Genomic DNA, 56,696 nt, shown 5'->3' on the forward strand with positions numbered 1-56,696 from the left:
TTATAATTAGTTTCTTTATCGGAAGGATACTCATTATAAAATCCGATAGATCAGTAGGGGAAGTTCAGGCAATTTCTCTTTTTATTTATTTAGTTTTGTTCGGAACGGATTTTAGATATTGGTGGTGGGGACACGCTATGTCTATTCTTAACATCTTTGAGTTTTTAGCAACTACGCTTATAAGTTTTCTTATCTTTGTAATCAGCGAATGTATTCTTTATTTCTGGTTGAAACAGCTATATAAGACGAATGTACAAAAAGGTGCTTAAATTTAAAATAACAGGCGCCAAACTAATAATTATTTCGAACAGAAAGTTTAATGCTGTTACAGGTTATAATACTTACCGCGTTTTAAAAATGTCATTGAAAGAAGGGCAGTATGTTGAAAAAAATCGTGACGGTCACCATTGCTGGAATTCTACTAATGGGAGCAGTAATTTTCTATTTTGTTACATTCTTTGCCTATATCCCATTCGCTAAATTTTCTGGATTTCCTGTCCCTAAAAATGCAAAGTTAGTAAAAGAAAAAGAACGTGTAGATATCTATGATTGGTCTAAAGCTTCTGAAGAAAACGGCATCCCGTCAGGATATAAATTAGTAATTAAATCAAAAGGGTGGAAGGAGAGGAGCCAAGAAGGGGCCTCCACTTACTATGAAAAAGGAAATAAGATAATTGATTTAATATCTCAAACTAATGAATTAACTCTAATTAAGGATAAAGATTGAATATACGTAAAAAGGAGTAGATAAATAAATGAGTACAAAAAAAATACACCTTACGCCATTTGAAACAACTCACATTCAATACTTACATAAATGGTTAAACGATGAACGAGCAATACGAATGATAGGCAGGACACCTTTAACTTATGAAGAGGTAGTACAAGAAGTAGAAAAGAAAAGAATGAACAACGATTTAATTTTAGGAATTAAAAGCGATGAAAAAGAATTAGTTGGATGGGTTTTTCTGAAGGATATAGATTACGCACATGGAAGAGCTAGTATAGGAATTCTTTTATCTTCAGAATCTAGAGGTCACGGGTACGGCCGAATAGCCATGGAGCAAATGATTGATCTAGGGTTTAAACAGCTCCGCTTAAACAAAATCTATTTAACTACAAGAGGAATAAACGAACAGGCAATTGCATTGTATGAAAAAATCGGTTTTGTTACCGAAGGGAAATTAAGAAATCATGCCTATGTGGATGGGAAGTACGTAGATACATATTTTATGGGTATATTAGCTTCGGAATGGAACAAGTAAGCTTACTTCTTCACCATAAAAAGCTAAGCTTACCGACTATCATGAAATTAAAAAAGCTAGTGCTTGTATTGTACAAAAATCACGATTTCATATATCATTTATTTGCCGCCGGTAAGTGCAAATGATAAAACTGTAATAATATACGAAGTACTTTAGTATTTACTAAATAAACTATGAATCTCAGGTAAGAGAGAATTAGAGTGATTATAACATTTTTAAACTTTGTATGTATATGAAACTACAAATCTGGCCACACTAATAACGTATTCTCTCTATTCTAATAAAGTTAAAAATCCTTTGCCTACATCAGGGAAGGATTATTTTTTTATAAATCCTGCTTTAATTGGTTGTTAATCTAAATAAAGGGGAATTACATATATTAAGAGCACACAAAGGGGATAAATATTAGTGACAAATTATAGGTACTATACGGGAACCCTGTTTGTCAGGGAATTAGAACGTTTAAAAGAAGAATATATTCAACTTGATCTCGACGATGTGAAAAGAATGGTTGAAGAAGATATTTTACTGTTAGAAAAAGCGGTGAATATGTTGTCTACGAATACAGTTTATTAAATTAAGCAACTTAATAAAGCATTATCTAACGACTACTGTTAATTCAATTTTAAAAAAGCTACCTCTTTTGACTGGGAAGAGGTGGTCTTTTTCAATTTCCAGACTGGATAGGGCATACTAAGTAAAAAAACGTTTGAAAGCATTTTATAATATTTCCTAGTTTCTAAGAAATATTGCCCAAACAAAAAAGGACATCTCTTCTATGTCCTGTTCCCTCGTATCAGCCCCGCCTACGCTAAATACTATGACAGCCACTCATGCCATCCAACCTATACTTAGTATAAACGAAAGCGTTTACAAAGTAAAGATATTGATGAAATATTCTGTCTATTTTTTATATTAAACTTATCTATTTCGAATAATATCAAACATGATAGGTGACATTTTTAATGTCTAGAGATTAACTCACTCATTAATCTGTTTAAAGCAATGTGTAATATATCATGTTCTGTATACTCTTGTTCAAAGGCTAGACTTCTTTTTTCTTTTTTCTTCAACAACTTTTTAATTTCATCACATAAATAAATTTGAGAATCCAAAAGTTTTATTTCTTTTCTATCCTTTATTTGTTTAGACATGAAATCAACTCCTTTATGATTCTTTAAGGAACTATTCTATCTTAAAAAGTAAAAATCCTTCTTCTATTACATCGGAATAACGTAATAGGGTTTATCAGAAGGAACCACCTTAGATTAGAGAAAAATGGATCCTGTTTTTTGCTTTTCAGAATTGAATATGTTTTTATAATTTGAGCAACCTACTCAAGCTGCCATAAGATATCATTAGATAAAGTCGTGAAACAGAAAAACCTACCTTTTTAACAGAAAAGAGGTAGGTCTTTTCTGTTTTCACTCTGTATATCGCGTTCAATCTTAGTTACTATAATCATTTTTAAAGGAACCAATCAAGTAGAAGAACCCTTGGATCAGTTCTGTTCACTGTCCAGGGTTCTTTTTCCGGAATAAGCAGCTTTGCATCATACATTCTTGATATGCAAACGTTTCTCTGAGAAGCGAGTAGTGAGAGACATTACGCTTACAAGCAGCACGAGTGAAATGATATATTTAGAATAATATTATTATTGGTGAAAATGATTTAGGAGAGAAAACTATGGAACTCAAACAGTTAAAAATTTTTCAAGTTGCTGCTCGAGAACTAAACTTTACTCGAACAGCTGAAATCCTTCACTATGCTCAATCAAGTGTAACAGCTCAGATTAAATCTCTTGAGGAAGAACTTGCTGTCCAACTTTTTGACCGGTTAGGGAAGCGAGTTATCTTAACTGACGCTGGAAAGCGCTTTAAGCTATATACGGACAAGGTGCTTGATTTAACCGAAGAGGCAAAGGAGACTGTAGGTGGGAGTGAAGAGCCTAGTGGGACGTTAACAATATGTGCTTCAGAAACCCAATGCACCTATCGCTTACCAGCTTTGCTGAAACTATTTCAAGCTCGTTTTCCTAAAGTGAAACTGATTTTTCGACCTGGAATTTCTGAAAATGATTTTGAGGATTTACTTGCTCAAGGTCTCATAGATGCTGTTTTAATATCTATGACTCGCATTAACTCGGATAAGCTGATTGCCGAGCAGCTTGTCGCGGAACCTATTGTTATAGTAAGTCCGCCGAATCATCCTTTAGCCGATAAATCTGAAGTAAGACCCGCGGACCTGAATAGTCAGTCGCTGCTTTTTACTGAGAAATGCGATTATCGAAATATATTTGAAGCGTCACTTGTTGATGCAGCCGTTCAACCGTTATATGACCTTGAACTTGGTGATATAGAAGCCATCAAAAAATGTGTAATGGCTGGAATTGGAATAGCAGCACTACCTAAGCTAGCAGTGGAGAAGGAAATAGAGGAAGGGAGTATGAGTGTATTAAGATGGAAAGGTCCAGAGTTTCCAATCGTAACTCAGCTGGTCTGGCATAAAGACAAACGGGTATCTCCAGCTTTGAGTGCTTTTTTAGACGTAGCTAGAGAAGTAATACTGGATAATTAAGGGGATTAGTATTTGAATCTATTTTTATTGAACGTCAAGATTGGTTTGCATAAATAAATTGATTACATATTATAGAGATTACTAATCGGTTTTTTAGATAGTAACAATCTAAATATTCATCTGTAATGATTGGGGCGGGGCTTGTATTATATATGATAAGAAGTTTGTTGGATATACATATAGTTTATTTATGTTCTCTACTACATTACTATTCTGTATGTGTATTGTCTAAACTACCATAAATATAAGTTACCCGCAGCCTAACAGTTGAATCTACTAATTGTAGAGGTAGAGAAGGTTAAAATTTAATTAAGATATGTATTTGATTTTAGATAATGGGAGGGGTATAAATGAAATCCTATAACTATTTTTGTTCTACTCAAATTGAGGTAGGGATGGGAAAAGCTAAAGAATTGCCAGAAATGCTAAAATCCCTAAATATTGGTTCATCCATTTTAATTGTGAGTGATCCAGGTGTGGTCCGTACAGGACTAGTTTCACCAATTATAACGGCCCTAGAGGCTTCTGGATATCGAGTATTGTTATTCGACTCCATTGAACAAAATCCTCGAGATAAGAATTGCTTGGAAGGTGCTAAATTATTTCGTGACTTTGGTGCAGATGCAGTTGTTGCCATTGGTGGTGGAAGTGCAATGGATACTGGAAAAGCTATTGCACTGTGCGGTCCAAACGGCGGGGAACCATCTGACTATGCAGACGGCCGACTCCTGTATTCAAACATTGCACCAGTTATTTGTATTCCAACTACTTCAGGCACGGGATCAGAAGTTACTCGTTCTGCTGTTATTACAGAAGCATCTACACACCGAAAAATGACACTCAAACATAGTTTGTTAAGACCTGTCTTGGCGATTCTTGATCCTGAACTAACATTCAGTCTTCCGCCTTCTGTTACTGCCGCTACTGGCATTGATGCACTCGTTCATGCGATTGAAGGTTATACATGTAAAGTAACAAATCCTATTTCACAAGCGCTCGGAGCTCAAGCAATGAGAACCATTGTTTCGGCATTGCCTATCGTTTTCTACGATGGCAAAAATGAAGCGGCTCGTCAAGATATGCTGGAAGGAAGTCTCTTAGCAGGCCTTTGTTTTGGATCTGCAGATGTTGCCTCGGTACACTGCTTAGCAGAAGCGCTTGGAGGGCTTTATGATACCCCGCATGGAGTTGCCAATGCAGTATTTTTACCATATGTATTAAGGTTCAATTCTATGGAGAATAAGCAATTACATGCGACATTAGCAAGGTATATGAGCTTTGCCAAGGACTCAGATTCAGATGAAATAGCTGTTGAAAAATTAATTCAAGGAATTATAGAATTAACAGAATCATTAAACATTCCTAAATTGAAAGATTTAGAGGGTGTAAAGAAAGAAGATTTTCCCAGCATTGTAAGGTTGGCCATGCAAAATAACTCAACATCAAGTAACGTCCGTTTAATTACCGAGGGCGATTACATGCAAATTCTTGAACAAGCTTACTTTAACCGTGTAGATCAAAATTGGGATTCTGAAGTAGAGAACTTAAATTAAAAGATAAAGATTAAATACTGGCCCCCAATCATCAGGCTGTGTCTAACGATTGGGGGCCAGTTTATAAATAGTATCTATTTATTTTTAATCAGAAGATACGTAATACCAGTTTTTGTGTACTTTTTTATTGAAAATAAAAAGCCCTACTTTGACTGAGGACTTTTTTTAGGTTTATACTTTTTACTTATTTTCTAAAACATACTTTTTCCTCGTTTCCCTCATGCTCAAAACTACACCCAAAAGTACAATGATTCCACCAATAAATTGGTTTATGCCTACCACTTCATGAAGGAGTAGAACAGAAAATAACACACCAAAAATAGGAACAAGATTCATCAGCGTCATCGCAGAACTAGAAGATAATTTGCGTAATCCAAAATTATATAATAAAAAAGCGATAACCGAGCAGAAAACGCCTAGGTACAATAAGGTTAGAAATGATCGTATATCTGGTGTTTGCCAGCTTGACTTCTCTATAAAGGCTAATGGAATAAACGTAATAGCTCCCGCCAAAGTTTGATAAAAAGAGATAGTAATCATGGAATATTTTTTGACAACTTTACGAGTTGTGAAGTTATAGAGAGCAAAAATAAAACCTGCTACAATTAATATAATATTACCAATTAATTGCTTATCATCTGTCTGAGTTTCAGGACTATAGGATATTTGATATACACCTATCATCGCTACTCCAATTCCTAGGGCCTTTACCCATGATGTCTTTTTTCTAAAAAAAAGAAATTCCATCAAAACCGTTATAGCAGGATACGACGCTACAATAATAGCGGCATTAGATGCTGTTGTTAGTTCAACTCCTATGTTCTCCAGAGAAAAATAAAGGGTAGTACCGAGTACACCACTCATAGACATTAACCCCATATCTTTGAATGAAGGCTTTGTTTTATCTTTCCTGATTAAGAGAATAAGTCCTAAAATAACAGCAGCTATAACAAAACGAGCCGCTCCTAATGTAAGGGGTGGAAAAGAGGTATAGGCTATTTTTGTTCCAACAAACGATGTACTCCATAAAAGGACGGCTATTACGGAAGCACTTATGTATAAACCATTTCCACTTCTAACCTTTCTTATTTTTAAGCTTTCTTGTTGTTTCGCTATCATTGTATCCATTATTACACCTCCAAGTAGGATTAAAAACTATATGGTAGCTACTTTTGTAGCAACTAGAATTAAATTATAATTTTTAACCCAAACTGTCAAGGGTACTAATGGTATACTTAGTTTAAAATTATTGACTTTATCCGGGTATTATCAAGGAGGACCAATCATGACACTAGATATAATAAAAATTTTGAAAGATGTAAATTTTACTGAATATGAGGCAAAAGCGTATTTAGCTTTACTAGAAAAATCTCCTCTTTCAGGGTATGCTATTTCGTTAAATTCCGGAGTGCCAAGATCTAAAATTTATGAAGTATTAGGAGGACTAGTGGATCGAGGAGAAGTCATGATCAGTCATGAAAATCCCGCTCTATATACACCATTACCTCCTAATGAATTAATCAACTTGAAAAAACGTAAAGCTGAATCCTCGTTTGAAGTAGCTGAAGAAGCTCTCGAAAATTATTCTTATGTATCTTTAAACAGAGAAAACATCTGGAACATTACAGGTTATGAGCCTATACTAAATCGTACAAAGGAAGCTATAAAAGAAGCTACAGGGCGTATTCTATTGGAAATATGGGCAGAAGATGCCCAGGAACTAAAAGAAGAATTACAAGCAGCAGCCAAAAGAGGCGTAGAAATTTTAATTGTATCCTATGGAGATTTAGTATTTGACTTTGCGCAGGTTCATCAGCATGATGCAAGCGAAGAAATAACCAATGAATATGGCGGACGATGGATTGTTCTAAGTGCTGATGATCGAGAAGTAGTTGCAGGTATATTATCACTTGGTAAGGATAGCCGTGCTGCCTGGACGATGCATCCGGGATTAGTTATGCCAATTACAGAAGTTATCATTCACGACTTGTATATCTATGAAATGATGAAAAAACATCGAGAGATCCTAGAGTCAAGCTTTGGACCGAACCTTATTGAACTTCGTAATCGATTTAAATTTAATTCATCAGGCTATAGCGTAGCAGCAAAATTAGGATTGATTAAATAGCCAGTATTAATGCATATATAACAATAATAAAGTTACTTATTATAGTCACTGTTATTGCTAGCTGTAACATGTTTTACGCAAACTAACTTCGTATAGGGGATGTCTTCATGGTTAATAAGGGCATTTATTTCCTGAGATCTTGAATATGACCATAATAACTTATGCTAGACGGTGAAATGAACTCTGTCTTGATATTATCAAATCAGAAACATAATTCTTAATAAAGTGGAAAATGATAGTAGTAATCTTATAAGGAGAATAGATGATGAGAGATCATGATGATCAAACGAACGAGAGATTAAATCAAATATTTGAAATCATCAATGCAAAAGGGGACATACGGGAATTAAATCAAATAGTAAAGAAATCCAAAAAGGAGCTCAATCAGGACAAAGACGATACTAAACCATAAAATTAAATAAGCTTAAGAAATCATTCTTAAAAGAACCGATTAAGTAAAAGAATTCTTGAGCAGTAAGCTTTTTCCAAGGATTCTTTTTTAGATTATGAGGTTTTTATAGATCGTTGATATGACTAAATTCTTTGGATAGTTAAAAGAAAAGAGCATGTATAAAAAAGCCCGCATTCTATATTAAAAATCCACCTGTCCTGCAAACAATGGGTGGCATTTTAATAATTACTTTAACATCTTATAACTGATTTAAATAGATTGTCCGTAAACGTATAAGAAAGGGCAGCATTCTATTGAGGAAAGTGTCCTTAATGCAACATAACGTGTGTGAAAATTAATTGTAGCATGATGTTTCTTTGAAAAAGTTGAAACGATAAATACAAAAAGACTTGCTCAAGGTAAAAAGCAAGTTAAAAGAAAGATAATCACGTGGTAATTCCATTATAATCCACAAATAGTGAGCGTATATTAAAATATAGTTACAATCAAATTAATTCATAAAAAAGATCAATTGATCTTTTTTAATTGGTGGCAATTACATAACGTAAACACTAGCCACCTGAAAGGAGTTAGCTAAAAAATTCTATTACTTCTTTCATAAGAATTATACCTTAAAATAAAAAGCACCCGTGGAGGCGAGCGTTTTTATAAACTTAACGTGTAAAGGAGAAGCAATTCGTCAGCAAAGGGAGGAGGCTTAGTAGTTACAGGACATGCTCGTTTTGTTGTAGTTATACGTATTTAAAGTAATTCAACAAACATCCATTATCAAAGTACTATTTCGTTAATTGATTATACATTTCTTCTAGCTCTGAAAAAGAGATATCTTTAGATGCATAACCTACAGCAGCATCCACAATTCTATCAAAACCTTCAGGTGAGATACTTTCTGCTTTGAGGTATCGCTCATACTGCTCTAGTTGCTCTTGCTGGTTTTCTAAATCCCTCTCTTTCCCTTCGTAATCAGGAGCTTTCATAGTTTCGATATTTTTTTTAACAACATCAACATACCGTCTTAATTCTTCCACGCTTATCATTCTCCTTACATTTTTGAAGTAATACATAGGTCAAAAATATGAAACGCTGGGAAGGTAAAGGGACACTTTCCCTTTATAAATATTGTGTTAACCTTTCAAAATTATACATCCGAAAACTAAAACACCCATAAAAGGGTGCTTTTAGAAAACCTTCTTTATTGAAAGGAGAGACCATTCACCCGCAAAGGGAAGGACGGACTGCTTATAGTATGTGTTATTTTCTTAAATTTATATGTCAAATAGAAGAGGCGATTGAGCAAAAACCTATTAAACAAAATAACAGTATGAAGAAGCGTGCTCTTTCACATAGAAATTGATATGAGATGATACGATATTTTATATAAAATACTTTCTTGTATGACACTTTTTAATTTAGTTGAAATCCATCACTTCTAGAGAGTAGCCAGGGCAGGATTAGCTATTGGTTCGTTTTTGTAACATTAAATATTAAACAATGATAGGTTACTTTTATTCCGTTCTCATTACGATAATCATTTTCATATAGGTTGATTAATTCACGAAAAAACGAAGGGCGTTGACAGTAGTTTTCCTCGTTACTGTTACTTGCTCCAATCTTTTTTATTGATGTAAAAAATGCCTGAACCGTCGGAAAGTATTGAACCTCTAGTTTCTCCATTTTTGATAGTTTAAATGGATGCTCTCTCAATGGAACTAATGCTTGTTCACAAATTTGAGACAACCCTTCAAGAGAAAAAAACGATTGGCCAGGTGAACTGTTACTGAAAAGACCAAGCTTTTGTTTCGCATGACTGTAGCATAAATGAAGCTCTTCAAATGTACGATTACCAAAGGTTGAAAATAGCAGGCTGCCTGTAGGCTTAAGTTGTTTATACAATTTTTTTATTGTCGTATGAAGACTATTAAACCACTGAAATGTTGCATTCGAAATAATAAGGTCATAACGTCTTTTTATACTTATCTCCTCGATATCTCCGCATATGAATGAAACTCGATCTTCCATTACTTTTTTCTTTGCTACCTCAATCATTCCTGATGACAAATCAACTGCTGTAATAGTAGCCTTAGGAAATTTTTCGCACAATAATTGTGTTAAATAACCCGTACCGCAGCCAATTTCAAGAATAGCTATTTCCTGGTTAAAGAAGTTGCTCGAAAGTTGATCTATTAATTGGTTTGCCATACTTTTTTGAACATCGGCATAAGCATCATAAGTTTTAGCATGATTATTGAACCTTTTCTTTAAGAGTTGCTTATTAATCATAAATGAGCTCCTTTTCGAGAAATTCCTCTATAAGTTGCGTACATTGCTGAGGCTTCGTAAAAAAAGGAATATGACCAGCTTTTTCTAGGATACACAGCTGCACTTTTCCACCAATCCTTTCAGCTATGAAAGAAGAAGACTCAGGTAAACATATTTGATCATCTCTTCCATGGATCAACAAACAAGGAGTTTGAATTTGATTGAGTTGCATTCTAACATCTTTTTGAAGTAAATAATCCAGCCCTGTAAGGAGGGAGTGCGTACTATCTCCTTGATAATCACGCTGAGCAACTTCAACAAACTGATGATGAAATTCTTCTTCTTTTTCAGATTTAGCGAACATAGCGTTATAAAATGCAGTAAGTGTTTTTTCCTTATTGCGCTGTAGCTGTTTTTTCATACGTTCAACGATACGTTGCTCCCATCCAAATGTATTATGCACGTCGTTTGTAAAGCGACTAGTTCCGCCAATTAATATGAGTCCTTCTATCTTGTTAGGGTATAAACTTGCAAGTTCAAGCGTTACAAGGGAACCTAATGACCAACCCATTAAATAAACAGTACCTTGAGTAGAAGTAAGCAATTGAATTGCACGTTCTCTAAAGTCACTTAGTTCTTTTACACCTCTCCAGTCTGTACACAAAACGTTACATATAGTAGACAATGATTTTATGATTGGATGAAACGCTGCTTTTTCCATTCCCCATCCGGGAAATATTATAATAGTGGATGGTTTCATTGAATCACACTCATTTCTTTTCCAATTAGAGAAATTCTCTTTATGGCCCAATCTAAATCTTCTCGAGTATGATCGGCTGTTACAGTAAAACGAATTCTTGCTTTATTTTCAGGAACAGTAGGGGGCCTAACTGCAATAGCAGCAATTCCTTCTTTCTGTAAACGCTCTGCAAACTGCATTGTTCTTTTGTTTTCTCCCGTCAAAATTGGAATGATTTGAGATTGACTTTTGCATGTGTTAAATCCTTCGTATGTAAGTGCTTTTCTAAAAAATAGTGCATGTTGTTGAAGAAGTGCGCGACGCTCTGTGTCTTGTTGCACCTTTTCAATCGCAGCCGTTATTGCACCGAGTATAGCAGGGGGAAGAGCAGTTGAATAAATGAATCCTCGCATTCTATTTTTTAAATAATCTATCAGCCACTGTTTTCCGGTAACATAAGCTCCAAATGACCCTAGCGCTTTACTAAACGTTCCCATTTGAATATCAATTTTATCTTGCAGATCAAGAAAATGCGCATATCCTTCACCATTTTTTCCGTATACACCGCTTGCGTGAGCCTCATCAACCATTAATAGTGCGTTATACTGCTCTTTTAATTTAACAAGTTCCTTGAGCTTGGCAAAGTCACCATCCATGCTGAAAACAGTATCTGTTACAATTAACTTCCGTGACTCTAAGGGAACTTTTTTTAATAAATTTTCTAGGTGGTTCATATCGTTATGGCGATAGCGCTGCAGTTTTGCACGGCTCAGTAGGGCCCCATCAATGATACTTGCATGATTTAACTTATCGCTGAAGATGAAGCCATTACGCGGAACCAAGGCTGAGATGATTCCTAGGTTTGCATTATAACCACTATTGATAATAAGTCCTGCCTCAGCTTTTTTCCAATTAACAAGTGCTTTTTCTGCTTTCTCATAAAGAGAGTGATTTCCTACTATTAAGCGTGAAGCTGCTGCTCCTATTCCATATGTCATCACAGCATCACTCATTGTTTTCTTCAGCCCCTTATCTCCTGCGTAGCCTAAATAGTTATTAGAGGCAAGGTTTAACATCTTATGTCCATTGACTGTAAGCCATGGTTGTTCAGCAAATTCTGTAGTAACAAGGTGCCGTTTTTGAAAAATTTCATCTAAATAGGCAAGTTCTCTTTTTATATCTTCTTCCCAATACAATGCACTTTCACCACCGAAAACAATATATGTTAACTTGATTTTATTTAAAGTTAACAATTATATCTAATCACGCCTTTAGAACAGTGTCAAGATAAAATAATTTAAAGAAGAGATACTAGATAATTGTCTCCACATAGCCTACTACAGTTCATTTTTTGAATCTCATGAGTACACATGCAGCCTTACTTCGGTACCTAAATAAAACGTAAAGAATCAATGCTTTTTTCAATAATCATTTGAAGGTGTTTTGAAAACAATGAGGAATACCTAATATTGGTCGTGGGTTTTAGAATAAGGAGGAATCTCAAGTGAAGGGTCAAGAATTACAGTTTTATAACTACCATGTATGGGCAAATCAAAAGATTTTTAGTCACTTAAAAGGCTTGCCTCAGGATATTTACCAGAAGGAGGTTAAGAATGTTTTTTCTTCTGTATCGGAGGTGTTAGGACATATTTATGCTACTGATACTATATGGTTAAGTGTCATGTCAGGTTATAGTTTTGATGAAATTATCAAATCAGGAAAACAACTAAGAGAGAATATAAAAGGCAAAAGCATCGAGGAAATGGAGATGATGTTTCTTAACTTATCTGAGCAATTTAAAGCATTTTTTGACCACCAAGATAACCTTAATCAACTCGTTTTCTGCGCACATCCTAATTTTGGCCAGCTAGAAACTAATCTATTTGAATTAATCCAACATGTAGTTAATCATGGAACATATCATCGTGGAAATATAACAGCTATGTTACGCCAAATGGGACATCCTGGAGTTATGACTGACTATGTTGCTTATTTATATGCAACGAAGGTAAGTAACAGTTAGATATCTTAAAGCGTTCTAAGTTAAAAACTCTCTAAAAATTAATCTTAATAATAAGTTAAGAGGACGATTCGATAACTGCAATTCATCTTACTTCAAAAGTTCTGTAAAGGGTCGCGTATTCTTATAGGAATGTTGAGAATGCGGGCTGAAGAAGAGTATTTGAGTAGAAATGAGAGAGGATTTTACATCATCTAAGTCCCAACATTTGTACTAAAAATCGTATAAAAAACGTAAAAGTCTGAGCATATTCGTACTTATTAATTAAGTTCTTTTCTTAAGAAGAAGCTGCCAAACAGGCAGCTAATAATACAACTCTAATTTTCTTTTAAGGTTTTGCGTTGCCAGGAGGCTTATTAGTTGGAAAAATTGCTTTTCCCACGTCTTCTGCTGCAATTACTGGATCTACCGTATTGCTATTTGGTTTGCCTTTCTGACTATTGCCTTTATCGCGTTTCTGACTCATTTTTAAATCTCCTTTCAAATTTAGTTACATTGTTAAGATGAGTTAATAGAGCGTAGCTTATTCAACCCATTGTCTTTTTTAATTATATTTATTTTATTGGTGTAAACAGGTGTCTAAGGTTCTAAAGAATCTCCTTTACCACAGTATTATTCCTTTTTTAATACCAATCTAGAACTTAAAAGTCCTTTTACCGGTACTTATCAGACAATAAGCTTCATTATTAGATAGTTGTTGGATAGGGCATTTGTTTTCTTAAACCGAATATATATTAGATGATTAAAACAAGTTAAGGTGGATTAGACATGGATAAAAGAGTAATTTTTGACTTTGAAGTCGATTTTACTAATGGCGGTGGAATACAAGGACAGGAATTTCGTCTTGATATTGATAGTGATGATATCTCTGATGAAGAATTGGCTAAATATATTGTAAAAGATATGAGACTACTAATGGTGGGTGAGGTAAGGATACTGAACAAGAGAATTATTAGTGAGAAACATAAACGAAAACCTAGCGATGAAGATATTGAAAAATAAAAAACTTATATGTTTTTTGTTTTAACCACATATCCATAGTAGGAAAAAAGAAGTTACCAAAAGGCGACTTCTTTTTTATTTAACCTTGTTTTCACTCTTTTTAAGCCTTAAGGCATAGGGTTCATTAGCTTCCTGAGGTAACTACATAGTATCTAAAAAATCATAATTCCACTTAGCAATGAGTATCTATTTCATTAATGTTTTTCTTTAATATACTCCCATTTATAGACATTTTGTTTTGTTTTTTGTATCTTAGACTGCAAAATTTATAAGGACGAATTCTTTGATAGATGGCAACACTTTTCATAAACAATCTGAAACCCATACAGCACAAACGTTTTTATTAAAAAAACAATGGATAATTGAAATCTAGTCAACCGGGCTAAAGAGACGTATCCTATTTTTTTTAACCATTTTAGTCCGAAGTAAGTAAAAAAAGAATCAATAAGTATATTTACTAAAAGATATAAGTTGAACTTTCCGTAAGTATATTTTAATATCCACAAAGCTCCAACTAAAAAGGGGCCAAATATTAACGGTAATTCTGCTAGAACATTGGGCTTGATGGAGTACGGAAACCACCACCATTTTTTCTTCTCTGCAAACCTGCCTTCGGCAATAAGATATAAACTCATAAAAAGACTTCCTGGAAGGAATCTTTTTAGCGTTCTTTTACCAATAAACGGAATACTAAGCCAAGGTAAAATGGTCATTAAAATGATTAGCAATTTATCTTTTTTCTTCAAATGATATTCTCCCTTTTTAAAAATATGGATATGTATATATATTCCCTTTTTCGTGAGTGTTTATGTGATGAAATAAGAGATCCTGTTTTTTATTACTTTGGTTCATTTCTTCTAAAGCTTCTAATAAACATGTAGTAATAAGAAAACCGAAGGGAGAGCTAGTAATGATTTCATTATGGGAGGAACATTTATTTTGGTTAGAAATAATTCAGGACCATACTTATTTTGTTCGAGATCACTTATCGGTGAAGGAAGTCGAATACGTCCGAACAGCTAAGCAATATATTCATTTGTTTGATGACTTGCTAAAACAACTGAACTATTTATCCCCTGATGTTATGCATAACGATCCTGCATTAATAGAATTCTCAAGAAAGGCCTGGCCAATTGCCAAAGGGTATTTTGATTTTGAAGGGTCTCTTCAGGCTCTTCGAATTGAAAACGCAGTGAATCTAAACTTATCTCCTACTTATCTTAATGGTACGTTAAGTGAAAATCAGGAATATTTAAGATTTCTATCTTATTTAGTACAAGGAAAGGAGCCTGTTCCTCTTAGCTTAGTCAAATTAATGGATTTATGGCTGGAAGATCAGCTTGGACATGCAGTTTTGTTTAAAAACCTGCTTGACCCGATTGAGATTATGATATCTAAACAAGCGGATTCATATATCGGAAAGTTTCAAACATTCATTGTGCAAAACCATCATTTAAAAGGTTATTTACGATTTAAGCAGCCAGGTTTTGCAAGACAAACAGAGTTTGCCTTAGAAGTAGGGAAAACCACTATTGAAATGAGCCGGTTTGTTTATGCTATGACCGAAAAATATAAGGAGAACAAGCTGTTAAATAAGGAAACGTTAAGGTTTCTGATACATCATTTCCCTGAGACTTGTTATTTCATTAAAAAATTGAGTTATTATGCTCCCGAATTACAGCAAGAAGCCAACCAATGCTCATTAAGAAGAATTTCTTATCTTTAAGATAAGCTAAAACATTTCATAGGACCTAAATCCATTCCTATTTTATATTTCTGTAAGCTTTATTTATAGGCATATAAAAGAAGAGATTGAGACATAACTATATCCATTCAATCTAAAGATGAACAAATGGGATAAATGAGCTAGTAGAGATCACTTGTTACAGGGAAATCATCAGCTAGAAGAAACAGCATATATGAAACCTACGTTTACCCTACCAATGAAAAAATCCGAACGCGTTTGATTCTTAATCAAGAATCAAACGCGTTCGGATCTTCCTTGAACAAAAATACTTTTGCCCCAGTCTCTGCTTTTTGAGTAGTTTGCTATGTAAAAGCTATCTCAATAGTCCAATCTCCAGCATATAAAAACCAGCACTTCTTACATCGCCAGTTATATCTTTCAGTTCTTTTTCTTTCATTACCAAAGATTTTGCTCTTACGTTCGCGCCATCCATATCTAACAACCAAATGATTCGTTCTTAATCAGTTTTTGATATTGACAGATTGATTATATTTTGTGAGACTTAATATACATAATGTTCATTAGTTTACATCATGTGTAGAATGTATGTTGTTGATACAGGGTAGTTTAATTTAAATAGTTAATCATCAGAAAAGGCCTAAATGGCTGCACCTATACAAGTCATAATCATATGCCTGAGACTCAATAAAAGTTATACAAGGAGACGAACGATGTCTAAAAAAGCAAAAGTAGATCCTAGGATAAAAAGAACAAATAAATACTTAAGAGACGCTTTAGTTGAACTTCTTAAAGAGAAAGACGTTACATCCATTACGATTCAAGAAATTACGGAAAAAGCAGAATTAACGCGGGGAACCTTTTATTTGCATTATCAAGATAAGCAAGACTTTCTCATGCAGAGTATGAATGAAGTTCTAGAAGAGCTAATAGAGAAAGTGAAACCAAAACAAAATAATGAGGATTCTTCAGAAGTAGAAGAAAAAAATGAATCCGTTTCTTTCTTAAAGCTTTTCGAATTCATCTATGACCATGCCGATTATTTTAAAGTCATGCTAAGTGATCGAGGATTACCTCAATTTAGAAGTCATATGACGGAAATTGTAAAGAAAAGAGTGTATGGAGAGCTAATCTCTTCGATTGGAGAAGCAGAGGATGGACTTGATATCCCTAAAGATATCCTGATTAGCTATATCACATCCGCTCATATAGGTGTCATTTGTTCTTGGTTAGAAAGTGATATGAAATTTAGCCCTGCATTTATGGCTGAAAAATTAACCAGTCTAACACTTTTAGGGCCAATTCGAGTGGCAGGTTTAGAAAATAAAATAAAGCTTCCTTACTGAAGCTTTATTTTTTAGTTTGTTCAAATGCGGATAAATATCTTTCTTCTTTACCATAGCTACTGTGATGGTTGGAAGAAACGTGAGCTTCGCATTTTTAGCTTTTTACAATCATGAAAGGCAGAAAGGAATTGTAGTATGAAAATAGAAAAACACTGGGGGATTTCCTTACTGGCAGTTTTAGCTATTGGTCCTGGTTTAATGTTAAACACTTCATTAAATTCTATACGTGAAATTCTCCAACAAACGTTTAACGATCAATCTTATATTTCGATAACACCGGTTTTAATAGGGGTTATAAGCTTTGCATTTTGTATTCCGTTTGGACCTATCCTTCGACATAAGATAGGGGAGAGAAGGACTTATGTTCTTTCGATGTGCTTGTTTCTTATAGGAGCTATCGTAAGTATAGCTTCTAACAGCTTCTTAGGAATGGGTATTGGTCGTTTTTTTCAAGGAACAGGAACAGGTTTAGCACTTATGATGATGATTCCAATGCTGGTTCTTTCTTTTCCGATTCAGAAACGGAACTTGGCATTACTGATTCTTATCGGCGGATTTTATGGATCTAGCGTTGTCGGTATTTTTCTGGGAATGTTAGTGAACAGCTACGACCATTGGAGAGGGTTATTTTATATAGCGGCCGTACTTTCCTTACTGGGAATATGCTTCAGCTACAAATTTTTAACAAATGATCACGCCAATCAACAGCACAAACATCATGAACCATTTGACATCATCGGTGTAGCGTTAATGTTTATGGTTACCGCATTTATTACGTTTACATTACTTAATCTCCAAAAATCAGGATGGACATCTACTTATGTATGGATAGGCATAGTAGGAAGCGTCATTTTTTTATGCTTTTTATTTATAGCAGAATGGCATATTAAAAATCCGTTAATTCCCTTTAGATTAGTGGCTTCTCGAAAACCAGCTCTCGCTATCTTAATTGCTGTTATAGGCAATATTAGTATGAGTTTAACTCTTTTATCTCTACAAGGATTGCTTAAAAGCGGATCTAGTTTTGATAAAGGAGACATTTCACTGATCTATATCGGGCTTTTTGCGGGAATAGTGATTGCGGCCATATTAAGTGCCGTATTATATGATAAAGTTGGACCGGGCGTATTAGGTATTATAGGAGCGGTCATTATTATGGGAGTGAACATACAGTGGATGTATTTAGACGGTCATGTTTCTGCATTCCTCTTTGTTAGCAGCTTTGCCGCTTTAATCGCAGGAGTAGGGTTCACAGTTGCTGCAGGTCTTATGGGTGCTGCTTTAGGCGGACCACTACCAAGCTTAGTCCCTCGAATGGTCACGGTTCAATTTATAAGAGTTACAGTATCGGCGGTCATCCCTATAATCAGCAGTATCGTCTTTGCAAAGATGTATAAAGATCAACTTGCAACGGTAAGTGCAGAGAGTCAGGTTGCTAGTAAAGAAAATTTCACGCAATCTCTACATGTAAAATCTGAAATCATTACTTATCATACATTTTCTACGTTTTCGTGTGTATTGAGCATTGTAGTATTAATTCTTTCATTTTTGATGTTCCTAACAGGTAAAGGCCACAAGCTGGCTCATAAGCCTCATGACAAAGAAAAAAATAAAGAAAAGCTGAGTACCGAAGAGGTTCACCTTAAAAAAGATACTCCCGTTTTTGAGTGTTCGCCTAAAGAGGCTGTTTCGAATCAAGTCATTGGTGACAGCGAGTATAGAGCAGCTTTAAAAAAGTTTGGTCAGCCTAAACCTTCTCCTGATAAAATGCTGCATATGAGAGATCAAGAATATAGAAAAGCTCTTAAAAGGATGAAGGATATAGGACAATAAGTTAAACTGAAGAAATTTGAATAAAGCACAGAAAGAGCAAACTCACGTGTAAGGGAGTTTGCTCTTTTAATTTCTACACGTACTCTTTACAGATATGCTTTATGTAAATTAATAACTAATACAAAAATACAGAGGAGAACCTAGATGAATCCCTTTATTTATTAAAATGAAGAGACTGAATTTTAATAATTCTGTTCAGAACTACCAATTATCCACATAAATTTTTAACTATAATATTCTTCTGCTTAGAAGAATATCTTTTTAGTTAGATAAATTTAGTATGTGAATTCGAGCTGGAGAAAAAGAGACTACCCTATAAGATAGTGTATGGATATAAAAGGACATTACTTTTGTAGATAACGTCCTTTTACATAGCTAATTATTCTTTTTCAACTACCGTAAAGTATTGGACGTTCCTTTTAACAATGACCAAATCATTTGCTAGATCCAATATTTTACTTTTATCTTCAAACCTATACTGTATGTAGTTCTTTGCACGAATAAGTGATTTAGCTTCAACTAAATGTCTTATTTCACCATTAATTAGGTGAAACGTTACTTCATACTTTTTCATAAGAAAACACCTCCATAGTATCAATTTTTACTATTATTTAATTTCTGATACTATTTCTTTTGACTGATGATTAAAAAGTTAGTTGTGTTCTATTAGGGCAAACAGAACAAAAAGCATACAACAGAAACAAATTTTAATTGTCACAGGGCACTAAGTTAGGTATATAGCTGTTGTTATTTAGTATATTTTAGATAGAAACAGTACTTATAGCTGTGTTACAATATTCCTGTTATGTAGAGTGAAATTCATTTTATAGTTCTATTTCCTTTTAACTTACTTATTAAAAAGTCCATATTAGGAATGGAAATGAGTTTACATAGGAAGGTTTCTAAAACTGATTTAGAAATGAAATGGAGAGGGATCTGTGGAAAGAAACGAATTTAGAAGACAAAAAGCACTTCGATCAAAAGAGAAGAGAAAGAAAAAGCTTAGTCAACATAATGCCTTAAACCTATCACTAATCTTTATATCAATATGCATTGTTTGTCTGCTAATCAACTTATCATTGAGATAGAAAAACGTTCACTAAAAAGAGTATGTAAAAGAGAGGAAGACAATTTAATATGAGTAATCAACAAACAGTAGCCGAAAGCTCTAACATCAAAGTGCTGCCGATTATTACGTCGTTTCTTATTGCTGGATTTATTGGTTTATTTAGTGAAACAGCTTTAAATATGGCGTTAAAGGAGCTAATTTCTGGCTTTGGTATTCATGAAACAACCGCACAGTGGCTGACAACAGGGTATCTGTTAACATTAGGAATCCTAGTACCTATTTCAGGTTTTATTCTTCAGCGTTTTACGACCAGACAGCTTTTTATAGCATCTCTAATCTGCTCCATCATTGGAACATTTATTGCCGCTATTGCACCAACATTTGGGGTACTCATGATTGCCCGTGTCGTGCAAGCCGTTGGAACTGCTTTACTTTTACCGCTTATGTTTAACACGATTCTTGTTATTATCCCGCCGCATAAACGTGGAAAGTCAATGGGGATTATCGGCCTTGTTATTATGTTTGCGCCAGCTGTTGGCCCAACCGTATCAGGCTTAATCTTAAAAACATTAACGTGGCACTGGATTTTCTGGATTTCACTTCCGCTATTATTTGTTGCCTTAGTGTTTGGAGCTTTCTTTATGCAGAACGTTACCACACCAACGAAGCCAAAAATCGATATGATTTCTGTTGTTCTTTCAACAATAGGTTTTGGAGGAATCGTATTTGGATTTAGCAGCGCTGGAGAAGGTGGAGGCTGGGGAAGTCTACAGGTTGTTCTAACTCTTGTGATTGGAACTATTGCATTAGTTGCATTTTCTATTCGTCAAACGAAGATGAAAGAGCCAATGCTAGACCTTAAAGCCTTTAAGTATCCAATGTTTACAATTGGCCTTTTATTAATTCTAGTCTGCATGATGGTACTGCTGTCTGCGATGATGATTTTACCTTTATACTTACAAACATCATTAGCTTTATCGACCTTTGCCGCTGGTCTAATGCTTCTTCCTGGAGGAGTGATTAACGGAATTCTTTCACCGGTTATGGGCGGATTATTTGACCGCTTTGGTCCCAAATGGTTAGTTATTCCGGGCCTTGTGATTGTAGCCGGCACCATGTATGGTTTTTCAACCGTAACGCTGGAAACGTCAACAGGGTTTATCGTTGCTCTGCACATTGCGCTTATGATAGCCATTTCGATGATTATGATGCCGGCTCAAACAAACGGATTAAACCAGCTTCCACCTGAGCTGTACCCGCATGGAACAGCGATTATGAACACCTTGCAGCAGGTTTCAGGCGCAATTGGAACAGCTGTTGGAATTTCCATTCTTTCATCAGGTTCAAGAAGCTTCCTTGAGACGGTATCAGATAAAATGGATCCATTAAATCAAGTTCTTGCCTTTACCAACGGTGTTCAGCATGCGTTCATCTTTGCGATTATTGTTTCAATTGTTGGATTGGTTATCTCGTTCTTTATCAAGAGAGTTAATGTTGAACAAAAAGCACATTAATAAAAAACACAGACCATTGGATGGTCTGTGTTTTTTTGTAATAGGCGGACACTATAAGAAGAACTAGATAAAGTACATTGAGGTGAGTTCACTTATGATATCAAGAAAACACTTAGGATTTAACCTATCTATAATAGCGATTCCGTGGTTATCGTTGTTTTTTATAGGAAAACACAGCATAAGACGTTATTCGTTAGCAGGGATTTTTATTATTATCTTTGAAATTATTAATCATTTGTATGGGCATCAGAGGAAGTGGTGGAGATTTTATGATAAAAAAGATTCGTTTATAAAAGATGAACTTCCTTTTAGTATTGGGCCTTATATGCCTCTTTCAATGTGGCTGCTTAAATCTTCGTATGGAAACTTTAAGAAGTTTTTACTACTGAATATTGTAGTTGATGGAATCTTTGATTTTTTCTTCATTGATGTTCTTAAAAGGTTGAAAATTGTAAGTCTAAACCGGTTAAATCATTTTCAATTTTTTATCTACCTTCACTACAAAGCATATTTGTTATATGGAGTGCAGTATTTATTTGAAAAGGCAAAAAAATGGAGTTGATTTAAAAACTTAAGTAGAACTATGTAAGCACCTTTTAAAGTTTTACAGATATAGACACCAATCTTATTATTCAAGCAATTGAAAATGAATTAGGTAGCCAAATTGTTGAGATCAAATTGACAAACAGAGATACTGTATCAGTCATGATTGATTAGTAATTGGCTTATGTTGTATTTCAATCTTTAATGTAATTAAAGTTAAATATATAGAAGAGAGAGCTGTTTTCAAGAATCAGCCCTCCTTTTTTATGTTTCTATAAATCATTCATATAGATAGTATTCCAAATAATACAGCCACAATCGTCATAACTAACGCTGTTCCAATGGCATACTTGGCAGCAAAGCGAATATGGTCACCTATATCAATACCTAGGAGTCCCACTAAGACATAAATAGAACCTTGAAGCGGACTTAATAGATGCAAGGGTTGTCCCAGTAGAGAAGCTTGGCCAATTTCTAGTGGAGGGATACCAAAGTGCGCAGCCGTTTCAGACATAATAGGAATAATCCCGAAATAGAAGGGAGCATTTGCCATGAAAAAAGTAAATGGCATACTTATAAGCGCAACAATTACTGTTAATTTTGGTCCAAGAGCATCAGGAATAACTGCTATTAAAGTATCCGCCATAGCTTTAACAATACCTGTTCCATCTATAATTCCAGTAAATATACCTGCAGCAAATATCATGGAAACCACCGTTAATATATTTCCTGCATGAGCATGTAAGCGCTCTTTTTGATCTTGTAAATTTGGGTAATTAACAATCATCACGATAGCAAAACCAATCATAAACAAAGCTGGTAACGGCAAGAACCCTAGAACTAGAGCAGTTAGAAGTAAAAGTGTTAGGATTAAGTTGAACCAGAATAATTTTGGGCGCTTTATTGATGCATCCATTCCTACATCAAGAGCTGCAGCAATTTCATCGTTAAATTCTGTATCTATATTGATAACTCCTAGTCTTTTACGTTCACGTCGTCCAAGAAAATAAGAAACCCCTAAAACCCAAATCGTGCCTGCAATCATAGAAGGAATAAGTGGTAACAGTAAGTCCGTTACATCTGCTTTTACCGCCGCCGTAGCTTGTACAGCAGGACCACCCCACGGAGTCAAATTCATGATACCCATTGCTAGGGCAGGAATACAGGCTAAAATAAGTTTATTCATACCTAATCGATTGTATAGTGGGAGAAATGCAGTTACTACAATTAGATATGTAATGGTACCGTCACCATCTAGAGCAACTATCAGAGAAAGTACTGCAGTACCCATCACGATTTTTAAAGGATCGCCGCCAACCATCTTTATAATTCTTGCGACCAGAGGATCAAATAATCCTGTATCAATCAGCACGCCAAAATAGAGAATGGCAAAGATAATCATAATTGCTGTCGGAGCAATGGTTTCAAGACCCTTCATCATCATTGGTCCTAAATCAGTGAATCCGCCCAATAAAGCAAAAACAATAGGAACCACCGTTAATGCACTAAAGGCAGACAAACGCTTACTCATAATTAAATACATAAATACTACAATCATCGAAAAACCTAAAAATGTTAACATATTATACCCCCTCTAGAACTTTCCTTCATTTTCCCTCTTGTTTATCTTTAATGTCATACTTTTTAAATTCTCATGAAACTATCTAACTATCATTCTTTATTATAAAGCTGCTTTTCACAATCATTTATGAGTAAAAATAATTAGGTACCTTTTACAATTTATTGCTTTAAAAAATATTCCTAGAATGAATGTAAGGGTTTACAAAAAAGCTAACGTGAATTCCCCCTTAAGCCTACTGGATATATAGAATCATTAACAAATTATTTTCTATTCTCGTGTTCCTTAACGAATCACTCCTTTACTAAAATCTTTTGTTGATGATTGCTCAGAACCAACGGTAGTGCTCGCATCATTTGCGTTTTAACAAGCTAAATACAAGTGTTAGAGTTAATAAACTTATAGTCACTTTGTAGTATCTAAGTAATGGAGCAGTCAGATATCTCCGGATGATATCTAAAAATGATTTTACAGAACTAACTATATTCATTATTACAACCCTTTATAGAAAGTAATAATTATTACTTTTTATTTAACTGTTGTAATAATTGTGACTATTTAAAAGTATACTATCATGGCTTCTAATGAAAAGTAAATGTTTTTTTACAGAAATGAAAAGTGAAAGGGAAGTATTAGAATTAATTAAAAAAATAAAAAAGTGGTAAAAACATGAAATGTCGAATTATTTTATACATTCGATATTTCATACTTTTACCACATTCGTAAATTTAATCAGTGTAATGATAATTAATTTTTGTAAGGACTGAATTGATTTTATCCAGACGATCTTTTGTCTTTTCGGGATAATTTATAGCTATTGCACTTACAAGGTAATCGGCTACGAGTAGTGATGATATGGGCGAATTATGAAAAGCAATACTACTAGAGCTACAAGGTAATACTAAATCTGAGTACTTAACTAAAGGAGAAGAATAACTGTCAGTAATTGAAATTACCTTGGCATCGTTGCTTTTGGCAGCTGTTACGAACTCAACAGTTCTTCTAGCGTATCTTGGAAAAGAGGTTGCAATAACTAAATCTCTAGAAGTAAAAGTAATTCCTTTATCCACCCAATCACTTAAGTCAGAGACAATTAGTTCACAGTTTCCGAGTAATCGATTAAGTCCAAAAGATAGATGCTGTGCCACGGGTAAACCACTTCTAACGCTTGTACAAAATATTCGGTCTGCAGAGACAATCATTTCTAACGCTTTATTTAGACTCTCTGTAGAAATCATTTCTACTGTTGATTGAATGTTATTGAATTGACTTTCTGCACAGCGCATCCACAAATCACTCTCATCTAAGCCCTTCAAATTTGTTTCTAATCTGATTTGAGGAGCAGCATTGTTACGTAAAAGCTCCTGAAGTCCTTTTTGAAACTCTGCATATCCAGAATAACCTAGACTAAAAGTTAATCTCATTATCGTGGTCGTACTAGTTTTTACTGTCAAGGCCAATTGATCAACCGTTAAAAAAGCTACATCGACAGGATTTTTAAGGATGTAGTCTGCTACTCTCCGTTGAGTTTCTGTTAGTTGTGAGATATTATCTTTTAATTTTAATATTGGATTTTCCATACCTTCGCTCCAATTAAACAGATTATATTGTAAATTTTATTTTTTTAAGTATATAAAAAGTATTTATCACAATACTTACTTGAATTTTAGCATGTTTACTTTTTTATGTAAAAATGTTTCTTCTAAGTAATAAGGCTTACGATATGTTTTTCCTGTGTTTTATTTACAAAAATAGATTTACTTTATTAGGCACCGGTGATAAGATACATTTAAGGTTGATGTAATAAATATTACTTAAATATTAAATGTAGTAATATTTATTACTTTATTTATTTTTACGATGTTTCTCTATCTTTTTCGAAAATGCGGCAAATAAACTGTAGATATTCTGCGAATAGGGGGGGCAATATCTAATTTTACTAAATTAATTTTTGTAAGCGTTATCCTGAGTAGGGCATTGATTAGAATATATTAAAAGAGAATGGGAGTGTATATCAGTGAGTAATTTAGCACCAGTATTATCTGAAGACATTATTAAGAGAGCAAAACTTCTTAACACAACTCTTATATCCGATGCAATGGGGTGTACAGGCTCAATGGATTATAAAATTAAGCCTGTATCTACAGGAATGAAGGTAGTTGGAACCGCTCTAACTGTAAGTTTAAGACCTGGAGATAACTTATTTCTTCATCAGGCAATCTATGATGGTACAGAAGGATATGTACTAGTTGTAGATGGAAAGGGGCATACGGCAAATGCTTACCTTGGAGAATTAATGGCAGCTGCAGCTAAAGCTATTGGATTTGAGGGGATTATTATAGATGGGGCAGTTCGGGACAAAGAGACCCTTAGTCAATCAGGATTTCCTATTTTCTCAAAAGGATTTATTCCAAATGGCCCCCTAAAAGACGGGCCAGGTGAGTTACATAAGCCTATTTCTTGTGGAGGAGTATCCGTCATTCCAGGAGATCTAATTATAGGTGATGACGATGGAGTTGTTGTAGTTCCAAAAGAAAAGATTGAAGAGGTTCTTTTTAAAGCTGAAAAAAAACTAGAGTATGAGAAAACGCGTTTAGAAACAATCGAAGCATTTGAAAGAGCGCGTCTGCAAGGTGAATCTGGAGGCAACATTCAGCCTTCTTGGTTAAGAGAACAGATGAAAGCATACGGATTATAAACAGAAGGGAGAGCTTTAAAGTGAAAGTAGGTTTTATTGGATTTGGAGAGGCGGCTTTTGAGTTGTCAGTTGGCTTAAAAGGCGAAGGTTTAGAAACCATTTTTGCTCATGATGTTATGATAGACCATCCTACATATGGTCCACAAATTAAAGAACGGGCTGCTCAAGCTCAAGTAAAACTTCTTTATAGACCCGAAGAAGTTTTAAAACAAGCAGATATAGTAATGGTAGCAGTACCCGCAGATAAAGCACTTGAAGTTAGTGAAATGCTAAAACCATTTATAAAGAAAGATTGTATCTATGTAGATGTATCAGCTTCCACTCCTATCGTGAAACAAAAAGTTAACACAAATATACAAGAAAAGAATGCATTCTTTGTGGATGCCGCAATGCTAGGTCCCCTGCCGGTTTATAAACATAAGGTTCCTATTTCAGCAAGTGGTAATGGTGTAGATCGACTGATTTCCTTAATGACTCCGTACGGTATGGACATAACTAAAGTAAGTGAAAAACCTGGTGATGCCTCTGCTGTAAAACTAATTCGCAGCATTTATATGAAAGGTGTAGTTGCTCTTTATCTAGAGTTATTAGAAGCTTCTCATGAATTTAATGTAGAACAATTAGTCTTAGATTCTATTAGTGAAACTCTAGATAGTAAGAGCTTTAGAGAAACAATGAACCGATTAGTAACGGGGACTTCTATACATGCGTTAAGAAGATCAATTGAGTTAGACGGCTCTATTCAAATGCTAGAGGCTTCTAATTTAAACTCGGTTATGTCTAAAGCAGCAAAAAGTAAGTTAGAAACATTAGCATCATTTAATTTGAAAGAGAAGTTTAAAGGACAAAAGCCAGACCACTGGTTGGATGTTATCAAAGCGTGTAAAGAAGATGCTGCTGTAAACAATTAAATAAACTAATTTATTGTATCAATAGTAAGATACGGGGGGATTTACTTGGGAACATGGAATTTTCAAAGCGGTTCTATTTGGTTAGAAAAGGGGTTCATTCCAAATAAGTCTACAGGTATAACAGTTACTCATAAGAATGCCAGAGATATTCATTTATCAGAATCAAATTTAATTGTAACAACCCTAGGGGGTTTTTAATGTGGGTGGTTACTGTAATCAATGCTTATTCAAGAGAAAATAATATTATCATGTTTGAATTTAAAACAGAAAGGGAGGCAAGAGAAACTTTCGTGAAATTACAAAATCATAAAATTTTTTCTGAAATTATCTGTTGTTATAATCCAGCTTCTCCCCTAGCTGTTAACTGAGTTCTTTTAGGTTTAGGAAATCTACTTAAAAAAGATAGTGAAGAAGACCAAACAAAATGAATGAACAAGCAAATATGGTAATTCTCCAGAGCTTGATAATAAAAGAGATATAAACGTTATGTTTAAAAATAAGATAGTGTTGGTAACCAATGGCGGCACAGGAATTAGAAAGGCTGCTTCCCATGATCAAACTTGTGGAAATTAAAAAATACCTCATATGACACTTATATAAAAGATAATTGCAGGTAAGGAATTGTAAAAGAGGTTACAGGAAGAACTGTAACCTCGATGTTAAACTTCCATTCCTTTAAAAGTGTCGCTAAGGGAGTTATTTAACTCAATAAACTGTTTTTCTATAGGGGTAAATTCATAATTTAGGCGAGAGATGAGATAAAAGTCAGTGTATCTATAGGGTGATGGAACTTCTAAATAATTGTTGATGTTATAACGATTTGCGATACGCTTAGATACTAAGGAAATACCCATACCCATTAATGCAAATTGTACTAATGTTTCTGGATCACCCACTTCAATAATGTCACCTTGTTCAATATTTAAGCTCACATAAATATTATGTAGTATTGTCATGTACAAGCACTTATCAGAGAGTACAAGTATATTTTTTTGTCTTACATAATCATCAAATGTTGTGTGTTGATCAATCCCTCGACCAATTACAACCATTTCTTCTACTCCTACTTCTTTATACCTTATCTTTTTGTTGTTTAATGATCCAATTGTATAAGCTACATCAATTTGTCCAAGTAGAACTTGATTTTCAATATATTCGGTTGAACCGGTTTTTAACGTTACTGCTAAATCGGGATATGTGTTATAAAGTTTGTTTAAAGCGCTTGAGAATTCAGTTCCCCCAACTGATATCATGGTACCAATACGGAGTTTTTCGTCTTGTTTTTTCATTTTATTTTCAGTTTCTTCCCAAAGATGCAATATTTTTTTAAATTGATGGTACAATTTTTCTCCTTGTTTTGTTAATTTAACTCCTTTTGAATTTCTGATAAACAGTTCTTGGTTATAATACATTTCAATTTTCTTTATTTTTGCGGTCATATTAGATTGCAGATGGTTCAATTTCATCGCAGCAGCAGATATACTTCTTAATTCCGCCACTGAAACGAAAGCTTTCATGTTTTCAATATCCATTCATTTTCACCATCCATCAAAAAAAGTGATATATCCATCATATTTTAACATTTAAAATGATGATTCATTTTAATTATACTTGATTAAAAGGTAAGATTATCTACAAAATTTTGGAGGAATGTCTAATGACGGATCAATTAATAAAAGTAGGAATTATAGGAGGATCTTTGAATAATCAATGGGCGAGTAAAACACATATTCCAGTACTTAAAGAAAACCCTTTTTATCAAATAACCGCGATTGGAACATCAAAAGCAGAAACCGCAAAGGAAAGTGCGAGGGTACTTCATGCTTCCCATAGTTTCACAGATTATAAGAAATTAGCTAAATCTAAAGATGTTGATTTAGTAGTAGTTAGTGTAAAAGTTCCATTCCATTACAAAGCTTCAATTGCAGCCATAGAGAAAAATAAACATATTTATTGCGAGTGGCCGTTAGGCATAAATACTATGCAGGCTGTTAAACTAGCAAGGTTAGCGGGTCAGGCGAACATTCACCATGCTATTGGATTACAAGCAAGACAATCTCCCGAAGTGAATTATATAAAGGAGGCTATTAAACAAGGAGAAATTGGGAGAATCATTTCCTGCACCATGCAGGTAGCCACACAAGGGAAAGGGGGAGTAACAGATGAAGCAAACAGTTATATTTTGAAAAAAGAAAACGGAGCGAACCTTCTTACCATTAACGGTGGGCACTCGCTTGATGTTCTTTGCTACATCTTAGGTGATTTTAGAGAGTTATCGGCTGTAATGAATACGCATTATACAGAAACTCTCATACAAGGAACAGGAGTTACGATACCAAAAGATACAGCGGACCAAATCTTAATACAAGGGACACTCATCGATGACATTTCGGCTTCTGTCCATATTCAAGGCGGAGTTTATCCAGCTTTTCAATTAGAGATTAGAGGGGAAAAGGGGGTTTTTCGTTTAACACAAAATCATTCCTCAGGCCACGTGCAATTTGGTGATCTCAAAGTCGAAAAAGTTAAATATCCTACTTATTTATTAAGTGCTAAAGGTGTTTATTTTGAAGAAATAAACGTATCTTCAGTAAAAGATAATAATCCAAAAGGCTATGTTGAAAAGGCTTATAATATGTTGGCAAAAGATATATTCGAAAATAGAGGTCAAATTCCCAACTTCAATGATGCCGTTAAGCTTCATCAGCTATTGGATGCGGTTCGGACATCTGCAGAGACTGGTGAAAAAGTAGTACTTGATAGGTAAGGCATATTCATAACAACATGTATATTATGTAAAATAATTTAGGTTTATCACTTCTTGGAACGTATACAATTAAAGGTAAAAGGCAGCTAAAGGTGTTATGTGGCTGCGGTTCGTACAAGGCATCGGAGTAGGTGGTGAAGTTCCTGTTGCTGCAGCTTATATAAATGAACTTTCAGTTGCACAAGGACGGGGACGTTTTTTTATGCTGTATGAGATGATTTTTCCGCTAGGGTTAATGATATCCGCGCAGATTGGTGCTTTAGTTGTACCTAGCTTTGGGTGGAAGTGGATGTTTTTGATCGGTGGTATCGGCGGATTAATTGTCTTTTTATTTTTCTTTAAGCTGCGTGAATCGCCTCGTTGGTTAATTTCAAAGGGCAGGTTTGACGAAGCAGAACGAGTAATTGAAGAAATTGAATCGAGTACGGATAAACGTATAGAAGCAAAAATTAGTGCACCTCAAGCTGTAGTAAAAGGCAATTGGAAAGAATTATTTTCCCCTTTTTACCGCAGTAGAACGCTAATTGTCTGGACACTTTGGTTTTCTTCCTACTTTGTTGCGAATGGACTTAACAACTGGCTCCCAAGTTTATATAAAACAGTTTATAATCTTCCATTAGAGGATTCTCTACACGCAGCGTCACTAACGAATGTGATTCAAACAGTGGCTGTGTTTGCTTGCGCCTTACTTATTGATAGAGTTGGCCGTAAAAGGTGGGCAACTATTGCTTTTCTTGTTGTAGGATTACTTTTAACGACACTTTGGTTTAATGGTGCCAAATCTGCCGAAAGTGTTATGTATTTAGGTTCAGCAGCTTACGGCGTTATGGGAACAATTACGGTTCTACTCTATCTCTACACGCCAGAAATTTATCCAACACGTATGAGAGTACTTGGAATCGCGTTTGCGACAGCATGGCTGCGACTAGCTTCGGCTATTGCTCCTACGATACTTGGCTTTGTGTTAAGCGCTAAGGGAATTACCTCTGTTTTTGTTCTGTTTGCTTGTGTAGCTGCAGTAGGTGCATTTATGGCATTTAAGATGATTGAAACACGTGAAAAGGTTTTAGAAGATATTGCACCATAAAAGAGCAAGTTCCAAGAGGTAAGATTAAGCCAATCTTACCTCTTTTATTAGTGAATGCTGCTATTCATTAATTCTTACAATTTTTAAAACGTTCATTATAAGGAAAGGTTGCTTTTTTGATTGCCGTTATCTTTTATAAGTAATTTTATAAAGAATAGAGGGTAAATCATCAAGTGCAAATTAAAAGCCCACCATGTGAAATCGAAATCTTTAATAAATGCCCAATACGCAATAGCTTGTAGCCCTGAGCAAAATGTTAACACTAGAGAAATTAAAGCGTATCCTTTCCATGATTCTCTATGCAGCTTGTATAAATATAGGCTAAATAAGCCAGTGAATGAAATAAGAATATCTAGAGGGAAGAACGACCAGTTCCAAGCCATGACTATAGGGTTATCATAATCTTTGAAGGCTGCACTTTTGGGTATCCATTCAAAGTAAGTAACAATCCAATAGATAATAAATCCTATATCTGTGACAAGAAAAAAAGGTTTTAAATATTTCATCTTTTTACCTCATGTGTTCTTCCAAAGTTGATTTACTAGTATTAGCTTCTTTTTCCCCCGTCATATTTAATGTCACTACACCGATAATGATTAGAGCTATAGCAACAATCTTTAGCAGGCTTACACTTTCATTAAAGTACATAAATCCAATTAGCGTAATAATTATAATCCCCATCCCTGACCAAACAGCGTAAGCGATTGAAACCTCTAAACTTTTTAAAGTTAACGTTAAAAAGCACAAACTACAAATATAAAAAAGTATAAGTAGCACACTTGGTATAACTTTAGTAAAACCGTCTGATAATTTCATGGACGTTGTACCAGCTACTTCAAAAAGAATAGCTAAACATAGATAAATCCAATGCAAATCTTTTCGCCACCTTATTTTTTTATAGAAATGCCATTCAAAAGAATATCCATAACAGATTTTAATATTTCACTCATTGTGAGTTTAGTGTTTAGCGAGAAGTTTGGCTGATAAATTTGGTTGATTGCGCCCAAGTATAGCTCTACAAACAGTTGTAAATTAATTTCACGTATAACTCCGGTTTCTATGCCTTCTTCCATAAGTTTTACCACTAGATCCCACTCTTGCTTTAGAAAGTCATCTATCTTAACCCATTGATTATAGTGAAGCCGTTTTAAATCTGCTAATAGGCGAAAGTCCATTGTGCTAAACTCTTCAGGAACACATATAAGAACTTGAGTAATCTTTTCCGGTAAACTTAGACTTTCATCATGGAAGATTTCTTCTTCTTTGTTCTTGATCTGTAGGATGAGATTTTCAATTATCGAGTCAATGATGTCGTCTTTGGAGCTGAAATGTTGGTACATGGTTCGTTTGCTCGTTCCTAAATTCTTAGCCAAATCGCTAATAGTAAAAGACACCCCTTTTTGCTGAATTAAAAAAATGGCTTCTTGTGTAATTCTTTCTTTCATAAAAAACCTCCATTTGGTACCAGTAATAATTTTATAGTACCAAATGTATTTTACGATATATTTTTACAAAAATAAACATTTTTATCTTTTGTTTACTTTTTTAGATGTGAAGCATCTGGACTCTTATTGTTTTGGTTTTAGAGCAATTTATCAATATTTTTAAAATTAAAGTTAATATATTTAATTTTCAATATAAAATTATTTAATTTTATTGTTTTTAATATTAAATATTTGTTATATAATCAAATTAACTAAAAGAAGGAGATTTGATTATGGCTTATAAAGTAATTACAAATTGTCCTGTTTGCAGTGAAACATTAAAAATTACAAAGCTGCAGTGCACTCATTGTCACACGACAATTGAAAATGAGTTTGAATTATCTAAACTGGCATCCTTATCAAGTGATCAGCTTCATTTTGTAGAAGTATTTTTAACCTGCAGAGGAAATATCAAAGAAGTGGAAAAGGAACTGGGCGTTTCGTATCCAACCGTCCGAGGCAAGCTTACTGACATCATTTCATCTCTTGGGTATGTAGAGAAGAAGAAAAATGAAGTAGATGAGAAAAAAGTTGTGTCTATGTTAGAAAATGGTGAAATTACAGCAGAAGAAGCCATTAAGCTTTTAAAAGGAGAATAGGGAGGGATTTTTTATGAAAGAGGAAATTACAAAAGTGTTAACAATGGTTCAAGAAGGCAAAATTGATGCGGAAAAGGGATCAGAACTGATTCAAGTATTAAAAGAGAAAGAAGAAACAGGAAATACGCTTTTGAAGAAACCAAATGTGTATTTAGATAAAACGTTAAAAATTCGAGTTGTGTCAACTGAAAACGATAATGTGAAGGTTAATTTGCCTATCAAACTTGTCAAGCTGGTATTAATGGCTGGACACAGCATCGCAGCGAGTATTCCTCAATCAGAAAAATATGTAAAAGATATAGACATAAACCTTATTGTTGAAGCAATTGAAAACGAGTTAGATGGTCAAATTGTTGATATTAAATCGGCAAACGGCGATACCGTTTCAGTCATTATTGAGTAATGGTTCGCTTATGATTCATGTAAAAGTGAAAACCAAAGAAGCTCGGTTTAACATCCCTATTCCATATGCTCTTTTAAACGTTGTTATCAGCGTTGTTTTTTCAAAATTTATCCAGAAGCATGCAGATAAATGGACAAAAGAACATTTTAAAAGAAAAGAGCTGAATTTTACTTTTCCGATAATCGATAAAAGATTGCTAAAGCCTATCGTTAAGGAACTAAAGAAACATAAGGGAATGGTTCTAGTAGATGTCAAAGCTGCTGACGGTACGGAAGTAAGAGTTAAACTATGATGTAGCTTTGCAAAGTGCCTACCCGCGTGTAAAAATAAAACCTTATTCGTCCATATAGATGTAAAAAAGGCTAAAAAAAGAGATCATACAGTTTGCTATCGTGCTGTATGATCTCTTTTTTTCTCTGCTTCTTTCCTTTTCTTATTTAACCTATATCCGGAATATGTGCCCCCAAATATGGCAACAAACATAGCAATCCATATTCCTATCCACACTGACATCGTATTAAAACGCCCCTTTGCTACTTGATTTTATTAAGTATTTCTTTTTATTAAGCAGCTCTGTAGTTGATTTTATCTTTTTAAAAAATCCAAAACTCACTATCATAAGCTATTACTAACAAAATAACAGAATACTAATTTTTATGTAAAAAGCTTTAAAGCCCAGGGACTATATCTATGCGAATTAAACTGGAGTGTATACCAACATCTTCCACTTTTACCTTTAGAAAAAGAAGTGATAAGTCATAGAAGAAATAAGGTTTCCTTCATAAAGTAAATATTTTCGCGTCAAAATGGGTCATTGACAAAGAAAGTTCAGAAAAATATAATACTTATTATATTCTAATATTTTAATGCTTAAATGTTTAAAAGCAGCTAGGAGTTTACATATGACTCATACATTATCCTTAAATTCTTTATGCAGACTTCATACAAATCTAGCAGAAGTCGATATTCAAAAGATTGATGAAGTTGCTAAAAATTTGCCGCTTATTGCTGATTTAAACCGAGCAAATGTGTTTATCGATTGTTTAACAAAAGAAGGACAGCATGCAGTTGTAGTAGCAGAAGCTGCACCAGAAACTGCACCGTCAGTTTATGAACGTCCAGTCGCAGGGAAATTTGTGTACGAAGCGTTTGAACCAGCAGTATTTTACACGCTGCAAAATGGAAAACCGATGTCTTTAAATCGTGCCTTAACACAAGAAGGAAAAACGGTAGAACAAAGTGTGGTTCCTATTAAAGGATTTAATAATCGTGTAATTGCTACATTGATTATGGAGAAAGATATCAGTGAAGTAGTTGAACGTCAAGAAAAAATGAAAACGCTATCAAATACAAATGATACGTTAAGCGAAATTTTAATGGAGATGACAGAAAATGCTTCGCTTATTCCAGAGTTTATTGGAGAGGCACTTTTCTTTATTGATCCTAATTTACACATTCTATATTTTAATTCTGCTGCTTTTAATTTGGTTTCTGAAGTCTGTTCCTCAGAATGTAAGACAGGCAATCAAATCATCGAATATTTTCCTTGTTTAGAAGAGTTATTTTATCATCCAGAAAAGTTGTTTATGCACGAAGTGACCATTTTAAATAAGGTGTTTCAAGTCAAAAAAGTTAGTTTAAAACAAGAAAATCCAACGAATGGCGCTTTTATTACATTTCGAGATATGACTGAACTTAGAGAGAGAGAAAGAGAACTTGTTGTCAAATCAGTCATGATTCAAGAAATTCATCATCGCGTCAAAAATAATTTACAGACTATTGCGAGTTTATTAAGGCTCCAGATGAGAAGGGGCCTTCCTGAAGAAAGCAAGGCTCATTTTGTCGAGAGTCTTAACCGGATTTTAAGTATCGCTTCTGTGTACGAGATTATTCTTTCCAACTCTAGTGTAGACAATGTAGATATTCTTAGTTTGATTGAGAAAATTGGTAATATGCTAGTGTATAGCTCTACGGATGAAAATAAAAATATTTCAATTGAATATTCGGGCACTCAGCTTTTTACAAAGTCGGATAAAGCTGTCTCCATAGCATTAATTATTAATGAGCTCATTCAAAACTGTATGAAACATGCGTTTAAGGGGCGAGAAGAAGGTAAGGTTCACGTTTCTTTTCAACAGAATAACTGTGAGATAGAGGTTACAATTAAAGATAATGGTGTTGGATACTCAAAAGAAGCCAAACCATCTTTAGGATTAGATATAGTTACCATGATGGTCACTCACGATTTATCTGGTCAATTTTCGATTGAGAGAACTGCAAATGGCACCATGGCATCAGCTAGGTTCCCATTAGAAAGAGGCGGACACCGTGACTAAACGAATTATGATTGTTGAAGATGAGTCAATTGTACGACTAGATTTATCAATGATGCTCTCTGATAATGGTTATGAAATAGTAGGAGAAGCTGGAGATGGAGAAAAAGCGGTTGAATTAGCTTTTGCACTAAAGCCAGATCTGATTATTATGGATATAAAAATGCCTAAGTTAAATGGACTAAAAGCAAGTGAAATTATTTCAAATAAATATAATATTCCTATTCTGCTGTTGACAGCATACAGCCAGAGGGAGTTTATTGATAAAGCAAAAAAAGCGAATATAGTAGGCTATTTAGTAAAACCGATAGCTGAATCAAATTTAATTCCAGCAGTTGAAATCGCTCTACAGCAAGCAGAAAATGCAAAAATGTATGAGCAAAAAGTTCAGGAAATGAATAATGAACTGAAGAAACGAAAAATTGTTGAAAAAGCAAAAGGAATTTTAATGGATAAATATAATTTAACAGAAGATCGTGCTTTCAAAAAAATGCGGACTATTAGCATGAAAAAGCAGGTTACACTAGAGAAGTTAGCAAAACACATCATTGAGAAATATGGAACTTAACCTCACTGTACAAGTAAATAGTTTGAGCAAAGGTGCTTAGTGGTTTTAAGTGATAAAAAACCACCTGGCACCTTTTTGTCTTTTTTAAGGGAACAATTTTAATCTTTCTCTAGTAGCAAAGCTCTTGACAGGTTACTTCATACGCTTTAAATAGATAGAAATAGTTAAACTATTATCTATTTAAATAAAAATCATCATATAGGGGGAATTGGGTGTGGTTATCATTGGGAAAATCGTGATTTATATTATCATGACTTGTGCAGTGTGTGGGGCTATTGCTGCGATTAGAAATAGTGATGAAGGATTAGGAAAGCAATTCATGGAAGGGTTACATTCTATCGGGTATATTTTTATACCAGCGGCTGGTATCATGGCTGCAACTCCATATCTTTCGTGGTTTATTAGTACGGTATGCGGTCCTTTTTTCTCAGCTATTGGGGCAGATCCTGCTATCGCTGCAACCTCTATCTTAGCAACGGATATGGGAGGATATCAATTAGCACACGTATTAAAAGAGTCGTATGAAGGATGGGTCATGGCTATGATAGTAGGATTTATGGCCGGAGCAACCATTGTATTCTCGATTCCAGTAGGACTTGCCATGCTTGATAAACGCGACCATAAATATATGGCGCTCGGCGTTATGTCAGGTGTGTTAACGATTCCAATTGGGGCTTTTATTTCAAGTGTTTTAATTATGGTAACCAATTCTGATGTGCGTAAAATTATTTCCACTACAAGTGATTCAACATACGAATTTACGATAAGTTATTTGAAAATTATTTTGAATTTATCTCCACTTTTATTATTTGTTGTGCTGTTAGCGGTAGGACTATATTTCTTGCCTGATTTAATGATTAAAGGGTTTATGTGGTTTGGGCGTATCATGGATGCTGGAATTAAGCTAGTTCTTGTTTTTTCCATTGTTGAAATTTTTACAGGCTTATTCTCTCATCTATTTGGAAGCTGGGGATTTCATCCGATCATGGCAGATAAAGCGGATCAATTCCGTGCGCTAGAAACAGCAGGTTATATTGGCATTATGCTTGCTGGTGCATTTCCAATGGTTTATTTGCTTCAAAAATATGCAGGAAAGCCGCTTGAAGCTGTAGGGAAAAAACTTGGATTAAGTAAAGAAGGCAGTGCAGGTATTTTAGCTACAATTGCTAATATTTTGGCGATGTTTAAGCTCATTCGAAGCATGCCTCCAAAAGACAAAGTTATTAATATTTCGTTTGCAGTTTGCTCGGCATTTTTATTAGGAGATCATTTATCCTTTACAGCCAATTTCCAGCCGACATTAATTCTCCCAGTTATTATCGGGAAGTTCTCTGCGGGTGTAATAGGCATCGGTTTAGCATATTGGCTATCTGTTCCAAAAGCCTTAGAGCTAGAAAGGAAGGATCGTGAAGCAGGCATTATTGGAAAAGACGAGTACTTAAGTTCAGCAGCTGAAGAAAATGAAAAGGTAGAAGAAAAAAGCAGTAAGACACAAGTGATGTAAGCATTGTATAGAATTTGTACGATAAGGGAGAGGTAATTTTTTATGAGTGAAGAAAAAAAGCGTTTTATTCAAGAGTTTGTGCCGGGAAAACAAATTACATTGAGCCATTTAATTGCAAATCCAGATCCGGATATGTTCGAAAAATTAGGTATACAACAAGAAGGAGCTTTAGGTATTTTAACATTAACTCCAAGCGAAACGGTTATTATTGCAGGGGATTTGGCTACAAAAGCTGCACATGTTCAGTTAGGTTTTTTAGATCGTTTTACAGGAAGTCTTGTTATTGTAGGAAGCGTTTCGGAAGTGGATATGGCCATGAGAGAAATCAATCGTTTTCTCTCAGAAACATTAGGGTACACGCCTTCAATTATTACAAAATCCTAATTGTATAGTAGGGAGGGAAGACGTATGCATAAAAAAAATAGAGCCATGCTCATTGGCTCAATTGGTGCCGGCAAATCGACATTAACAAATGCTCTGCTTGGAAAGCCGGTCGAGGCAGTTAAAACACAAGCTTTAATCTATTATGATTGGATTGTTGATACACCTGGAGAATATGTTGAAAATCCTTTTTTTTATAAAAATATTATGGCAACCGCTCTTGAAGTTACACATGTGTTATATTTGCAGGACGCCACAAAGAAAAAGACAGTCTTTCCACCTAATTTTAGTACAGGCATTAATAAGTTAGCTATTGGGGTCATTACAAAAAGTGATGCAAAAGATGCTGATGTGAGCTTAGCTATTAAAAAAGCAAGGCAAGTAGTTGTAAATGGTCCTATTGTTGTCACTTCTTCTCGCAATAAAGAAGGGCTTGAAGAGGTTCGAGCTTTGGTACAGTGTCAGTCTTTACAAGAGATGAAACAGTATACTGATAACTGGAAATCGAAATATATTATTTTTTAATGAAAACCTTTACATTTTGTGAAAAATCAGTTATATTCTAAATATACAAAAAAATCACGGGCAAAGGCGCCTTATACAGCTATCTTTTAGGGGATAGTTCGTATGAGGTGCCTTTTTTATTTAACTAAAACACGACTAATTAGCAATCAGTAATGAATAAAACCTTTTGCTGATTGAAGGTTGATGAGGTGGAGGGATATGAAACAATACGAACCGCTAAAAGAGGAGATTATCAGCGCAGGAATTGATATAGGAACAAGCACAACCAAAATTGTGTTAAGTCAATTTTCTCTGATGAATATGGCAGGAGGAACACACTTGCCGCGTATTGAGATTATTGATAAAAAAATTATTCATCGTAGCCCGATTTATCGGACACCACTTCTCACATCAACAACAATCGATATTGAAGCAATAGAGAAGCTTGTTAGAAATGAGTATGATAAAGCAAACGTTGGTTCTGGAGATATTAAAACAGGTGCCGTGATTATTACAGGTGAAACAGCAACTAAGCAAAATGCGGAAGAAATGATTCACCATCTTTCAAATCATGCCGGTGAGTTTTTAGTTGCAACTGCGGGTCCTGATTTAGAGGGAATTATTGCAGCAAAAGGATCAGGAGCTTATCAATATTCTAAAAAAATGAGCAAAACTATTGCCAATGTAGATATTGGCGGGGGAACAGCTAATGTAGCAGTTTATCGAATGGGAAGGCTGTGTGGAACCTGCACACTGCACATAGGAGGCAGGCTGATAGAGTTTTCGGAAGATAAAATCAGCAATATTTCGCCACCCGTTAGAAACCTATTAAGAGAGTGGAATAGTACTCTTGCAACAGGTGACGTAATGGTGGAAAAAGAGATAAAGAATATAACAAATTATATGGCCGATGTGATTAGTAGAATGCTAACACGTACCATGACAGCAGAAGACAAGGTACTGCTTTTAGGTCATGAACCGAATTGGAAAGAAGAAATTGATGTCATTATGTTTTCTGGTGGAATCAGTGAGTGCCTCTATCAATATGAATCTAAAGGTTTTGAACAAGCTCCTTACCAAGACATAGGAATGATGCTTGCGGACTCTTTAAGGGGTAGTCAGAGTTTGAAAGGATGGTCATGGATTCAGCCTGATGAAACCGTTCGCGCAACTGTTCTTGGTGCTGGTACACAAACGACTGAAATCAGTGGAGCCACGATTCAAGTAGAAACCAAAGATTTACCTGTACGAAATGTACCCGTTTATCAAATTTCTTTTAAGGATGGGTTTCAAAAAAGTGTTCATCACTTAAAGGATGCTGTAAAAGATGCAATTGAGATACATGACCCACAACAGGAGGGACAAAATTTTGCCTTGTACTTATCTGGGCTTCCATACGTAGGATTTCGAGATATTCAACAATTGGCAAAAGGTCTGCTAGAAGCGGTGAAACAAAAAAACAAAAGAGATCAGCCGCTCATTATTGTTCTTGAGAGCGACCATGCCAAGGTATTGGGCCAAACGCTTGTTGCTCAAGATTCGTCGCAAAGCATTATTTGTATTGATCAAATTAAGGTGGAACACGGTGATTACTTAGATATTGGTCAGCTGCTACAAACAAGCGTAGTACCGGTAGTAGTCAAAACCCTTACGTTCCATTCATAAGAAAGGGGGCTTCACTGGTGAAGTTACATACACATTATTTAGGTGCTGTTTATCAATTTTCTGATTTAAAAGATTTGTTCGCTAAGGCAAATGAAGAAAAGTCTGGTGACCGGCTGGCAGGTTTAGCTGCAGAAACCGTTCAAGAAAGAATTGCTGCAAAAGAGGTGCTTAGCGAATTAACACTTGCTGATATTCGCGAAAATCCAATGATTTCACCTGAAGAAGACGAAGTATCTCAAATTATTGAAAATCAAGTCAATGAGCCCATCTATCAATCAATGAAAAATTGGTCCGTAGCAGAGCTTAGAGAGTATATCTTAAGCGATGAAACAACGGGTGAGGATTTAAAGAGGATTAGTCGAGGGTTAAATAGTGAAATTATTGCTGCAGTAGCAAAGCTAATGTCAAATCTTGATTTGGTTCACGCAGCAAATAAGATTGAAATTTTAACAAAATGCAATATTACGATTGGCCAAAAAGGAGTCTTAGCTTCTAGACTGCAGCCTAACCATCCTACAGACAATGTAGAAGGCATGATTGCTTCGTTAAAAGAAGGGCTGTCTTACGGAATTGGAGACGCCGTTATTGGTATTAACCCTGTAGATGATTCGGTTGAAAGTGTAAAACGGCTGCTCCACGCCACAAAAAACTTTATGAATGATTGGGAGATTCCAACTCAAAACTGTGTTTTAGCTCATGTTACGACTCAGATGAAAGCCATTGAACAAGGAGCACCAGCGGATATGATTTTCCAAAGTATCGCTGGAACAGAAGCCGCTAACCGTTCATTTGGAATCAGCGCTGCCTTACTAGAAGAGGCAAATCAATTAGCTAAGAGTCACGGAACAGGAACAGGGCCTCAGTGCTTATATTTTGAAACAGGACAAGGTTCCGAGCTATCAGCTGAAGCGCACTTTGGAATGGATCAGCTAACGTTAGAGTCGCGTAACTATGGGTTTGCACGTCATTACGACCCTTACATTGTAAATACCGTGGTTGGCTTTATTGGACCTGAGTACTTATACAACAACAAGCAAGTTATTCGCGCAGGCTTAGAAGATCATTTTATGGCAAAGATGCATGGAATTCCAATGGGTGTAGATATTTGTTACACCAATCATATTAAAGCAGATCAAAATGATATTGAAGATCTAGGTGTATTGCTAACAGCTGCAGGCGTTAATTTTATTATCGCAACACCAATGGGTGATGATTGTATGCTTAACTACCAATCAATGAGCTACCATGATGTAGCGACTTTAAGGCAAACGATGGGGAAACAGCCTTCTCCTTTGTTTGCAGAGTGGCTCGAGAAAATGGGGATTTTTGAACAAGGGAAATTAAGTAAATATGCAGGAGATCCAAGTATTTTTACAAGGTAGGTGATAAAGAAGATGAATCCTGAATTGATTGAAAAAATTACACGATCCATTGTCGAAAAACTAGAAAAACAATCTAGTTTCGAACAAAGCTTTCCTACTGACGATCGTCAAAGCAGCGTAACTTTTTGGGCTCATACATCCAGTGCAAATAAGAAAGTAATTAATGGTCCTCTAGCTGAAGTAGTAGAAGATGATTCGGTAAAGGAATTAATTAAATTTCCGAATATTCAAGAAAATAATTCAACATCTCTGCCTGAAAGTAAAATGGCTATTCAACAGGAAGAAGATATTGAATCAAAACAGCAGGTGTCTGGTATTAAAAATCCAGTGAATCAAGAAGAATTAGACACATTGATTCAGAAAACACCTGCCCGAATCGGGATTGGCAGAGCAGGTTTACGTCCACGAACAGAAACATGGCTGAAATTCCGCTATGACCATGCAGCAGCCGTTGACGCTGTGTATGGCAATGTGAACGACGACCTTTTAAAACGGCTGAATTTATTTAAAGTAAATACTCAGGTAACGGATAAAGAAGTATACATTCGCCGACCCGATTATGGACGAAAGCTATCAGACGAAGCAAAAAAGTACATTCAAGAAAGATGTACCAAATCACCAACTGTTCAAATTATTGTTTCTGACGGTTTAAGCTCCAAGGCCATTGAGGAGAATGTCGAAGATGTTTACTTATCTCTTCAACAGTCCTTAAAAAGCGCAGATTTAGATGTAGGCGTTCCCTTTTACATAGAAAAAGGTCGAGTCGCTGTAATGGACGACATTGGTGAACTTCTGACGCCAAAAGTGGTGGTACTTTTAATTGGAGAACGTCCAGGACTTATAAGTGCAGAATCCTTAAGTGCCTATTTATGCTATGAACCGAGAAAAGGAATGATTGAAGCTGAGAGAATGGTGGTTTCCAATATTCATAAAGGCGGCATTCCTCCAGTTGAAGCGGGTGCTTATCTCGGTACATTGGTTCAAAAAATTTTAAAATATGAAGCTAGCGGAGTATCGCTTGTTCAAAAAGAACAATAGAGGTGAATAGGAGTGGCTTTAACACGTATCCACGCTGACATTTTAGCTGTTCGTGTGATTCCAAATGTGGATGACGCCTTAGTTCAACAGTTTAATTTGCAGCCTTACCATAGAAGTTTAGCCATGTTTACATCAAGTATTGATGACGTAGGCTATACAGCTTTAGACGAAGCCACCAAAAGAGCAGATGTTGAAGTAGCTTATGCCCGTTCCTTTTATGCTGGTGCTGCTCATGCGTCAGGTCCGCTATCAGGTGAAATGATTGGTGTATTAGCTGGTCCAAGTCCAGATGAAGTTAAAGCTGGCATTGATGCCATTTTACAAGTGACGAAATCAGATGCCTATTTTGAAGCATTAGATGAAGAAAAAAATCATGCGCTGTATGCACATGTGGTGGCAAGGACAGGTTCTTACCTTTCTAAAGAAGCAGGAATCGATATTGGCGAACCACTCGCTTATTTAATTGCCCCTCCACTAGAGGCTATGTATGGACTTGATGTAGCGCTTAAAGCAGCTGATGTAGAACTTGTGAAATTTTTTGGCCCTCCTTCTGAAACAAATTTTGGCGGTGGGTTTTTAACAGGATCTCAATCAGCCTGTCAAGCAGCTGCTGATGCGTTTCGCCAGGCTATTTTAGACATTGCAAGAAATCCAGTTCATTATTAAAAAGCTTATAGACAGTAGAAAGGAGTTGTTGGATGTGCAGTTTGATAAAGATCTTCAATCTTTACAAGAGATGCGAGATGCAGTGGAAAAGGCAAAAGCCTCACAGCAGGTATACTTAGATTTTTCACAAGAACAAGTAGATCGTATCGTTGAACGAGTTGCCGAAGCAGCTTATTCTAAAGCATTGGAATTAGCGAAAATGGCTGTTGAAGAGACGCGAATGGGTGTTGTAGAACATAAGAAAATTAAAAATGAGGTAGGATCTAGAGCTGTTTATGAATCAATTAAAAACGAAAAAACAGTAGGTATTGTTCACGAAGATAGAGCGAACAAAGTTGTAGAAGTTGCCTCTCCTTTTGGAGTCGTTGCTGGAATTATTCCGACAACTAACCCAACTTCAACGGCTATCTTCAAGACATTAATTAGTTTAAAAACTAGAAATGCTCTAGTAGTCAGCCCTCATCCCCGGGCAATGAACTGTACAGTAGAAGCGCTTAAAATTTGCTCCCGTGCAGCAGTTGAAGCAGGAGCTCCTGAAGGGCTTATTGGTTGGATTTCTAATCCTTCTATGGAAGCAACTAACGAATTAATGAAGCATAAAGATGTGAATTTAATTTTAGCAACAGGTGGAAGTGGTCTCGTTCGCGCAGCGTATAGTTCTGGGAAACCAGCTTATGGTGTAGGTCCAGGAAACGTACCTGTATATATTGAGAAGACAGCGAAGGTTGACCAAGCAGTAAAAATGATTGTCGATAGCAAAACGTTCGACAACGGTACGATTTGTGCAACCGAACAAGCGATTGTTGTTGATCTTAATATTCAACAAATGGCTATTAGAGAATTAAAGAATAACGGGGCCTACTTCTTAAATTCAGAAGAGAAAGCCAAAATGGAAAAAGTGATTTCACCGATTCCAAAGAAGCTTAACCCAAATATTGTTGGTCAAAATGCTGTGAAAATTGCTGAAATGGCAGGTATTACAGTACCTTCTGATACACGAATCTTAGTTGCCGAAGAAACAAAGGTGGCAAAGGATGTACCGTTTTCGATTGAAAAGCTAGCACCTATCTTCCCATTGTATACAGCTAAGAACGAAGAGCAAGCAAGGGAATTATGTTTAAGCTTATTAAATCTTGGAGGAAGAGGTCACAGCTTATCACTTCATACAAACGATGATGCGGTAGCTAAAACGTTTGCTCTTGAAATGCCGGTCTCAAGATTGATGGTCAACACACTCTCGTCAGTGGGAGCTGTGGGTGGTACGACTGGACTTAAACCATCCTTTACACTAGGATGCGGTTCATTCGGAGGCAACATTACGTCAGACAATGTAACCGCTTGCCATTTATTAAATATTAAGCGAATGGCTTATGGTACAAAAGAGGTGACAATTCCAAAACCATCCGTATCTTTTACCTCTGCTTCATCAGATATAAAAGATCATCAAGAGGTACAGGAAATTGTCAACGAAGTTATGAATCAATTAAAGCCACAGGGACCAATTGATTCGGCAGCAATTTCTGAAATGGTTAATCAAGCACTTCAAAAATATCAAACAAACTAATTAGGGGGAATTAAAAATGGCAAGAGAACTAACAGCATTAGGAATGATTGAAACAAAAGGATTAGTAGCATCAGTAGAGGCAGCAGACGCAATGGTAAAAGCAGCAAACGTACATTTAGTTGGTAAAGTTCACGTAGGTGGAGGAATTGTAACGGTTTTAGTACGCGGTGACGTAGGCGCGGTAAAAGCAGCGACAGATTCTGGTGCGGCAGCTGCACAGCGCGTTGGAGAACTTATTTCCGTTCATGTTATCCCACGTCCACACAATGAATTAGAAAGTATTTTACCGAAAATCGATAGTGAACTATAAGCTTAAAAAGTTAGGAGCATAGCGCATGAATAAGCAGGCCATTCAATCGATTGTAGCAGAGGTTGTTCAGCAGTTAAGTCAAACAACCAAGCAAAGCAATACAGTCCCAATGGCTGTATCTGCTAGACACTGTCACTTAAGTATAGAAGATGTAGAAACTCTTTTTGGAGAAGAGTACCAACTAACAAAAAAATCAGACCTGTCTCAGCCTGGTCAATTTGCAGCGAATGAAACGGTTACTATTGTGGGGCCTAAAGGAAGCATCGAAAAGGTGCGAGTCCTTGGCCCAGCAAGGAGTATAACTCAAGTGGAGGTCAGTAAAACTGATTCAATTAAACTTGGTGCGGCTCCTCCACTACGTGAGTCTGGAGATATAAAGAATTCAGAAGCGATTACATTAGTTGGACCAAAGGGGAGCATTTACAAGAAAGAAGGCTTAATCGTTGCACGAGCTCATATTCATATGACGCCGGATGATGCTGAAGCTTATGGTGTAAAAAATGGTCAGTGTGTTCGCATTACCTCTCAAGGAGAAAGACCTACTACGCTAGAACGTGTATTAATTCGAGTTTCACCAAAGTTCAAGCTTGAAATGCATATTGATACAGATGAAGCGAATGCCGGACTAATTTCTACCGGAGCTACAGGGATTCTTTCTCAATACGAGGAAGCTTTATGAACCATCATGCTCTGATTGAACAAATTGTAGTAGAAGTTTTGAAACGGTTAGATAAATCAGACAAGCAGCACCTAAATGTAAAGCCAAAGCTGCTGATCGTGAAAGAGGCAGCAGCAATTGATCCAATTCAAATCAAAAAGCTAGAAACAAGCTGGACACTGGTTTACAGCGATGACCAAAAAGAAAACCTTCCAAAAGATATACAAGGTATTTTATTTGCAGAAGCAAAGCAAGACCTGCTAGTAAAAGGAGCGCTTGGCATGACAGATACACTAGAAAGTTCTCTTTTAGCTGAGGCTTTGCTAGAAGGAATTTCTGTTTCACTCATTCCTTCTGTAACTTTAGGAAACGTCTTGCTATCTACTAATCAAAAAAAGCCAGTAAACAACAAATATGCAGCCCATTTAATCGCTTATAAAAATACATTAGAAGGCTTTGGGGTGAAAATCCAATCGTTTGAGAGATTTTTGCAATCAGGCTTAAACAGACATTCTTTATCATTTACAGAACGAGTGTTAACCCAAAGACATGTGAAATTAGTAGAAGAAGAAAAAATTACTGTTTCACCTAAAACGATTATCACTCCTTTAGCACGCGATACAGCAAGAGAATTAGGAAAAGAAATTTGCGTGATAGACATAGAGGGAGCGGATGTTTTATGAAAATAGGGACGGTAATTGGCAACGTCTGGGCAACAAGAAAAGAAGATAATTTACGCGGTTTAAAATTTTTAGTTGTTCAACCGGAACTTTTAAATAAATCGAATAACGACTCTTCTTTTATTGCAGTTGATCGTATTGGAGCGGGGATTGGTGATAAGGTAATGGTTACGCAAGGAAGTGCCGCAGCACATATGGCATCCGACACCCCATTACCCATTGATGCAATTATTATCGGGATTATAGACTCTGTTGATATAGAAAGAGGTGGAGAGAATGGCTAAAGCGCTTGGCATGATTGAAACAAGAGGCTTAATAGGTTCGATCGTCGCAGCGGATGCGATGCTAAAATCAGCTGATGTTCGCTTAGTGAAGCAAGAAAAAGTGGATGCAGCTCTTGTGACAGTGTTAGTTGAAGGTGATGTTAGTGCAGTACAGGCAGCTGTAGATATGGGAAAAGAAGAAGCGGCTCGCGTTGGAGAATTAGTTTCAGCACATGTAATTCCCCATCCTGATAAAGAGGTTGGAAATAGCCTATTAAAAGATGAAAATAAAGAATTGCAGTCAAAGGAGACACCTAAAGACAATAAAGCGACTAAAAAATCATCTGCTGCTAAAACAAAATCCAGTATTCAATATAAAGCAAAAGCAGATTCTGCTGCTGTAGAAGAAGATCAAAAAGTAGAATAACATACATATAAACGACGAGGAACGGGGGATAAATCATGGCATTTAAGCGTAAAAAAATAGCTGTAATTGGAGCGGGATTTACAGGAGCCACAGCAGCATTAATGATAGCACAAAAAGAACTTGGAGACGTAGTGTTAGTTGATATTCCTTCCCAGACTAACCCGGCTAAAGGAAAAGCACTTGATATGTTAGAGGCAAGCCCAGTCCAAGGATTTGACGCTAATATTAAGGGAACATCTAGCTATGAGGACATTCAGGATGCAGATTTAGTATTAATTACTGCAGGACTTCCAAGAAAACCGGGAATGAGCCGTGATGACCTAGTCTCAACAAACGCAAAAATTATGAAAGAAGTATCGGAAAATGTAAAAAAGCATGCACCAAACAGTTATATTATTGTATTGAGTAATCCAGTTGATGCAATGACATACGTTTGTTATAAAACTACGGGGTTCCCTAAGAATAGAGTAATAGGCCAATCTGGTGTATTAGATACAGCCCGCTTTAATACATTTGTGGCTCAAGAATTAAATATCTCTGTTGAAGATGTATCAGGATTTGTTTTAGGCGGCCACGGAGATGATATGGTACCATTAGTTCGTTATTCGTATGCCGGAGGAATTCCACTTGATAAAATCATTTCACCTGAACGTATAGAAGCTATTGTAGAGCGAACACGCAAAGGTGGAGGAGAAATCGTTAACCTGCTTGGAAATGGAAGTGCCTATTATGCTCCTGCTGCTTCTATGGTTCAAATGGCAGAAGCGATCCTAAAGGATAAGAAGCGAATTCTCCCTTCTGTAGCTTATCTAGAAGGGGAATATGGCTGTAATAATCTTTACCTAGGTGTACCCACAATCCTAGGAGGAGATGGAATTGAACATATCATTGAACTTCCTTTAACGGAAAAGGAAAATGAAGGGTTAAAACGTTCAATCGAATCCGTACAAAGCGTTATGGCTATTTTAGAGTCATCAGAAGTATTCAGTTAAACCAACTTATTATTATTTCAGCTGCCTATTATTAAAATTTAGAGGTATTTTCAAGTTATGTACTTGAAGGAATTGGACCAATAGAAACTGCTGAATATTTTCTAATCATTTGAGTGTGTTAAGGAACTTTTCAGCAGAAAAAATAATAAAGATACTGAAAACTGAGTGAAATGCATCCTGCTACATTTGTAGGGTGCATTTTTGTATGAATAAGTGATATTACTTTTATATTTCACAGAAAAGTAAATAAACCTTGCTTAATTCTTTTTAGAACTTGGGTCATACGCGATACGCTTTGCAATGCTCCCGCTACTCATCCTGATGACTTTATATCCTTATTTCCTCTTTTAATATGATTAATAACGTTTAGCTTATATATTTCTTCTCCCATGCTCATATCCGCTCAAAATCATGAATATGTTTTTAATACGTCGCTAAGCGTTTCAACTAGCTACAAAAAAATATAAAAATTTATATTGACAGTGGAATCATAAGGTTTTATAATTATCCTTAATTCAAGATATTTTAATTCGAGATTTTAAAGTGATGAAAAAATAGGAGGAATAAAAAATGGTGAGCATTGGTTTATTGTTAATACGTTTAGTCATTGGATTATCTTTTATGGCACATGGAACTCAGAAATTATTTGGATGGTTTGGCGGCCACGGGCTAAAAGGAACAGGAGGCTGGTTTGAATCCATCGGAATGAAGCCGGGTGTTAGAATGGCGTTAATGGCTGGATTATCAGAGCTAGTAGGCGGGGCTTTATTTGCTGCAGGACTTCTTACGCCGCTTGGAGCGCTTTTAATTGCAGGAACAATGGTCATGGCGATTGTGAAAGTACACGGTCCAAATGGATACTGGGCAACACAAAACGGATATGAATATAATCTTACGCTGCTAGTTGTAGCAGTCGGTGTAGCAATTGCAGGACCAGGTTATTATGCACTAGATACTTTTATTTTCTAAAAGAGAAAATGGGTTGGAATAAGAAAGATGCTTTTATTTTTTGATTAATATCTCGAATTCGAGATATTCACGATAAATAGTTGTAATTTTAAGAGGGATAACGAAACATATGGCGAAAAATGTATCGAAGGAGATGGTAGTAATGAGTAAAAAAACAGCGGGTATTCATCATATCACGGCGATTGTAGGTCATCCTCAAGAAAATGTTGACTTTTATGCAGGTGTGTTAGGATTACGTTTGGTCAAACAAACGGTGAACTTTGATGATCCAGGAACGTATCATCTTTACTTTGGAAATGAAGGCGGAAAACCTGGAACGATTATCACATTCTTTCCGTGGGCAAATGCACGACAAGGAAAAATAGGTGACGGGCAAGTTGGGGTAACTTCCTATGTGGTTCCAAAGGGTGCGATGAGCTTTTGGGAACAACGATTAGCTAAGTTTGGGATTCCAGCTGCAAAGATGGAGCGATTTGGAGAGCAGTATTTAGAGTTTGATGATCCTCATGGTTTACATCTAGAAATTGTTGAAAGAGAAGAAGGAGAAAAAAATACGTGGCAAGCTGGTGAAATTAAACCTGATGTTGCTATTAAAGGATTCGGAGGCGCTACGTTATTATCCGTTCGACCTGATGAAACAGCTCAATTATTAGAAAACGTAATGGGTCTACAAAAAGTAGGGCAAGAAGGAGATTTTATACGTTTTCAATCATCAGCTGACATTGGAAATGTCATCGATTTAAAATTAACAACCATTGGACGCGGGCAAATGGGTGTTGGAACAGTTCACCATATTGCATGGCGAGCAAAAGATGATGAAGATCAGTTGGAATGGCAGAAATACGTAGCCGATAGCGGATACGGAGTGACGGCTGTTCGAGATCGGAATTACTTTAATGCGATTTACTTTAAAGAACACGGAGAAATTCTATTTGAAATTGCAACAGACCCTCCAGGCTTTGCACATGATGAATCACATGAAACAATGGGAGAAAAGCTCATGCTGCCTGAACAGTACGAAACCCATCGAGATCAAATTGAAAGAGCTTTGATTCCTTTTGAAGTGAGAGAATTAGACTGAATTTCACTGAAAAAATTCTTTTAGTAATAGTAAAACGCTAGTTCAACCCTACATTAGGTACAAAGAAGGAATTAATTTATCTATATATAAAACTAATATCTATATTTGAAACACCGTGGTAATATGAAATTAATTCCAAGTAAGGAGGTGAATAGATGACAAAAACTATTGGTCTTATTTGTGGAAGTTTACGAAAGAATTCGTATAACCGAATGATCGCTGAGTCATTGACTACATTAGATGACTCAGCTCAATATCGCTGGATTGAAATAAGCAGCCTGCCTTTTTTTAATGAAGACTTAGAAGCTGACGGATCACCAGAATCTGTCGCATCTTTTAGAGCTGCGATTCAAGATGTTGACGGTGTTATCATTGTAAGTCCAGAGTACAACTCCGGAATTCCAGGAGTGTTAAAAAATGCCTTAGACTGGGCATCAAGACCTCGGACTTCTTCTGTTTTAAACAGAAAACCGGTTGGTCTCATTGGAGCAACTCCAGGAGGCTTCGGTACGGCTTTTGCTCAAATGCAAACGAGAGAAGTACTGGAAGCTATGCAAGTCAACGTTTTACCATTTCAAAAAATGCTGATTTCTCAAGTTCATGAAAAAGTTGATTCGCAACAAAAAGTACTTACTGATGAATCAACAAAACGTTATCTTCAGCGCTACTTACAGCAGTTCATTCATTGGATTGATCAAGCGCCTGTTCCTGTTCTAGATTAAGAAAGAGAACACACCTCACGAACCTTCACCTCAGAAATAACTTTTCTTTCTATAGATGTTTTACCTAACAGATCATAAATGAAATCCAAAAAACCGTTCAAATTATAGACCGCTTGTAAGGAATGGAAAAGGTACGTGTATCCTTACTTGCCTTAATTTAAGGAGGATTATAAAATGTCTGATCTTTACTCTCGCCTTTCAAAAGATGATGCTGCCGTGCTTTTAGTTGACCACCAAACGGGGCTTATTTCCGGCCTTGTACGTGACTATGGTGTTGATGAATTTAAAAACAACGTATTAGCTCTTGGTGATACGGCTAAATTCTTTGATTTACCGGTTATTTTAACAACAAGCTTTGAAAATGGACCCAACGGCCCGCTCATGCAAGAACTCGTTGATTTGTTTCCTGATGCGCCAAAGATAGCTCGTCCTGGACAAATCAACGCATGGGATAACGAAGACTTTGTTAAAGCCATTGAAGCAACGGGCAAAAAACAGCTGATCATCGCGGGTGTAGTTACAGACGTCTGCGTTGCTTTTCCTGCGCTTTCGGCCATTAAAGCAGGCTACGAAGTGTTTGTTGTGACAGATGCTTCAGGGACGTTCAATAAGCAAGTAGCGGATGCAGCATTAACGCGTATGGCTCACGGGGGCGCACAGCTTATGAACTGGTTTAGCGTAGCGTGCGAGCTTCAGCGCGACTGGCGCAACGACGTTGAAGGTTTTGGTAATTTAATTTCTAGTCATCTTCCTGGTTATCAAAACTTAATGGGCAGCTATAGAGGAGCTCAGCGCGATTTCAGCAAGCAGAGTGTCTAATGTAGCAGAGACTACATTTTGCTAAAGGTCGTTCTCTTTACATATAAGACATGAAAGTAGAATGGCATCTGTGGATCATTTATGTGACGGAGAAAACGTAACGACATAAGAGAAATTGTTAGATAGGTGAGCCGACTGATGAACAGCTGGCTCACCTATCTTTTACTACGCTACCTGTCATGAAGTATGCATCTCTTGTATATAAAACAAAGTACATTAACGACAGCCTGATAAATGATAGGAAGGGATGCGGAGTAGTGGAAGAAAAAAAAGTTACGTGGCTGGAGCTTTTTTATGATTTGTTATTTGTGGCAGCCGTTGCGACTGCTACGCATGTTTTGCTTCACGTTGAACAAGGGTATATTCATGGAGAGTACTTGTTAAAGTTTGTACTGATCTTTATTCCGATATGGTGGGCGTGGACGGGACAAACAATGTTTATCAATCGGTTTGGACAGGATTTTTTGCATCAGCGCATCTTTATGATTCTTCAAATGCTGTTTGTTCTTATCATGATCTCAAGCTTGTCCGTAGATTTTGATCAATATTACGTCTCTTTTCTGATTGGCTATATTGGACTAAGAGCGTTAACCTCGATTCAATATCTTATTGTTCAAAAATTTGAACAGAGTGAGAGAAAAAAAGTTGCTGTGTTTTTAGGCGTATGCTTTGGAATTGGCATTTTCATCTCGCTTCTTTCGCTCTTTTTTGATTCATGGGTCCGCTACGCCGTGTTATATACAGGAATTGCAGTGGATATGATTTTACCTATTTTAGGACATAAACGGTTAGCGAAATTACCGACCAACACCGCTCATTTGTTAGAACGCTTTGCGTTACTAACATTAATCCTGTTTGGAGAATCCGTTGTCAGCATTCTTGCTGTGATACAGCCACAAAAAGGGGACTGGAATACCATTTTATTTTCGGTTATTTCATTTGTCCTGATCATCGCCATGTGGTGGCAGTACTTTGAGAACGTAGAAAAGAAAGTGAACAAGTCTATCCAAAGAGCGGGACAAACGATTATTTACGGACACTTACTTATTCTCATGTCTCTAAGCATGATTGCAGCATCGATTAAGCTCATGTTTTTACACGAAGTTCAGTACACATTCAGCTTATATTTTGTATTCGGATCCGTGCTGCTCTACTTCATGGCAACCACTCTTGTTTTTCACCAGTATAGATTTGAAGAACATCGTTTGAAAGTGTATCATTTAGGCTTGTTTTTAGGAATTTTAGCTGTGTTTTTTATTATTAACTTACTTTTAGTCGTCCCGAGCACCCTCATCATAGGAGAGTTAGCCATCTTTTTTATTATCTACGCTAGGTTTACGACCACTTAACCAAATAAAGAACGACTATATAATGGAGGTAGCAAAATGGCAAAAATTAATGTAGGAACAGAAAATGAAGCACCTATTGAACTATACTATGAGGACCATGGGACAGGAAAGCCGGTTGTCTTAATTCACGGCTGGCCACTAAGCGGACGGTCTTGGGAATATCAGGTTCCAGCTCTTGTTGAGGCTGGATACAGAGTCATAACGTATGACCGCCGAGGATTCGGGAAGTCTTCTCAGCCATGGGACGGCTACGATTATGAAACATTCGCTGCTGATTTACATCAGTTGCTAGAACATTTGGATTTAACAAATGTGACACTAGTCGGGTTTTCAATGGGCGGCGGAGAAGTAGCTCGTTATGTAGGAACTTACGGAACAGATAGAGTAGAAAAAGCCGTATTTGCAGGAGCTGTACCACCATTTCTTTATAAGTCAGAGGATCATCCTGAAGGAGCATTAGATGATGCAGGAATCCAAGAATTTGAAAACGGCGTAAAAAATGATCGTTTAGCTTTTCTTGATAATTTTACAAAAACATTTTTTGGGATGGAAGACGGAAATGACTTAGTCAGCGAACCATTTCGACTTTACAACCGGGATATTGCAGCAGCTGCATCACCTAAAGGGACACTAGACTGTATAGCTGCTTTCAGCAAAACGGACTTCAGAGACGATTTAGCCAAATTTACAATACCTGCTCTTATTATTCATGGTGATTCAGATGAGATTGTTCCATTTGAATATAGCGGAAAGCGAACGCATGAAGCCATTCCTGGTTCTAAGTTAGCCTTAATAAAAGGCGGTCCGCACGGCTTAAATGCAACGCATGCACACGAATTTAACGAAGCGCTGCTGTCATTTTTAAGAGACTGAATGTAAGTGTTTATTTTGTAGGTGAAAATCTGACGTATGAATAGGAAAAAAAGAAGTTACCAATATGGTTACTTCTTTTTTGTTTTTACGTGGTTAGGTATAGTAAGTGAAATTACTTAACATCACTTTTTTTATTGATATAAGATTTAAAAATGCTTTTAGTAGCTTTAGAAGTCTCAAAAATATATAGAATACTAATAGTTAAAAAGAACGTAATAAAAAGTCCAATATAGTGTTTTGCAGGTCCTCATGAAACTCTTTGCGATTAAAGCCTTCCGGATCCTGAGAAGGGAGGAAGGTAGGAGATTTCATAAAGTCGGGAAATGGGCTGAGAAATGAAAAATGCCCTCCATTTTCGATAACTATATGCTGAACTCTTTCTGCGTCAGAAACCCCATTTAATACAAATTCCCCGTGAAAAGAAGGAGTAATCGTATCCTTTTCGCCTGTAATCATTAAAATAGGTATATTCACGTCTTCAAGAGCTCCTCTTTCTCTGAACCATCCGGTGGCTGGCGCTAAAAGAATAAGTGATTGAACCCGCTTATCATGATCAACAGATAAACAATAAGGCTTTTGATCAGGAGATTCAGAAGGAAAAGAAGTGGGAACTCCACCTGCTACAGCAAGAGCCGTATATCCTCCCATTGAATGGCCAATAAGAGAAATGTTATTTGATTTAATGGATGGAGAAAAGGAACTTTCTTTCAAAAACCAATCAATTACAGTACGTATATGGGTAGGCCGATTTTTTAGATTACCTATTGTTCCAGATAGCGTATTATTCTCTCGATTATTAAACGGATGCTGAGGTATTCCTACAATAAAACCATGACGTGCTAAAAACTGAGCAATTGTTCGATAAACAAGAGGTGTGCTTCCATCTCCATGAGAAATAATGACCAAAGGAAATAATCCATCTGAAAGCGGAGCATCTTGCGCAACGCTTATCGTGTAAGGTCCGATCTTTTCAACTGTTTCTTCTTTATATGTAGGATACATAATAAGCAGAGGAAAGACGTGTTCATTTTCTTGATCTTCTATATCTACGAATTGACATCCGGCATAAAATGACTGTCTTTCATCTTTTTTTATTTGCACGTATATCCTCCTCCTTGCTTTTAAAAATCCCTATTACAGCAGGCGCATATATGAAATTTGATTCAGTTATCTCTCTTGAAAAATCAATTTGGATACTGTTAACTGCTAAATATATGAACATTTTAAGCTCTAGAAATTACTGTTTAAAAATTATCCACTGCTAGTATCTTGAGATAATTTAAGTTCCATATTCGTATGTGATGATAAAACGATGTTTGTTGAAGGTGTACCAAACTCCATAGCTTTATCAATAAATTCTTCTAAAGTATGTACGGACTCTGTACATACTTTTGCTATGTAACTTATTTTTCCTGCCACACGATAACATTCCATTACATCGGGATGAACGCTACAAAACGCGGCAAGATCCTTACATTTTGTCGTTTCAAATAAAACAAACGCAGTTATGTTTCTATTCAATTTTTCTGCATCAACAATTGTTTTATAGCCTTTTATAATCCCGTTTTCCTCTAACCTTCTCACTCGTTCAATGGTAGAAGGAGAAGATAAGTAAACTTTTTGAGCTAATTCTTTCATTGAAATCTTAGCATTTGCCTGCAGTTCATGAAGTATTTTTCTATCTATTACGTCCATTTTATCGTCAACCTTTTTTTATTAATTATTATCAAGTAATTACCTAATTTAGTAAAGCTATCTTTAGAAATAACCTAATTATTTGTATATAACATTGCATAAATATTTCATAAAATTTACTGAAAGGAGATGATTCTATGAAGAAAATATTATTACTTTTAGCAAATGGATTTGAAGCTGTAGAAGCAAGCGTTTTTACAGATGTGTTTGGGTGGAATAAATTTGAGGGAGACGGCACGACTGAACTAATAACAGCGGGCTTACATCCAAAACTAACATGTACATGGAACTTTACTGTAATCCCGGAAATGCTAGTATCAGATATTAATGTAAAAGAATTTGATGCGCTTGCTATACCCGGTGGTTTTGAAGAAGCAAATTTTTATGAAGATGCTTACGATGAAAGATTTTTGCAGGTTATTCGAGAATTTCACGAGGCAGGAAAACCTATTGCGAGTGTCTGTGTTGCCGCTCTTTCACTTGGAAAAAGTGGAATTCTTGAAGGTAAAAAAGCTACTACCTATAATCACCCTACAAGTATAAGAAGGGCACAGTTAAGAGAATTTGGTGTACTTGTTCAAGATGATTATATTGTTGTAGACCACAATATAATTACTTCCTCAAACCCTAGCACCGGGTTTGATGTGGCTTTTTTACTATTAGAGAAATTAACTTCTTTAGAAAATGTTCAACAGGTGAAAAACTTAATGGGATTTAACTAATCAACAAATATTGTTTTGATAGCGAATGAGTACTATAT

At 35.8% G+C, this 56,696-nt stretch carries 64 protein-coding genes; 47 read left to right on the plus strand and 17 right to left on the minus strand.

Going from position 1 to position 56,696, the window contains the following annotated elements:
* The 4 genes from AC4NPH_RS17060 to AC4NPH_RS17075 form a co-directional block, all read left to right on the plus strand.
* Nucleotides 1–269, plus strand: a 269-nt coding sequence (locus AC4NPH_RS17060; RefSeq protein ID WP_491938829.1) for a hypothetical protein, incomplete at its 5' end; no start/stop codon positions are given.
* Nucleotides 270–379: 110 nt separating this feature from the next.
* Nucleotides 380–727: a hypothetical protein gene (locus AC4NPH_RS17065; protein ID WP_013058414.1), complete on the plus strand. Its 348-nt coding sequence runs from the start codon at nt 380–382 to the stop codon at nt 725–727.
* Nucleotides 728–755: 28 nt separating this feature from the next.
* The gene (locus AC4NPH_RS17070) at nt 756–1,265 is read left to right on the plus strand and encodes a GNAT family N-acetyltransferase (protein ID WP_013058413.1); all 510 of its coding nucleotides are present in this window, start codon (nt 756–758) and stop codon (nt 1,263–1,265) included.
* Between the two features lie 408 nt (nt 1,266–1,673).
* On the plus strand, nt 1,674–1,841 hold the full coding sequence (locus AC4NPH_RS17075; RefSeq protein WP_013058412.1) for a hypothetical protein: 168 nt from the start codon (nt 1,674–1,676) through the stop codon (nt 1,839–1,841).
* 386 nt (nt 1,842–2,227) lie between these two features.
* On the opposite strand, the gene AC4NPH_RS17080 is transcribed toward AC4NPH_RS17075, so the two are convergent.
* Complete coding sequence (locus tag AC4NPH_RS17080) at nt 2,228–2,419, minus strand: hypothetical protein (RefSeq protein ID WP_013058411.1); 192 nt, start codon at nt 2,417–2,419, stop codon at nt 2,228–2,230.
* Nucleotides 2,420–2,951: 532 nt separating this feature from the next.
* Between AC4NPH_RS17080 and AC4NPH_RS17085 the strand changes: the two genes are divergently transcribed.
* Together AC4NPH_RS17085 and AC4NPH_RS17090 are read left to right on the plus strand one after the other, a co-directional pair.
* Nucleotides 2,952–3,842 carry a LysR family transcriptional regulator gene (locus tag AC4NPH_RS17085; protein WP_098196833.1) on the plus strand — a complete coding sequence of 297 codons (891 nt, stop codon included), beginning with the start codon at nt 2,952–2,954 and terminating at the stop codon, nt 3,840–3,842.
* Between the two features lie 350 nt (nt 3,843–4,192).
* Complete coding sequence (locus AC4NPH_RS17090; protein ID WP_216885040.1) at nt 4,193–5,395, plus strand: iron-containing alcohol dehydrogenase; 1,203 nt, start codon at nt 4,193–4,195, stop codon at nt 5,393–5,395.
* A 180-nt stretch (nt 5,396–5,575) separates the two neighbouring features.
* Here AC4NPH_RS17090 and AC4NPH_RS17095 read toward each other — a convergent pair whose 3' ends face one another.
* A complete protein-coding gene (locus tag AC4NPH_RS17095; RefSeq protein WP_013058408.1) occupies nt 5,576–6,523 on the minus strand; it encodes a DMT family transporter in 948 nt (315 codons plus the stop codon).
* A gap of 157 nt (nt 6,524–6,680) precedes the next feature.
* Here AC4NPH_RS17095 and AC4NPH_RS17100 point away from each other — a divergent pair, with 157 nt between their 5' ends.
* Together AC4NPH_RS17100 and AC4NPH_RS17105 are read left to right on the plus strand one after the other, a co-directional pair.
* Nucleotides 6,681–7,523 carry a TrmB family transcriptional regulator gene (locus AC4NPH_RS17100; protein WP_013084386.1) on the plus strand — a complete coding sequence of 281 codons (843 nt, stop codon included), beginning with the start codon at nt 6,681–6,683 and terminating at the stop codon, nt 7,521–7,523.
* Between the two features lie 262 nt (nt 7,524–7,785).
* Entirely contained in the window at nt 7,786–7,935 is a 150-nt protein-coding gene (locus AC4NPH_RS17105) for a hypothetical protein (protein WP_013058406.1), read from the plus strand.
* Between the two features lie 776 nt (nt 7,936–8,711).
* On the opposite strand, the gene AC4NPH_RS17110 is transcribed toward AC4NPH_RS17105, so the two are convergent.
* The 4 genes from AC4NPH_RS17110 to bioF all read right to left on the minus strand — a co-directional run bounded on the left by AC4NPH_RS17110 (nt 8,712) and on the right by bioF (nt 12,129).
* Complete coding sequence (locus AC4NPH_RS17110) at nt 8,712–8,963, minus strand: YnfE family protein (RefSeq protein WP_013058405.1); 252 nt, start codon at nt 8,961–8,963, stop codon at nt 8,712–8,714.
* A 427-nt stretch (nt 8,964–9,390) separates the two neighbouring features.
* Nucleotides 9,391–10,215, minus strand: a complete 825-nt coding sequence (bioC, locus tag AC4NPH_RS17115; RefSeq protein ID WP_098196831.1) for a malonyl-ACP O-methyltransferase BioC — start codon at nt 10,213–10,215, stop codon at nt 9,391–9,393.
* Nucleotides 10,208–10,954: an alpha/beta fold hydrolase gene (locus AC4NPH_RS17120; RefSeq protein WP_053487614.1), complete on the minus strand. Its 747-nt coding sequence runs from the start codon at nt 10,952–10,954 to the stop codon at nt 10,208–10,210. Before AC4NPH_RS17120 ends, bioC begins: the two co-directional genes overlap by 8 nt.
* Nucleotides 10,951–12,129, minus strand: coding sequence for an 8-amino-7-oxononanoate synthase (gene bioF, locus AC4NPH_RS17125; RefSeq protein WP_098196830.1), 1,179 nt, complete (start codon nt 12,127–12,129; stop codon nt 10,951–10,953). Before bioF ends, AC4NPH_RS17120 begins: the two co-directional genes overlap by 4 nt.
* A 308-nt stretch (nt 12,130–12,437) precedes the next feature.
* On the opposite strand from bioF, the gene AC4NPH_RS17130 reads away from it, so the two are divergent.
* The gene (locus AC4NPH_RS17130) at nt 12,438–12,956 is read left to right on the plus strand and encodes a DinB family protein (protein WP_098196829.1); all 519 of its coding nucleotides are present in this window, start codon (nt 12,438–12,440) and stop codon (nt 12,954–12,956) included.
* 325 nt (nt 12,957–13,281) lie between these two features.
* Here the strand turns inward: AC4NPH_RS17130 and AC4NPH_RS17135 are convergent, their stop codons facing one another.
* Nucleotides 13,282–13,419: a hypothetical protein gene (locus tag AC4NPH_RS17135; RefSeq protein ID WP_013058400.1), complete on the minus strand. Its 138-nt coding sequence runs from the start codon at nt 13,417–13,419 to the stop codon at nt 13,282–13,284.
* Between the two features lie 302 nt (nt 13,420–13,721).
* Between AC4NPH_RS17135 and AC4NPH_RS17140 the strand changes: the two genes are divergently transcribed.
* A complete protein-coding gene (locus tag AC4NPH_RS17140; RefSeq protein ID WP_013058399.1) occupies nt 13,722–13,955 on the plus strand; it encodes a hypothetical protein in 234 nt (77 codons plus the stop codon).
* A 266-nt stretch (nt 13,956–14,221) separates the two neighbouring features.
* On the opposite strand, the gene AC4NPH_RS17145 is transcribed toward AC4NPH_RS17140, so the two are convergent.
* Nucleotides 14,222–14,701 carry a hypothetical protein gene (locus AC4NPH_RS17145; protein ID WP_013058398.1) on the minus strand — a complete coding sequence of 160 codons (480 nt, stop codon included), beginning with the start codon at nt 14,699–14,701 and terminating at the stop codon, nt 14,222–14,224.
* Between the two features lie 164 nt (nt 14,702–14,865).
* On the opposite strand from AC4NPH_RS17145, the gene AC4NPH_RS17150 reads away from it, so the two are divergent.
* The 3 genes from AC4NPH_RS17150 to AC4NPH_RS17160 all read left to right on the plus strand — a co-directional run bounded on the left by AC4NPH_RS17150 (nt 14,866) and on the right by AC4NPH_RS17160 (nt 18,839).
* Entirely contained in the window at nt 14,866–15,681 is an 816-nt protein-coding gene (locus AC4NPH_RS17150; RefSeq protein WP_053487612.1) for a DUF2935 domain-containing protein, read from the plus strand.
* A gap of 692 nt (nt 15,682–16,373) precedes the next feature.
* Nucleotides 16,374–17,006 carry a TetR/AcrR family transcriptional regulator gene (locus AC4NPH_RS17155; RefSeq protein ID WP_055990508.1) on the plus strand — a complete coding sequence of 211 codons (633 nt, stop codon included), beginning with the start codon at nt 16,374–16,376 and terminating at the stop codon, nt 17,004–17,006.
* A gap of 135 nt (nt 17,007–17,141) precedes the next feature.
* A complete protein-coding gene (locus AC4NPH_RS17160) occupies nt 17,142–18,839 on the plus strand; it encodes an MFS transporter (RefSeq protein ID WP_491938830.1) in 1,698 nt (565 codons plus the stop codon).
* Nucleotides 18,840–19,218: 379 nt separating this feature from the next.
* Here AC4NPH_RS17160 and AC4NPH_RS17165 read toward each other — a convergent pair whose 3' ends face one another.
* Nucleotides 19,219–19,413 carry a hypothetical protein gene (locus AC4NPH_RS17165; RefSeq protein WP_098196827.1) on the minus strand — a complete coding sequence of 65 codons (195 nt, stop codon included), beginning with the start codon at nt 19,411–19,413 and terminating at the stop codon, nt 19,219–19,221.
* Nucleotides 19,414–19,976: 563 nt separating this feature from the next.
* On the opposite strand from AC4NPH_RS17165, the gene AC4NPH_RS17170 reads away from it, so the two are divergent.
* Together AC4NPH_RS17170 and AC4NPH_RS17175 are read left to right on the plus strand one after the other, a co-directional pair.
* Nucleotides 19,977–21,422 carry a DHA2 family efflux MFS transporter permease subunit gene (locus AC4NPH_RS17170; protein ID WP_013058393.1) on the plus strand — a complete coding sequence of 482 codons (1,446 nt, stop codon included), beginning with the start codon at nt 19,977–19,979 and terminating at the stop codon, nt 21,420–21,422.
* Between the two features lie 94 nt (nt 21,423–21,516).
* On the plus strand, nt 21,517–21,984 hold the full coding sequence (locus AC4NPH_RS17175; RefSeq protein WP_491938831.1) for a hypothetical protein: 468 nt from the start codon (nt 21,517–21,519) through the stop codon (nt 21,982–21,984).
* A gap of 264 nt (nt 21,985–22,248) precedes the next feature.
* Here the strand turns inward: AC4NPH_RS17175 and AC4NPH_RS17180 are convergent, their stop codons facing one another.
* Together AC4NPH_RS17180 and AC4NPH_RS17185 are read right to left on the minus strand one after the other, a co-directional pair.
* Entirely contained in the window at nt 22,249–23,547 is a 1,299-nt protein-coding gene (locus AC4NPH_RS17180) for a CitMHS family transporter (RefSeq protein WP_053487609.1), read from the minus strand.
* Between the two features lie 725 nt (nt 23,548–24,272).
* Nucleotides 24,273–25,124: a MurR/RpiR family transcriptional regulator gene (locus AC4NPH_RS17185; RefSeq protein WP_063672422.1), complete on the minus strand. Its 852-nt coding sequence runs from the start codon at nt 25,122–25,124 to the stop codon at nt 24,273–24,275.
* Between the two features lie 437 nt (nt 25,125–25,561).
* Between AC4NPH_RS17185 and AC4NPH_RS17190 the strand changes: the two genes are divergently transcribed.
* The 4 genes from AC4NPH_RS17190 to AC4NPH_RS17205 are packed head-to-tail and all read left to right on the plus strand — an operon-like array spanning nt 25,562 to nt 27,521.
* Nucleotides 25,562–26,242, plus strand: a complete 681-nt coding sequence (locus AC4NPH_RS17190) for an RraA family protein (protein WP_061859408.1) — start codon at nt 25,562–25,564, stop codon at nt 26,240–26,242.
* 20 nt (nt 26,243–26,262) lie between these two features.
* Entirely contained in the window at nt 26,263–27,153 is an 891-nt protein-coding gene (locus AC4NPH_RS17195) for a prephenate dehydrogenase/arogenate dehydrogenase family protein (RefSeq protein ID WP_098314742.1), read from the plus strand.
* 45 nt (nt 27,154–27,198) lie between these two features.
* Complete coding sequence (locus AC4NPH_RS17200) at nt 27,199–27,351, plus strand: hypothetical protein (RefSeq protein ID WP_157835277.1); 153 nt, start codon at nt 27,199–27,201, stop codon at nt 27,349–27,351.
* Nucleotides 27,351–27,521 (plus strand): hypothetical protein, encoded by a 171-nt coding sequence (locus AC4NPH_RS17205; protein WP_168761135.1) that lies wholly within the window; start codon nt 27,351–27,353, stop codon nt 27,519–27,521. The genes AC4NPH_RS17200 and AC4NPH_RS17205 overlap by 1 nt, the downstream gene beginning before the upstream one ends.
* Nucleotides 27,522–27,812: 291 nt before the next feature.
* Here AC4NPH_RS17205 and AC4NPH_RS17210 read toward each other — a convergent pair whose 3' ends face one another.
* Nucleotides 27,813–28,685, minus strand: a complete 873-nt coding sequence (locus AC4NPH_RS17210) for a LysR family transcriptional regulator (protein WP_013058387.1) — start codon at nt 28,683–28,685, stop codon at nt 27,813–27,815.
* 125 nt (nt 28,686–28,810) lie between these two features.
* On the opposite strand from AC4NPH_RS17210, the gene AC4NPH_RS17215 reads away from it, so the two are divergent.
* Together AC4NPH_RS17215 and AC4NPH_RS17220 are read left to right on the plus strand one after the other, a co-directional pair.
* Nucleotides 28,811–29,920: a Gfo/Idh/MocA family protein gene (locus AC4NPH_RS17215; RefSeq protein ID WP_053487607.1), complete on the plus strand. Its 1,110-nt coding sequence runs from the start codon at nt 28,811–28,813 to the stop codon at nt 29,918–29,920.
* A gap of 97 nt (nt 29,921–30,017) precedes the next feature.
* Nucleotides 30,018–31,007, plus strand: a complete 990-nt coding sequence (locus AC4NPH_RS17220) for an MFS transporter (protein ID WP_491938832.1) — start codon at nt 30,018–30,020, stop codon at nt 31,005–31,007.
* Between the two features lie 95 nt (nt 31,008–31,102).
* On the opposite strand, the gene AC4NPH_RS17225 is transcribed toward AC4NPH_RS17220, so the two are convergent.
* From AC4NPH_RS17225 to AC4NPH_RS17235, 3 genes are read right to left on the minus strand one after another with little or no spacing between them, the layout of a single operon-like run.
* Complete coding sequence (locus AC4NPH_RS17225) at nt 31,103–31,513, minus strand: YvaD family protein (RefSeq protein WP_491938833.1); 411 nt, start codon at nt 31,511–31,513, stop codon at nt 31,103–31,105.
* Between the two features lie 4 nt (nt 31,514–31,517).
* The gene (locus AC4NPH_RS17230) at nt 31,518–31,880 is read right to left on the minus strand and encodes a DMT family transporter (protein ID WP_098314738.1); all 363 of its coding nucleotides are present in this window, start codon (nt 31,878–31,880) and stop codon (nt 31,518–31,520) included.
* A gap of 14 nt (nt 31,881–31,894) precedes the next feature.
* Nucleotides 31,895–32,452, minus strand: a complete 558-nt coding sequence (locus tag AC4NPH_RS17235; RefSeq protein ID WP_098314737.1) for a TetR/AcrR family transcriptional regulator — start codon at nt 32,450–32,452, stop codon at nt 31,895–31,897.
* Nucleotides 32,453–32,724: 272 nt separating this feature from the next.
* Between AC4NPH_RS17235 and AC4NPH_RS17240 the strand changes: the two genes are divergently transcribed.
* From AC4NPH_RS17240 to AC4NPH_RS17360, 25 genes are all read left to right on the plus strand, one after another.
* Nucleotides 32,725–33,090 carry a DUF2089 domain-containing protein gene (locus AC4NPH_RS17240; RefSeq protein WP_013058379.1) on the plus strand — a complete coding sequence of 122 codons (366 nt, stop codon included), beginning with the start codon at nt 32,725–32,727 and terminating at the stop codon, nt 33,088–33,090.
* 13 nt (nt 33,091–33,103) lie between these two features.
* On the plus strand, nt 33,104–33,493 hold the full coding sequence (locus tag AC4NPH_RS17245) for an SHOCT-like domain-containing protein (RefSeq protein ID WP_013058378.1): 390 nt from the start codon (nt 33,104–33,106) through the stop codon (nt 33,491–33,493).
* Between the two features lie 10 nt (nt 33,494–33,503).
* Complete coding sequence (locus tag AC4NPH_RS17250) at nt 33,504–33,785, plus strand: hypothetical protein (protein WP_308334015.1); 282 nt, start codon at nt 33,504–33,506, stop codon at nt 33,783–33,785.
* A 610-nt stretch (nt 33,786–34,395) separates the two neighbouring features.
* Nucleotides 34,396–35,829, plus strand: a complete 1,434-nt coding sequence (locus AC4NPH_RS17255; protein WP_053487605.1) for a sensor histidine kinase — start codon at nt 34,396–34,398, stop codon at nt 35,827–35,829.
* Nucleotides 35,822–36,394, plus strand: a complete 573-nt coding sequence (locus AC4NPH_RS17260; protein WP_013058374.1) for an ANTAR domain-containing response regulator — start codon at nt 35,822–35,824, stop codon at nt 36,392–36,394. The genes AC4NPH_RS17255 and AC4NPH_RS17260 overlap by 8 nt, the downstream gene beginning before the upstream one ends.
* A gap of 214 nt (nt 36,395–36,608) precedes the next feature.
* A complete protein-coding gene (gene eutH, locus AC4NPH_RS17265) occupies nt 36,609–37,898 on the plus strand; it encodes an ethanolamine utilization protein EutH (protein WP_078082073.1) in 1,290 nt (429 codons plus the stop codon).
* Between the two features lie 42 nt (nt 37,899–37,940).
* Nucleotides 37,941–38,282, plus strand: coding sequence for an ethanolamine utilization microcompartment protein EutS (gene eutS / locus AC4NPH_RS17270; RefSeq protein WP_013058372.1), 342 nt, complete (start codon nt 37,941–37,943; stop codon nt 38,280–38,282).
* A 24-nt stretch (nt 38,283–38,306) separates the two neighbouring features.
* Nucleotides 38,307–38,804, plus strand: coding sequence for a EutP/PduV family microcompartment system protein (locus AC4NPH_RS17275; RefSeq protein WP_053487604.1), 498 nt, complete (start codon nt 38,307–38,309; stop codon nt 38,802–38,804).
* A gap of 198 nt (nt 38,805–39,002) precedes the next feature.
* The gene (locus AC4NPH_RS17280; protein ID WP_057273748.1) at nt 39,003–40,448 is read left to right on the plus strand and encodes an ethanolamine ammonia-lyase reactivating factor EutA; all 1,446 of its coding nucleotides are present in this window, start codon (nt 39,003–39,005) and stop codon (nt 40,446–40,448) included.
* A 17-nt stretch (nt 40,449–40,465) separates the two neighbouring features.
* Entirely contained in the window at nt 40,466–41,830 is a 1,365-nt protein-coding gene (locus AC4NPH_RS17285; RefSeq protein ID WP_053487603.1) for an ethanolamine ammonia-lyase subunit EutB, read from the plus strand.
* Between the two features lie 12 nt (nt 41,831–41,842).
* A complete protein-coding gene (gene eutC, locus AC4NPH_RS17290) occupies nt 41,843–42,868 on the plus strand; it encodes an ethanolamine ammonia-lyase subunit EutC (protein ID WP_013058368.1) in 1,026 nt (341 codons plus the stop codon).
* Nucleotides 42,869–42,880: 12 nt separating this feature from the next.
* A complete protein-coding gene (gene eutL / locus AC4NPH_RS17295; RefSeq protein ID WP_013058367.1) occupies nt 42,881–43,534 on the plus strand; it encodes an ethanolamine utilization microcompartment protein EutL in 654 nt (217 codons plus the stop codon).
* 34 nt (nt 43,535–43,568) lie between these two features.
* Entirely contained in the window at nt 43,569–45,098 is a 1,530-nt protein-coding gene (locus AC4NPH_RS17300; protein WP_279823743.1) for an acetaldehyde dehydrogenase (acetylating), read from the plus strand.
* Nucleotides 45,099–45,114: 16 nt separating this feature from the next.
* Nucleotides 45,115–45,408, plus strand: a complete 294-nt coding sequence (gene eutM, locus AC4NPH_RS17305) for an ethanolamine utilization microcompartment protein EutM (protein WP_013058365.1) — start codon at nt 45,115–45,117, stop codon at nt 45,406–45,408.
* 25 nt (nt 45,409–45,433) lie between these two features.
* Entirely contained in the window at nt 45,434–46,087 is a 654-nt protein-coding gene (locus AC4NPH_RS17310; protein WP_098196821.1) for a phosphate propanoyltransferase, read from the plus strand.
* Nucleotides 46,084–46,749 (plus strand): hypothetical protein, encoded by a 666-nt coding sequence (locus AC4NPH_RS17315; protein ID WP_055992748.1) that lies wholly within the window; start codon nt 46,084–46,086, stop codon nt 46,747–46,749. Before AC4NPH_RS17310 ends, AC4NPH_RS17315 begins: the two co-directional genes overlap by 4 nt.
* Nucleotides 46,746–47,030 carry a EutN/CcmL family microcompartment protein gene (locus AC4NPH_RS17320; RefSeq protein WP_013058362.1) on the plus strand — a complete coding sequence of 95 codons (285 nt, stop codon included), beginning with the start codon at nt 46,746–46,748 and terminating at the stop codon, nt 47,028–47,030. The genes AC4NPH_RS17315 and AC4NPH_RS17320 overlap by 4 nt, the downstream gene beginning before the upstream one ends.
* Nucleotides 47,023–47,436 carry a BMC domain-containing protein gene (locus AC4NPH_RS17325; protein ID WP_491938834.1) on the plus strand — a complete coding sequence of 138 codons (414 nt, stop codon included), beginning with the start codon at nt 47,023–47,025 and terminating at the stop codon, nt 47,434–47,436. Before AC4NPH_RS17320 ends, AC4NPH_RS17325 begins: the two co-directional genes overlap by 8 nt.
* Nucleotides 47,437–47,471: 35 nt before the next feature.
* Nucleotides 47,472–48,428, plus strand: a complete 957-nt coding sequence (gene mdh, locus AC4NPH_RS17330) for a malate dehydrogenase (RefSeq protein WP_335482239.1) — start codon at nt 47,472–47,474, stop codon at nt 48,426–48,428.
* A gap of 570 nt (nt 48,429–48,998) precedes the next feature.
* The gene (locus AC4NPH_RS17335; protein ID WP_013058359.1) at nt 48,999–49,397 is read left to right on the plus strand and encodes a DoxX family protein; all 399 of its coding nucleotides are present in this window, start codon (nt 48,999–49,001) and stop codon (nt 49,395–49,397) included.
* Between the two features lie 142 nt (nt 49,398–49,539).
* On the plus strand, nt 49,540–50,478 hold the full coding sequence (locus AC4NPH_RS17340; protein ID WP_098196820.1) for a ring-cleaving dioxygenase: 939 nt from the start codon (nt 49,540–49,542) through the stop codon (nt 50,476–50,478).
* 155 nt (nt 50,479–50,633) lie between these two features.
* The gene (locus tag AC4NPH_RS17345) at nt 50,634–51,200 is read left to right on the plus strand and encodes an NADPH-dependent FMN reductase (RefSeq protein ID WP_013058357.1); all 567 of its coding nucleotides are present in this window, start codon (nt 50,634–50,636) and stop codon (nt 51,198–51,200) included.
* Between the two features lie 174 nt (nt 51,201–51,374).
* The gene (gene ycaC, locus AC4NPH_RS17350) at nt 51,375–52,019 is read left to right on the plus strand and encodes an isochorismate family cysteine hydrolase YcaC (RefSeq protein WP_013058356.1); all 645 of its coding nucleotides are present in this window, start codon (nt 51,375–51,377) and stop codon (nt 52,017–52,019) included.
* Between the two features lie 257 nt (nt 52,020–52,276).
* Entirely contained in the window at nt 52,277–53,368 is a 1,092-nt protein-coding gene (locus AC4NPH_RS17355) for a low temperature requirement protein A (RefSeq protein ID WP_029323467.1), read from the plus strand.
* Nucleotides 53,369–53,404: 36 nt separating this feature from the next.
* Nucleotides 53,405–54,241 carry an alpha/beta fold hydrolase gene (locus AC4NPH_RS17360; protein ID WP_013058354.1) on the plus strand — a complete coding sequence of 279 codons (837 nt, stop codon included), beginning with the start codon at nt 53,405–53,407 and terminating at the stop codon, nt 54,239–54,241.
* A 201-nt stretch (nt 54,242–54,442) separates the two neighbouring features.
* Here the strand turns inward: AC4NPH_RS17360 and AC4NPH_RS17365 are convergent, their stop codons facing one another.
* On the minus strand, nt 54,443–55,342 hold the full coding sequence (locus AC4NPH_RS17365; protein WP_098314734.1) for an alpha/beta hydrolase family protein: 900 nt from the start codon (nt 55,340–55,342) through the stop codon (nt 54,443–54,445).
* 150 nt (nt 55,343–55,492) lie between these two features.
* Nucleotides 55,493–55,936 carry an Lrp/AsnC family transcriptional regulator gene (locus tag AC4NPH_RS17370; protein ID WP_029323463.1) on the minus strand — a complete coding sequence of 148 codons (444 nt, stop codon included), beginning with the start codon at nt 55,934–55,936 and terminating at the stop codon, nt 55,493–55,495.
* Nucleotides 55,937–56,073: 137 nt separating this feature from the next.
* On the opposite strand from AC4NPH_RS17370, the gene AC4NPH_RS17375 reads away from it, so the two are divergent.
* Entirely contained in the window at nt 56,074–56,658 is a 585-nt protein-coding gene (locus AC4NPH_RS17375) for a DJ-1/PfpI family protein (protein WP_053487599.1), read from the plus strand.
* Nucleotides 56,659–56,696 lie beyond the last annotated feature (38 nt).

Source organism: Priestia sp. MDV22-iso46 (assembly GCF_058629175.1).

What these genes read in the sequence shown, in the direction of transcription:
- AC4NPH_RS17065 (WP_013058414.1), top strand. Translation starts at nt 380, where the DNA reads ATGTTGAAAAAAATCGTGACGGTCACCATTGCTGGAATTCTACTAATG.
- AC4NPH_RS17070 (WP_013058413.1), top strand. Translation starts at nt 756, where the DNA reads ATGAGTACAAAAAAAATACACCTTACGCCATTTGAAACAACTCACATT.
- AC4NPH_RS17080 (WP_013058411.1), bottom strand. Translation starts at nt 2,419, where the DNA reads ATGTCTAAACAAATAAAGGATAGAAAAGAAATAAAACTTTTGGATTCT.
- AC4NPH_RS17085 (WP_098196833.1), top strand. Translation starts at nt 2,952, where the DNA reads ATGGAACTCAAACAGTTAAAAATTTTTCAAGTTGCTGCTCGAGAACTA.
- AC4NPH_RS17090 (WP_216885040.1), top strand. Translation starts at nt 4,193, where the DNA reads ATGAAATCCTATAACTATTTTTGTTCTACTCAAATTGAGGTAGGGATG.
- AC4NPH_RS17095 (WP_013058408.1), bottom strand. Translation starts at nt 6,523, where the DNA reads ATGGATACAATGATAGCGAAACAACAAGAAAGCTTAAAAATAAGAAAG.
- AC4NPH_RS17100 (WP_013084386.1), top strand. Translation starts at nt 6,681, where the DNA reads ATGACACTAGATATAATAAAAATTTTGAAAGATGTAAATTTTACTGAA.
- AC4NPH_RS17105 (WP_013058406.1), top strand. Translation starts at nt 7,786, where the DNA reads ATGATGAGAGATCATGATGATCAAACGAACGAGAGATTAAATCAAATA.
- bioC (WP_098196831.1), bottom strand. Translation starts at nt 10,215, where the DNA reads ATGATTAATAAGCAACTCTTAAAGAAAAGGTTCAATAATCATGCTAAA.
- AC4NPH_RS17120 (WP_053487614.1), bottom strand. Translation starts at nt 10,954, where the DNA reads ATGAAACCATCCACTATTATAATATTTCCCGGATGGGGAATGGAAAAA.
- AC4NPH_RS17135 (WP_013058400.1), bottom strand. Translation starts at nt 13,419, where the DNA reads ATGAGTCAGAAACGCGATAAAGGCAATAGTCAGAAAGGCAAACCAAAT.
- AC4NPH_RS17140 (WP_013058399.1), top strand. Translation starts at nt 13,722, where the DNA reads ATGGATAAAAGAGTAATTTTTGACTTTGAAGTCGATTTTACTAATGGC.
- AC4NPH_RS17150 (WP_053487612.1), top strand. Translation starts at nt 14,866, where the DNA reads ATGATTTCATTATGGGAGGAACATTTATTTTGGTTAGAAATAATTCAG.
- AC4NPH_RS17155 (WP_055990508.1), top strand. Translation starts at nt 16,374, where the DNA reads ATGTCTAAAAAAGCAAAAGTAGATCCTAGGATAAAAAGAACAAATAAA.
- AC4NPH_RS17160 (WP_491938830.1), top strand. Translation starts at nt 17,142, where the DNA reads ATGAAAATAGAAAAACACTGGGGGATTTCCTTACTGGCAGTTTTAGCT.
- AC4NPH_RS17165 (WP_098196827.1), bottom strand. Translation starts at nt 19,413, where the DNA reads ATGAAAAAGTATGAAGTAACGTTTCACCTAATTAATGGTGAAATAAGA.
- AC4NPH_RS17170 (WP_013058393.1), top strand. Translation starts at nt 19,977, where the DNA reads ATGAGTAATCAACAAACAGTAGCCGAAAGCTCTAACATCAAAGTGCTG.
- AC4NPH_RS17175 (WP_491938831.1), top strand. Translation starts at nt 21,517, where the DNA reads ATGATATCAAGAAAACACTTAGGATTTAACCTATCTATAATAGCGATT.
- AC4NPH_RS17180 (WP_053487609.1), bottom strand. Translation starts at nt 23,547, where the DNA reads ATGTTAACATTTTTAGGTTTTTCGATGATTGTAGTATTTATGTATTTA.
- AC4NPH_RS17185 (WP_063672422.1), bottom strand. Translation starts at nt 25,124, where the DNA reads ATGGAAAATCCAATATTAAAATTAAAAGATAATATCTCACAACTAACA.
- AC4NPH_RS17205 (WP_168761135.1), top strand. Translation starts at nt 27,351, where the DNA reads ATGTGGGTGGTTACTGTAATCAATGCTTATTCAAGAGAAAATAATATT.
- AC4NPH_RS17210 (WP_013058387.1), bottom strand. Translation starts at nt 28,685, where the DNA reads ATGGATATTGAAAACATGAAAGCTTTCGTTTCAGTGGCGGAATTAAGA.
- AC4NPH_RS17215 (WP_053487607.1), top strand. Translation starts at nt 28,811, where the DNA reads ATGACGGATCAATTAATAAAAGTAGGAATTATAGGAGGATCTTTGAAT.
- AC4NPH_RS17220 (WP_491938832.1), top strand. Translation starts at nt 30,018, where the DNA reads ATGTGGCTGCGGTTCGTACAAGGCATCGGAGTAGGTGGTGAAGTTCCT.
- AC4NPH_RS17225 (WP_491938833.1), bottom strand. Translation starts at nt 31,513, where the DNA reads ATGAAATATTTAAAACCTTTTTTTCTTGTCACAGATATAGGATTTATT.
- AC4NPH_RS17235 (WP_098314737.1), bottom strand. Translation starts at nt 32,452, where the DNA reads ATGAAAGAAAGAATTACACAAGAAGCCATTTTTTTAATTCAGCAAAAA.
- AC4NPH_RS17240 (WP_013058379.1), top strand. Translation starts at nt 32,725, where the DNA reads ATGGCTTATAAAGTAATTACAAATTGTCCTGTTTGCAGTGAAACATTA.
- AC4NPH_RS17245 (WP_013058378.1), top strand. Translation starts at nt 33,104, where the DNA reads ATGAAAGAGGAAATTACAAAAGTGTTAACAATGGTTCAAGAAGGCAAA.
- AC4NPH_RS17250 (WP_308334015.1), top strand. Translation starts at nt 33,504, where the DNA reads ATGATTCATGTAAAAGTGAAAACCAAAGAAGCTCGGTTTAACATCCCT.
- AC4NPH_RS17255 (WP_053487605.1), top strand. Translation starts at nt 34,396, where the DNA reads ATGACTCATACATTATCCTTAAATTCTTTATGCAGACTTCATACAAAT.
- eutS (WP_013058372.1), top strand. Translation starts at nt 37,941, where the DNA reads ATGAGTGAAGAAAAAAAGCGTTTTATTCAAGAGTTTGTGCCGGGAAAA.
- AC4NPH_RS17275 (WP_053487604.1), top strand. Translation starts at nt 38,307, where the DNA reads ATGCATAAAAAAAATAGAGCCATGCTCATTGGCTCAATTGGTGCCGGC.
- AC4NPH_RS17280 (WP_057273748.1), top strand. Translation starts at nt 39,003, where the DNA reads ATGAAACAATACGAACCGCTAAAAGAGGAGATTATCAGCGCAGGAATT.
- eutC (WP_013058368.1), top strand. Translation starts at nt 41,843, where the DNA reads ATGAATCCTGAATTGATTGAAAAAATTACACGATCCATTGTCGAAAAA.
- eutM (WP_013058365.1), top strand. Translation starts at nt 45,115, where the DNA reads ATGGCAAGAGAACTAACAGCATTAGGAATGATTGAAACAAAAGGATTA.
- AC4NPH_RS17310 (WP_098196821.1), top strand. Translation starts at nt 45,434, where the DNA reads ATGAATAAGCAGGCCATTCAATCGATTGTAGCAGAGGTTGTTCAGCAG.
- AC4NPH_RS17315 (WP_055992748.1), top strand. Translation starts at nt 46,084, where the DNA reads ATGAACCATCATGCTCTGATTGAACAAATTGTAGTAGAAGTTTTGAAA.
- AC4NPH_RS17320 (WP_013058362.1), top strand. Translation starts at nt 46,746, where the DNA reads ATGAAAATAGGGACGGTAATTGGCAACGTCTGGGCAACAAGAAAAGAA.
- AC4NPH_RS17325 (WP_491938834.1), top strand. Translation starts at nt 47,023, where the DNA reads ATGGCTAAAGCGCTTGGCATGATTGAAACAAGAGGCTTAATAGGTTCG.
- mdh (WP_335482239.1), top strand. Translation starts at nt 47,472, where the DNA reads ATGGCATTTAAGCGTAAAAAAATAGCTGTAATTGGAGCGGGATTTACA.
- AC4NPH_RS17335 (WP_013058359.1), top strand. Translation starts at nt 48,999, where the DNA reads ATGGTGAGCATTGGTTTATTGTTAATACGTTTAGTCATTGGATTATCT.
- AC4NPH_RS17340 (WP_098196820.1), top strand. Translation starts at nt 49,540, where the DNA reads ATGAGTAAAAAAACAGCGGGTATTCATCATATCACGGCGATTGTAGGT.
- AC4NPH_RS17345 (WP_013058357.1), top strand. Translation starts at nt 50,634, where the DNA reads ATGACAAAAACTATTGGTCTTATTTGTGGAAGTTTACGAAAGAATTCG.
- ycaC (WP_013058356.1), top strand. Translation starts at nt 51,375, where the DNA reads ATGTCTGATCTTTACTCTCGCCTTTCAAAAGATGATGCTGCCGTGCTT.
- AC4NPH_RS17360 (WP_013058354.1), top strand. Translation starts at nt 53,405, where the DNA reads ATGGCAAAAATTAATGTAGGAACAGAAAATGAAGCACCTATTGAACTA.
- AC4NPH_RS17370 (WP_029323463.1), bottom strand. Translation starts at nt 55,936, where the DNA reads ATGGACGTAATAGATAGAAAAATACTTCATGAACTGCAGGCAAATGCT.
- AC4NPH_RS17375 (WP_053487599.1), top strand. Translation starts at nt 56,074, where the DNA reads ATGAAGAAAATATTATTACTTTTAGCAAATGGATTTGAAGCTGTAGAA.